The organism is Pradoshia eiseniae (assembly GCF_002946355.1).
GTDB lineage: Bacteria > Bacillota > Bacilli > Bacillales > Pradoshiaceae > Pradoshia > Pradoshia eiseniae.
This window is the reverse complement of record NZ_PKOZ01000007.1, coordinates 1-57,476: the sequence shown is the minus strand read 5'-3', so window position 1 is coordinate 57,476 and position 57,476 is coordinate 1. Positions and strand designations below refer to the sequence as shown.

Genomic DNA, 57,476 nt, shown 5'->3' with positions numbered 1-57,476 from the left:
ATGGCGGGCGAGGTGAATGCCGGGCCGATTGAAGGCTTCATTTATCCTAGTCCTTCAGAAATAAAAAGGAAGATCAAGGGTAAGGCACTTATCCTTTCGACAACCAATGGCACGGTTGCGCTTAGGATGGCGGCAGACGCTAAAAGAGTGTATATTGCCTCCTTACTTAATAATGCATCAACTGCTAAACATATTAGCGAGACACATAAAGAAGAAACGATTATCATTGTCTGCTCCGGGAATTCAGGTGAACTGAGCCTTGAGGATTTTTATGGGGCGGGCCATCTCATTTCCTGCTTTGAGCAATCTATAGGGAAGCTTGATTTAAATGATGCGGCAAAGGCAGCTGCAGCCATTTTTAAGCAAGGAGACAAAAATCCTTATGAACAGCTATCAAACTCTTATGTAGGACAGCTGATTTTGAATTATGGCTTCAATGAAGACTTGAAGCTGGCTGCATCGATTGGGGCTGCAGAAATTATCGCTGTACTGAAGGGTGAGCGGGTTGTGGCAGAGCATACAGGGGAGTTGAAATCTTGATGAGATTTGCCGAAATGACAGCTGTCGTTACGGGCGGTGGAAGCGGCATTGGCAAAGCGACTGCGCTGCTACTCGCCAAAGAAGGTGCGAACGTCATTATTAGCGGGCGAACGAAGGAGAAGCTTGAGGCTGCGGCAGAAGAAATCAATCAGGTGATAGGGGAAGAGAGAGCGGCTTATTTTGTAGCGGATTCCACAAAGGAAGAGGAAGTGCAGGATTTGGCCCGCTTTATTGACGATTATTATATGGGCCTTCATATTGTCATCAATAATGCTGGCGGCTCCTTGCAGTCTAAGATTCTTGATACATCTGTGGAAGAATGGGATATCGTGCAGGAAGTGAATTTGAAAAGTGTGTTTGTCGTTTCAAAGGTCCTTGGCAAGATGATGACAGAAAGTCAGGTCATAGGCGGAAATCGGGCAATTGTCAATATCGCTAGTCTGTCAGGTCATAAGGCAGCTTCACATCTGCCCCATTATAGTTCCGCAAAGGCTGCAGTCATCAACTTCACGCGTGCCTTAGCGCTGGAGCTCGCTCCCTATGGAATCAGGGTAAACTCTGTCTCCCCGGGATTTGCCGAGACGCCGCTGACAGAATGGTCATTGACAAATGAGAAATTCATGCAGTCAATTAAGCGAAATACGGCACTTGGAAGAGTAGGGACAAGTGAAGAGATTGCTAAAGTCATTGCTTTTGCGGCATCCAGCGATGCCTCCTATATGACTGGCTCTGACTTATTGGTCGATGGCGGATGGATGATTACATAAACAGGAAAAGGGGAATGGGAAATGGAACATTTAGTAAAAGAAATTCACGGGAAAGTTTTGGTTTTAACGCTGAATAGGCCGGATAGCTTGAATGCTTTTAGTCCAGAAATGATTGGTGGACTGACAAAAGAAATGAAAGAGGCAAGCAAAAATCCGGATGTACGAGCCATTGTGCTGACAGGCGCCGGCCGGGCGTTCAGTGCTGGGGGCGATGTAAAGACGATGGGATCAAACAAACCAACTGATGTGTATCAGCACCTTGGAAGGTTGAATGATTGCATACTCGCTATTAAAGCCGTTGAAAAGCCCGTGATTGCTGCCGTTCAGGGGTTTGCTGCCGGTGCCGGCTTTAATCTGGCCCTTGCATGCGATTTAATCATTGCTGCGGATGACAGCAAGTTTGCTTTAAGCTTTTCACAGGTCGGTCTTATTTCGGATGGCGGGGGTTCCTATTTCCTTCCGCGTCTGGTCGGTCCGCATTTGGCAAAACAATTTTTCTTTTCTGCTGAACCAATTCCGGCAGAACGTCTTTATCAGCTTGGAGTTGTGAACAAAGTTGTTCCGCTGGCAGAATTAAATGATGAAGTGATGCGACATGCCGAAATCCTGTCTATGGGGCCAAGCCAGGCATATGGGCAGATGAAGAAGATAATCGATTATTCATTGACCTCAACATTAGAGGATGTATTGGAGAGGGAAAGGATGACGCAAATCATGATGGTCGCAACGGAAGACCATCAAGAAGGCATCCAGGCCTTCAAGGAGAAACGCCGTCCGCAATTCACGGGGAAATAAGAGGAGGGGAATCATACAGATGAAAGCTATTCAATTTACTGAATACGGTGGTCCAGAAGTATTGAAGACCATTGAAATAGATAAACCAAAGCCAGGGCCGACAGAGGTACTGATCGAGATTCATGCTATCGGAGTCAATTATGCCGATACAGCAAGAAGAGAGGGGCAGTATGTCGTACCGACCAAGCTTCCATTTATTCCAGGAGCTGAAATCGCAGGAGTCATTGTTGAAGCGGGAGAAGAGGTGACCAATGTCAATATCGGTACACGGGTCGTCACATTGATTGAATCTGGAGGGTATGCAGAATATGCAGTGGTTGACTCCCGAAATGTGACCGTCATGCTGAAGGAGGACATTGACTTTAAGCAGGCTGTTTCTTTGCCGCTTCAAGGGCTGAGTGCTTACCATATTTTAAAAACGATGGGTTGTATCACAAACGAAGATACCGTTTTGGTTCACGCTGCAGCAGGCGGAGTGGGAACACTCGCCGTTCAGCTTGCCAAGTTATTCGGAGCAAGGAAGGTTATTGCTACGGCAAGTACTGATGAAAAGCTGGATTTAGCCAAATCGCTCGGTGCGGATGTATGCATCAATTATACGAATGAGGGCTGGCATAAGGAGGTGCTTGAAGCAACCGAGGGCAGAGGTGTTGATCTAGCTCTTGAGATGGTTGGAGGAGATGTGTTTAAGGATACACTGAAATGTCTGGCTCCATTCGGGAAGGTAGTCATTTATGGAGTGGCGAGCGGGGAACAGGCCGTGATGCACCCGTCCTCCTTAATGGCCAAAAATCAATCTGTCATCGGATTCTTCCTGCCGCAGATTATGAGGAAGAGAGAGCTGTTTATGCGCAGCATACGAGAGCTGTTTGGTTATTTGGAGGAAGGAAAACTTCAATTAATTATCGGCGAAACATATCCTCTGGAGGAAGCAGCCAAGGTTCATGAGTTAATGCAATCAAGAAAAACATCCGGAAAGATTATCCTTGAAGTCAATCATGCATAAATTTGACTCCTCTGCAGCGCAGGGGAGTTTTTCATGAACCATCAATTTGCAAGAAGTGCCATTGTGTCAGACTAGGTGAAAATTGTACACTTATAGCACAAAACTATGTTGGAGATGAATGAAAAGTTGGAATGGAAGAATCTTTATCGGGGAATTTTGATGGGAATAAGTGATTTAATCCCAGGAGTAAGCGGCGGCACCATTGCTTTCATATTAGGAATATATGACCGTTTTCTCTTGGCAATCAGCGGCATCTTCAGCCGTGACTGGAGGAGGCAATTAGGCTTTTTACTGCCATTAGGTCTAGGAATGGGATTTGCTATCCTAGCCTTCAGCCGGGTTATTGATTATTTATTGGAGCATCATTATGAGCCTACACAATTTTTCTTTTTAGGCCTGATTATTGGTGTGCTTCCGTTTATAGCTAAGCAGGCGGAGGTTAAAAAGAATTTTAGCACAAAGCATGTAGCGATAATGATTTTGGTTGGGGCGCTGTTAGCCTCAATGGCGTTTATCCAGACAAATGATGAGGCTATGATAACCACTTTTACGGCTGGGGCATATGTGAAATTGTTCTTCTCAGGCTGGATTGCGAGTATGGCTATGCTACTCCCTGGAATTAGCGGCTCGTTTGTCCTTTTGGTAATTGGCGTTTATTCGACTGTTATATCTGCCTTGTCTGATTTCAATCTGCCGGTTATCATGGCTGTCGGTGCTGGTGCAGCGATTGGCTTTATTCTTAGCAGCAAGGCGATTGCTTATTTGCTGAGAGAATTCCCTTATATGACATTTGCGGTTATTATGGGATTAATCGGTGGATCCGTATTTGTTGTCTTCCCGGGACTTCCGAAAACATTATTGGGGATGGCTCTATGTGTCATCACATTTGTGAGCGGAGTATTGGTGACCCAATTCTTCACGAAAACCGAACAAAAGATGCCGAATGAATAAAAGTAAAAGCTCGAAGGAGGGATAAGGAAATCCCTTCTTCGAGCTTATTTTTGTTCTTTATTCAAATCGGGAATCAGCAAGAATACGGCCTAGCTCTTCCATATGGCCTGTCTCATCAGAGATGAGGTCTTCAAGCTTAACGACTAATTCAGTTAAGCCCAATTCTTCCGCTTGTTTCTTGCGTGTTTCATAGCGGTCGATTGTCTCCTTCTCTGCTTGGTAAGCAGATTCAAGCATTTCTTTTACATCAGTTGTTTGTTTGACCTCTGCAGGGGAGACAGTCGGTGTTCCACCAAGTGTCGCGATTTTTTCAGCTAAGTATATAGCATGCCCTTGCTCGTCAGAAATTTCTCCTTCAAAGAAAGGCTTTAATGTTTGTCTGAAAAGACCTGATACCATAGCAGCATAGTTCGTATACATGATGGATGCTGCATATTCATTTGCTAAATCTTCATTTAAACCATCGATTAATTCTTTTAATTTCTCATCCATAAAATAGGACCTCCTTAATTATTTCCTTAAAATAAAGATACCCTATTCTAAGATTCATTAAGCATCTAATTATGATAAAATGATGAACCTTGTTTACATGAAACAAATTGGCTAAACACGAAGCTGTTTTAACAGACGGAAAAAAACACTTTCCCTTTTTGATTGAAAGCTGTGAACATATTAAGAGGCTGATCCGCAAAGGACAGCCTCTTGTTAGTTCATTATATTAAATTCTTGAAATCGATACGCTTATTTAGGGCATGCATAATCGGCATACCAACCGCCATGACGACGAATTCGCCAATTGCAGTGGTCAAGTATGTGAGCCAGAATGGCACTCCCAATACAATACTCAGCTCGATGGCAATGATGAACATGGTCGCCGTAAAAACAATCGTGTTGACAATCATTCTTGCCCATATATTTTTGACAAAACGGGCTATTATAATAGTTATTGATAGCGCCAGTACAGATTGTCCAACTCCAAATAGGAGATCATAAACCCCTAATGATGAGAAGAAGAGGTTTGAGAAAAAGACGCCAATCACAATGCCAATAAAGTATTTCTTGTTGAAGACAACAAGATGATTAAACATCTCTGGGACACGAAATTGGATATTCGTGAAGCCAAATGGCTGAATAATCATGGTGACGGCAATATATAAAGCGGCCAGCACACCATTCACTGCTAGTGTTCTAATCTTCATTTTTATTCTCCTTAGTTTTTTATCGTGGGATGGTTACGAACCACGTTTAAATCCAAAGTAGAATATTAAAGTAAGAAGGAGAATATGTCAATGCTTATAGGGGGCTATCATCCATTGCAATTGTCTGTAAATAAGCATAAAAAAACTGAAGGGAATGCCTAATAGGCAGTGCCTTCAGCTTCTATCATTCAATATTTTAGCCTAAAGAAACATCCAGAATCATCATGACAGCAAAGCCGATCATCAGGAATAAGGAGGCAAGGTCTGTATTGCCGTTTTCCTGTGAACCGGGTATGACCTCCTCTGCGACAACGAAAATCATTGCTCCAGCAGCAAAGCTTAAAGCATAAGGAAGCAGCGGCTGGATAAAGACAACTGCTACTGCCCCAATGACAGCGGCAACAGGTTCAACCATTCCGGAGAATTGCCCATAAAAGAAGCTTTTTCTCCTCGACATTCCATCCCGTCTAAGCGGCATGGAAACAGCCAGGCCTTCGGGAAAGTTTTGGATGCCGATACCGATGGCAAGGGCAATCGCACCGGTAAGAGAGGCGCTCGGCAAGTCGGCCGCGACAGCCCCGAACGCAACACCGACGGCTAACCCTTCCGGAATATTATGCATGGTGATGGCCAATACGAGCAAGGTGCTCCTCTTCTTGTTTTCTGGATGAATCCCTTCCGCTTGACCAAGCGGTTTATCGGGATGAAGATGGGGCATGATCTTATCTAACAACATGAGGAACAGACCGCCTGCGAGAAAACCGGCTGCGGCTGGAAACCATGATGGAAGAGGACTGTCTTCAGCCATTTCAATGGCTGGTGACAGCAAAGACCAAAAGCTTGCTGCAATCATGACTCCGCCGGCGAAGCCGAGCATGCTATCTAGAAATTTCATATTTACATTTTTGGTCGTAAATACGAGGGCTGCCCCAAGAGCCGTCATGCCCCAAGTGAATAAGGTAGCAAAGAAGGCTTGGTACATGACGGGAAGACTTGTGAACCAATCCAGCATAATATCCCTCCAGAGGAAAGCATTTTGGTGCTATTATGTATTTTATGAATGTAGAAGATACTTATTCAATGAGACTATTCTTCGTATGTAAATAATTATAGCTGTATTTTCCGCCTAAAAAAGCCTGGAGTCAAGAACTCCAGGCTTTTAAGCAAAGATTTAAATTTAGTGGGCTGGCTGATCCTTTATAGGGAAGTGGGGATTATCATTCCTCTTAGTAAGTGTCTTTTTAATCCAAGGAAGGACATAATAGTCTCCTCCTAGTTTACCGGCATTCGCTCCGGCAGCAAGGATGATAAATCCAAGAACGATCATGGCTGGGTTAGTAGAAACTGTACCGCCAAAGACAAACAGGAAGTTCATCAACAGTCCTGACAAAACAGCTGCTGTTGTTAATACACCTAGTAACAGCCCTAGTCCGACAAGGAGCTCTCCCCAAGGAATTAAAATATTTATGATGCCTACATTAGGCAGGGCAAAATTTTCAATGAAGGAGTTGTAGATTGGATAAAGTGCTGTGCCATCAGGTCCTTTAACGGGATTAGCGATTATATTATTAAGGAAGCCGGTGGCATCGAAGGCTCCGCCTCTTACTTTTTCCAATCCATGTATGAACCATTCGTACCCAAGATATAAACGTATGATAAGCAAAAGTCCAGATGCATATTTGTTTGTTCTTAACCATTCCATCATTTTCATTCACTCCTATATCATATTCAGTTGGCCTCCTACCGCGGAATGGAAGGCTGACTGCTTTCTATACTTTATTTATACACCAATTCCATTGTGAATAATTGAGCAATTATAGCAATTCAAATTTTATCCAAAACTTTTTGAACATTTATTGGAAAAGTTGAAAATCTATTTACAGTAGAGGTGAACCATGCTGAAATACAGGAATGTTCAGCGTGCCTGTGATGTATAACAAAAATGGTTTTGTGCCCTTGCTTGAAAAGGAATCCAAATCAGTATAAGTAAAAAGGAATACGAAATTACCTATAAAGCCAGTTCACATATAGGCCACCTAGATGATAAGCAGATATCCTGTAACAGCTGCATCAAGCAGCATAAACTCCGGTTCCTTTACAAAAAAGACTTATTTAACTATATTAAAATAACGAAAAAGTGAGTTAAAATGCCTATTCCTCTATCTTCGTTCATTAATCAGTTTTGAAAAAAACAGAGATAGAGTAAAATAAACTTTATAAAAAAGATTATCGATGGAAAATAGAGGAACAATAAAGGGGAAGTAAAGGAGGAGAACGCTAAAATGAGTTTACAAGCACAAATTATTGAAGCGTTACATGTACAACCATCCATTAATCCTAAAGAAGAAATTGAAAAACGAGTGGGATTCTTGAAGGATTACCTAAAAAAGACCGGGGCAAAAGGGTTCGTCCTCGGAATTAGCGGCGGACAGGATTCCACGCTTGCGGGCCGCTTGGCTCAAATGGCTGTTGAGTCCTTGCGTGAGGAAGGGAGTGAGGCGACGTTTGTTGCTGTAAGACTCCCATATGGTGTTCAGCATGACGAGGAAGATGCTCAAGCAGCTATCCAATTTATCAAACCGGATGAGAGCTTAACTTTTAACGTTAAACCATCCGTAGATGCTGTTTCTGCACAATATGAGGAAGCCTCTGCAGAAGCCCTCAGTGATTTTAACAAAGGGAATGTTAAGGCGCGTCTCCGAATGGTTGCCCAATATGCGATAGGCGGACAGCGCGGTTTGCTTGTAGTTGGGACAGATCACGCGGCAGAAGCGGTAACTGGCTTTTTTACCAAATATGGAGATGGCGGTGCAGATATTTTGCCATTAACGGGGCTATCAAAAAGACAAGGCAAGGAATTGCTAAAAGAGCTCGGGGCAGAAGAACGCCTTTACTTAAAAGTACCGACTGCAGATCTGCTTGATAATAAGCCGCTGCAGGCAGATGAAACGGAATTAGGTCTATCCTACGATGTAATTGATGATTATTTGGAAGGAAAAGAGGTTGGCTTAGAGGCCGCCAGAAGGATTGAACAGCAATATTTGAAGACAGAGCATAAACGTCAATTGCCAACATCCATGTTTGATAACTGGTGGAAATAAATTGAGCAAGAGTAAGCCTGCATGCGTTAAGCTGCAGGCTTATTCTCATTTTAACATGATTTGTAAAACCCCTATCTCTTAATCCTTAAATATAATAGAATGTAAATTAATAGAAAGTTTTAGCCATAACGAATGAGGGAAAAGGAAATAAAGTAAAACTGTAATTATTGCAAATGTGACAAAAAATGTTCGAGTGTATTTAATATGTATTTAACTTGTTACTTAACGGAAATCATATTGCAATCCATATTTATTAAACTATATTAGTTACAAACATTAGAACAAGGTAACTATGTCATATAGAATCAAAGGAGGGGTCATATGAATAATGAGTCAATTCTAATTGAAAAATCTTATTATAAAACATTAATTGATAAAGACAGTGCGGCAAACCCAATGCTCATCATTAGTGAATACGTGCTCCAGGAACAGAATCAGGATATACCAGAGCTGTCTAATCTTCGTTTCGCGCAAGGTGAGCTTTATTACTTATATAGGGACTATGAAGCAGCCATTTTCAAATGGGAACAGGTAACGAATGAGCTGGAGCCATGGGCAAAGAAAAACATGGCAGATGCCTATTTTGCTGTTGATCTTTATTCAACAGCGGAAGAAATCTATAAATCTATCCAATCGGACTCTATTACTTTAAATACCGAGGTAGGTCTGCAATTATTTACCCTTTACATAAGAATGAAGAAGATTAACTCGGCTGACCAAACCATTAAGAAAGTGGTTCGCTTAAATCCGGATGATGAGCAAGTGACAAGCTTAGCGAGGAACTTCTTTGAGGAACAAATGGATTGGGATAGCGCAGTTGATCTTGCCATGAATGAGGCGATGAGGACTGAATCTATTCATTGGTACAACATCCTTCAAGCTTATATAGAAGATGGTGTAACAAAGCATTTGGACCCGGCTTATTTCTATCCAGCTTTGCGTAAGCTTTATGATCTTAATGACAAGCGGTTTGAAGAATTGGCTGTTGCGCTTTGGCACAGCTATCAAGGAGAAGCCTCCTACTTGACTTGGGTTCAAGGTTTCAATGATCTATTGCAGGATTTTGAAATCACGCAGAAGCATTCTTATCCAGCCTTGGCGGTCTTATACAAGGATGCTTATTTCGAATTCATTAATGGAGAGAAATCGGTTAAATCCTTAAAAACAATCGTTCCGAGCTTACTCAGAAATTGGGTGCGCTTAACGGACCGAAATCATGCATTGCTTGCCTCTTCAAGCGTTCTTGCCTGGAATGACCATTTCCCAACTACACTTAGCAGTGAGGATGTTGGCATTGCAGAACATATTCTATCTGGACTCACCTATAACCGGGATGGATTGGAAGATAGCGTCCGTCTCTTTGAAACCATTGATAAATGGGCCATGGAGAACGGCTTGGCTGTCAGTGAAAGACATAAATGGATCATGGATGAGCTGTTAGACTTAAATGTACAGCGATTGATGATTGCCGGAACGAGCGGTAATGGAAAATCGGCTTTAATTCATTCACTTCTTGGAGAAGATTCATTTGACCAGCCAACAGCGACAACTGTGCTCTATAAGTATGGGGAGGAAGAGGATGTCAATGAGGTGTCAGATTCCTCGATTATTCCATTGAATCATGAGGAGATAGAAGAGCGCGTCACATCTAGAGCATGGATGAGCGGACCGCCGCGCATTATTGATTATAAGCTCCCAAGCGCATTCTTGAAGGAGAATGGTATTGCTATCATAGATACACCTGGATTCAGCATTGCCAACAGCAAAACTCAAGAGGTGCGCCGTTACTTGCATATGGCAGACAGCCTTCTCTTTGTTCTTGATGTGAATGACCCATTCAGTCAGAAAGAAAGAGAATTAGCCCTCATGATTAAGGAGCAGGCACCTGACCTGCCGATTCATTTCTTGCTAAACAAAATGGATCTTGTCCATAATGATCAGGAGGCCATTCGAATTGTCGATGAGGCTTGGAAGAAGATTAATCCATATTTGCCTGAGGCAAAGATTTTTGCCCATTCAGCTCGATATCGAGGGGCTGCCCAACGGATGGATTTCACAGAATTCCTTCAAGGGAATCTTTTGCAGCCATATAAGGAAAGCAAGCGTACAATGATGCTTCTTCATTATGTTCGTGAGGCAATTTCCTCCTTGCTTGATCAAAGACTGGAGAGGGAGGAAGAATTGGCCGATTCCATCCATAAAAATGAAGATTTATTGTCAAAACTGAAAGCAGCCTTAAACCAAGTGGACGATTTGGAGAAGGAAAAGGCGGCAGGACTTCGCAATTCATTTAAGGCGCGCAAAGATGATATACGAAATGACGTGGTCAGCGCTATACCGAAAATCCTGCAGGCAAGTAAGGATTTGCTTGTAGAGGATAGCGATTATCGTAAGATTCATATTGAACTGAATGAGAAGATGAATAGAAGAGTACAGGAGTATTTAGAAACAACCGTTCTCCCGAAATACTTCTATTCTATGCAGGAATGGATTCGGGAAGCAGACATTGAATTTAAGGAAAGCCAAGGTTTCTTGACTGAAATGACAGATGGATTTAATGCCATCTATCAGGATGATCGCGTCAAAATGAACTGTGACTTCCGAGTGCTTGATGACTGGCGCCGTGATTCCAATCGGATGACTAGCGGAATTCAAATGGATACCGTTAATATTCTTCTGCGTCATACGCCGCAGCAATTATTGCTAAAGAGCGCTGGTGTACTGTTCGGGTCAATTGCCAATAAGAGTTTAATGTACAATAAATATACGAACTTAATTGAAACACAGGATTACACCGAAGTTGCTGAGGTTATCGCTGATAAGTTCCTGCTTCAATTCGAAATGTTCGAGAAATCCATTACAAGGGATGTCGCTATGTTCTTCAGTAATCCGAAGGAAATGCTGAATACATTAATTGCTGATGCAAATGGCATGATTGAGAAATACAATCGCCAATTGGAAAAGATGCGTGCAAAACCAGAAATGTATCGCGATCCACTGAAGCTGTTCGAATTGCGCTTACGCCAATATGAATGGATGGTCTTTGCCGATCGTGAATTTCAAACGGTATCCTAAGCTAATTAAAAGCGAGAGACATCAGTAAACTACGCAAAAAGATGGAAAACCAATTTGGTTCTCCATCTTTTTTATTTATATTAGTCTTTTGACAAATGTCAGGATTGTGTTTTTACGTTCATTAAAGGTTTAAGAGCATTACACACTTAATATTTCCTTTAGTAAAAAAGCTTCAGATTCCTGATATGAAGAAATATATTTGAAAGATTTATCATTATGGGATGATAGTAATTTAGTGTCTCATTATGAGATGCCTATATTATTTTGTATTACTGCGAAGCTTATAAAAACGGACGAAATTATTAAAAATCACCTTTAACACGGAATAAGCAGGAATGGCAATCAGGATGCCGACAAATCCATAGAGTGAACCGGCAACAAGCAAGAGAAAGATAACGGTTAATGGATGGATATCCAGCCGTTTGCCCATAACTTGCGGCGTAATCAAATGTCCCTCAATCTGCTGAACGATAATCATTAAAATTAAAACCTTTAGTGCCATGAATGGGCTGACTAAAAAGCTGCTGATCAAAGCAGGGATGATACCCAAAAAAGGTCCGAGAAACGGGATTACCGTCAGTAATGTGGCAAATATGGCAAAGATAAGCGCATTTTCTAATCCAATGATTAAGTAGCCAATATACATCATTGCGCCATCTGCTAACGCAATAATAAATTGTCCGACAATGTAAGTTGATAAGGTTTTATCCACATCTGCAAGGATTTTAGCGCCTTCTGCTTCAACTGATTGAGGGATATGGCGGAGAAGATAAGGTTTTAATTTATGTCCATCCTTCAAGAAGTAGAAGACAATAAATGGAACTATAACGATAATGGTCAAGGCGCTAGTGATGGTTGAGAAAATAGTGATGGCATTGCTGGAGATTTTTTTTGAGAATGATTCCAAATAATCTGTTGCATAATCCTTTACTTTATTCACCGAAAGGAAATCTGGCGACCGCTCTTCAATGATGGTTTTGGACGTATCTGCAATTGACTCCGCCCGTTCCGGCACGACTTCAACCAGGTGAGAGACTTGTGAAATTATCATTGGGCCAGCCGTTTTAACAGCTACATAGCCGAGCGCGCCAAACAGCAAGTATATAAGGGTGATACTAAGGGCTAGCGGCATATAGCGGCTAAGCCATTGAACGATGGGGCGAAGTATATAGTAAAGCAGTCCTGCGATTAAAATCGGAAAGAATAGAGTGATGATGAATTTCTGGAAAGGCCAAATGAAGTAATCAATCTTCCCGAATAAAACAATGATAATAAGAATAAGGATTAAGCCGGTCGCATATTTAAAAAAAGGCTTATTTATCCACATAGATTTTTCTCCCCCCCAAGCCTGCTACTGAATGTATAAGCACCTATACCCTGATTGAACCGATTCGTACCCTATCAGGAAAAGAATAAATTTTCTCTATCACAATAATTAGGGCAAATCAGTTTTCAATTGCATTAATTACCATCGAAGATTATAATAAATTTCATAGAATTTAGAAAATTTAAAAAATATTTTCAGATAACAAAGGGGAGATTTCATGAAGAAGAGATTTTTGGTCGCTTCAATATTGGCTAGCGTCATGTTTGGATTGGCTGCATGCGGATCTAGTGAAGAAGAAACTAGCGGGAACGGAGATGGTGGAGGCTCTGAGAAAACGTACCGTGTCGTCACTGATGCCAATTACTCACCATTTGAATACCAAGATGGCGGGGAAATTGTCGGTTTTGATGTGGATGTAGTGAAGGCGGTCGCAAAAGAAGCAGGTTTCAAGGTTAAGATTGAAAATGTAGGCTGGGATCCGCTGTTTGTAGAAATCAAAAACAAAACAGCTGATATGGGGATGTCTGCTATCTCCATTAATGATGAGCGAAAAGCGACGTATGACTTCTCTGTGCCGTACTTCCTATCAACCAATAAGATTCTCGTGCCAGAAGGAAGTGACATTAAGTCTGCAGAGGATTTGAAAGGAAAGAAAGTGGCTGTTCAAACAGGTACAACGGGCCATTTGGCAGTCGAGAAGATTGTCGGGGATAAGAATGAAGATATAAGGAAGTTTGAAACAACCGTGCTGGCGATTATGGAGATGAAGCAAAATGGTGCAAAGGCAGTCGTAGCTGATAACGGAGTTGTTGAGGAATATGCGAAGAATAATCCAGATGACAAATTTGTTGTCGTTGCAGATGAGGATGCCTTTGAAAATGAATATTACGGTTTAATGTTCCCGAAAGATAGTGAGCTGAAGAGCAAAGTAGATGAAGCGCTGAAAACCATTATGGATGATGGCACCTATACCGAAATCTATAAAAAATGGTTCGGGATTGAGCCGGATATCGAAACATTAAAAGAGCAGCAATAAACGTATGGAATGAATTGCGTAACATCGGAAGGATGAAGCCATGTTACGCAATTTTTAGTATAAGGAGGATGGGACCATTGGATTTCAGGTGGGATATTATTCAAGAATATATGCCCTTTCTATTAAAAGGGACTCTATATACAATTGGGCTTTCAATTGCAGGGATCTTAATCGGAACGGTTCTGGGCTTATTAATAGGGCTTGGAAAGATAACGAAAAGCAAATTATTGTCCATACCGCTAAATTGTTATATTGGCTTCTTTCGCGGTACTCCGTTATTTGTCCAACTTCTATTAATCCATTTCGGTGTTGTTCCAGCTATTACTGGTGAGACAAACGTAATATTGGCAACGATTCTCGCTTTGTCATTGAATTCAGCTGCCTATATTGCGGAAATCTTTCGAGCAGGCATCCAATCCATTGATACAGGCCAGATGGAGGGTGCCCGGTCTCTCGGGATGTCGAGTGCACAGGCGATGCGCTATGTTATTTTACCGCAAGCCTTTAAACGGATGATTCCTCCTCTTGGAAATGAATTTGTCGTACTTATAAAGGAATCGTCGATTGCGGCTGTTATCGCTGCCCCGGAGCTGACCTATTGGGGCAGAGCGATGGCTAGTCAATATTTCCGTGTATGGGAGCCATATTTAGCTTCGGCTTTCATTTATCTCATCTTGACGCTTTCCTTAAGCTATCTGTTAAACAAAATGGAAAGAAGGCTTGATACAAAATGATTGTAGTCGAGAATTTAAAGAAGTCGTTTGGCAGCAATGAAGTTTTAAAGGATATTAGCATCACCATTGAACACAAAGAGGTTGTTGTGGTCATCGGACCTTCAGGGTCGGGTAAATCTACTTTCCTGCGGTGTTTAAATCTGCTTGAAGCCATATCAGGCGGGCATGTCCGCATTAACGGCGTCGATCTTGCTGATAAGAAAATAGACATTAATAAGGTCCGGCAAAAAACAGGTATGGTGTTTCAGCATTTTAATTTATTCCCCCATAAGACCGTCCTTGAGAATTTAATGCTTGCTCCGACGAAGGTTAAGAAGGTCTCAGCAGAGCAAGCAAAGAATAAGGCGCTCGAATTACTCAGTAAGGTTGGCCTCTCTGAGAAGGCAGATGCCTATCCGGATTCATTATCAGGGGGGCAGAAGCAAAGGGTAGCGATTGCGCGAGCTTTGGCAATGGAGCCGGAGATCATGCTGTTTGATGAACCTACATCTGCGCTTGACCCGGAGATGGTTGGTGAGGTGCTTGAGGTTATGAAGCAATTGGCCAGTGAGGGCATGACCATGGTCGTAGTTACGCATGAAATGGGATTTGCAAAGGAAGTAGGAGACCGTGTTATTTTTATGGATGAAGGCTATATCGTAGAGCAGAACAAACCAAAAGAGCTATTTGATAATCCGCAGCATGAGCGGACGAAACTGTTTTTAAGTAAGGTCCTGTAAGGACAAGAAAAAGGGAGAATGGCGTGGCCATCTCCCTTTTCTTACTTTTCTCTTGGTTCTTTGCCCCGCATTAATTTCTCGAAATTCTCCATTTCAGAAGGGGTATCATTTTTCTCCTCTACATGGTAAGGATTTTTGTTCATTCCGTGTCCAGGATAGAAATTGCTTGTGGCAACGCCCATATTATAGGCTTTAGGATCGTTGATGATATTTTCATGATTGCCATCATGGTTGATTTCAGGATTTGTATGAGCATTATCACTTCTTCTAGGCATACTTGGTTCTCCTATCTTTTTTACTCCTTACTATTCCTAACGCATTTCTTTATTATGCACTAATAGCTGAAAGGAATTGATATTTGGGATAAGCAGCATAATAGGGGAAGGTAAACTTTTTTTTGTATTGCTTGTACCTTATGGTATTTTTATTATATAGATTATTGCGGGTTGGAGAGGATTGCCCTATGGAAATGATTGATTCGATATTTTGGGTCCTTTTGATTATCGTGAATTTACTATTTGCCATTACTATTACCTTTTTGGAACGGCGCAATGTGAGTGCTTCATGGGCCTGGTTGATGGTATTGTCCTTTATCCCCATTGGTGGGTTTATCCTCTATATTATTCTAGGACAGAATTTGAGCAAGAGGAGAATATTCACATGGGATAAGAAAGGATATGAGACCTTAGAGCGCGGAATTAAGCAGCAGAAATTGGACCTGCGTGACGGAGTTGAACCTTTTAATACATATTTGACCCAAAAATATAAAGACTTATTGATGATGAATATGACAACTGATCACTCCCTTTATACCCAGAATAATGATTTAGAGATATTCACCGATGGAAGGGATAAGTTCGATTCATTATTCAAGGATATCGCTGCAGCAAAGAAGAATATTCACGTCCTGTATTACATCATTCAAAATGATGTGTATGGGAATCGCCTCCTCGAAGCATTGACCGAGAAGGCGAAGGAGGGGGTCGAGGTCAGGCTTCTATATGATGATGCCGGGTCCAGGAGAATATCAAAAAAAAGGGTGAAGAAGCTGATCGAGGCAGGGGGGAGCGCTTATGCTTTCTTCCCTGGGAAATTGCCAATCCTTAATTTACGTATAAATTTCCGGAATCACCGGAAAATAGTCGTCATCGATAAAAAAATCGGATATATGGGCGGATTTAATGTTGGAGAAGAATATTTAGGGTTAAACCCTCGTTTTGGCTACTGGCGAGATACCCACCTCCGCATTAAGGGCAATGCTGTTAATGACTTGCAGGTCCGCTTCCTTTTGGACTGGGCCCAGGCTAGTGGAGAAAAGGTTGAATGGAACGACGAGTATTTCTTATATAAAAATGATAGAGATGATATGGGGGTAGGGTTGCAAATAGTCACATCTGGTCCTGATTCCACTTGGGAACAGATCAAGAATAGCTATATTCGTATGATTTTGGATGCGAAGGAGTATGTGTATATTCAAACGCCGTACTTCATTCCAGATGACAGCGTTCTAGATGCTATCCGTATTGCCTCTGTGTCAGGGGTCGACGTCAGGGTCATGATTCCGAATAAGCCTGACCATCTATTTGTGTATTGGGCAACCTATTCATACGTTGGTGAGGTGCTGAAAGCTGGCGCAAAAGTCTATCTTTATGGGAATGGATTCTTGCATGCAAAAACGATGGTCATCGATGATAGCATCGCAACAGTGGGAACCGCCAATATTGATGTGCGCAGCTTCAGGCTGAATTTTGAAGTGAATGCCATTATTTATCATGAGAATTCATCTGTTAATTTAAGAAACACCTTTGAGAAGGATTTAATGGAATGTATGGAGTTAACCCAGGAAATATACGACAGCCGCCCGCTGTATATCCGATTTAAGGAATCTGTTTCTCGTTTATTGTCCCCAGTTCTCTGACCTATTAATAGAGACAGAAAAGACACTGACGCAAGTTAGTGTCTTTTTATGTGAATTAAAAGTATAATTGTACATAATCTTGTATTGCGATGATAAGTTAGTCGTTTATATAAATAAATAAATAAATAATTTAGGTGAGGAGAGATGATGGCTAGATGAGCGAGGAGAACAAGAACAGATTAAGTCGGTTAAGCTTTTCTAAACGGCTGACAGTTGGCTTTGGCTTAATGCTTGCAGTAAGTATTATTGTTCTAAGTGTCATTGCTTTCCGTTTGAACAATGCACGTGGGGATTTACTCGAAATCGTGGATGACCGCTATCAAAAGGTTAGTTACACAAATGATATCCAAAAGAATTTCTTAGGAATGCAAAGAAGTTTATCGTTAGCAGAAGTAGAGGGGTCTGCTGATGAAATTGATAAAACCCTTGATGAAATTAATCAGTATCATATTATCATAGAAGATCGTTATGCGAAGCTTCAATCTATGGCCAACACCCAAAACGGGGAAGAGCTTCTGGCTGAGTTCAAGGCGTTGTATGATATTTATACCCAGAATGAGAGCCAAGTTTTAACGGAAATGGCGAGTGGCTCACCCGATAATTTTGATGAATTAATGGTTAGCCTGAATGAATCTGCGACTGATTTACTTCCGGTGATAACAGAGTTTATTAGTTTCCAAGAAGAGCTGATGAATGATGCGCTTCTTCGTTCAGAAGAGCGATACAACGAAATAGAGGCAATCGTTAGGACCGCCATTCTCCTTTCGTTATTGCTGGCATGTGTGATTGCCTATTGGGTCATTCGATCAACAACAAGAGAGCTGAATGAGATTACTGATGTCATCAGCAATGTAGATTTAAAGGATACAACAACGATGCCGCGGCTGAAGGTCAGGGCAGAAGATGAGATTGGCCGGATTGCAATCGCGTTTAACAATATGTCCGCTTCTTTAGAGAAATATTCCCGTAACGAGAAGGAATATAATAAGAGAATTACGGATCAGAACTGGATTCAGACCTGCTTGGCTGAGGTAGCTGAGATGAACCAGGGTATCTTCCAGGTCAATGAGCTGGCTGACCGGTTAGTTTCTAAGCTGACACCTATGCTCGGAGCGTCTATTGGAGCAATCTACTTGAAGAGAAAAGAAAATGATGAGTCTTTCTTTTTCCGTGCAGCCTCTTATGGAGATGGGGGCAGGGAACACTTTAAGATTGGTGAGGGAATCATTGGGCAAACGGCTGTTGATCAAAAGGTTGTCCGCATGGAGTATATTCCCGACGATTATCAGTTAATCAAGACAGGGCTTGGAGAAGTACGCCCAAAGGCTATCTTAATTGCGCCAATTATATATGAGAAAGACACAATCGCAGTATTGGAATTCGCCAGTATGAGGGAATTCAATGAGCTTGAATATCAGGCATTGACCCAAATGATTGAAATGCTAGGCATGGCTATCCATAGCGTTCAGAGCCGCATGGAAATTGAACGGCTTTTAAGTGATTCTCAAGCCATGACTGAAGAGCTGCAAGTACAAGCAGAGGAGCTGCAGTCCCAGTCAGAGGAACTGCAAATGCAGTCTGAGGAATTGCGCATGATTAATGAGCAGCTTGAAGAGCGCAGCCAAGAAGCTGAGCAAAAGTCAAAAGAGCTCGAATTCTCGAAAGAAGAGCTTGAGGCGAAGAATGAGCAGCTGCTGCAAAGCTCTAAATATAAATCAGAGTTTCTTGCCAATATGTCGCATGAGCTTCGGACTCCGTTAAATAGCATTCTAATCTTATCTGAAATGCTCGCAGAGAAAGCAAATGGGGATTATACGGAAGAGGAACGAGAATTTGCGAAGGTTATTTATACATCTGGCAATGATTTGATGATGCTAATTAATGACATTCTTGATCTGTCTAAGGTTGAAGCTGGAAAGCTTGAAGTCTTCTTCAATGAAACCAATATTCGTGAGATTGCCGAAACCGTTGAACGATCATTCATGCCGATGGCGGAGCAAAAGGGATTAACGTTTAATGTCGAGATTGAGGAGGATCTTCCTTCTATTTTCTATACAGATGAACAGCGTATGCAGCAAATCATTAAGAATTTGCTTTCTAATGCCGTGAAATTCACCAATAAGGGCTCTGTATCCTTGAAGCTTGAGAAAGTGAAGAATACGAAGGAGAAGGAAGCATTAGATCAAAATGTTCAGTCCGATTTCTGGATGAAGATAGTCGTCGAAGATACCGGTCTTGGCATACCTTCAGAAAAGCAGGATTTAATCTTTGAGGCTTTCCAGCAAGCAGATGGGGCGACAGCACGTAAATATGGCGGTACCGGACTTGGATTATCCATCTGCCGCGAGTTTGCCAAATTGCTTGGCGGATTCATTACGCTTGATAGCAAGGAAAATGAGGGAAGCGTGTTTACTGTTTACCTACCAAATCTGCCGGAAGGCTTGCAAAAAACACAGACAAATGATGTTATTCACTTGCCAATATCTAATGAAGTTTTAGAGCAAGTGGCAGTTCAGAAAGAAGAAAATGAAGAAATAGCCGTTGCTATGGCTGAACCAGAGCCAGATGAGCTCATTGATGTCTTTAAGGGTAAGAGAGTGCTTATTACAGATGATGACCACCGTAACATTTTTGCTTTAAAGAATGCTTTAGAGAGCAAGGGTGTTGAAATTATGGTAGCTGAGAATGGGATTGAGTGTTTGAATTTGCTTCAAAGAGAGCAAGATCTGGATATGATTTTGATGGATATTATGATGCCGGAGCTTGATGGATACGAGACAATGAGACATATTCGTTCAAATCCTGATTTCATTTCCATTCCTATTATTGCCTTAACAGCTAAGGCAATGAAGGGAGACCGTGAGAAGTGTCTTGAGGCAGGAGCGACAGATTATATTAGCAAGCCAATTAATCTGGAGCAATTATTCTCTGTAATGCGTGTTTGGCTTACGAAATAGTTGAAGGGAGTTGCAGGGGCTAGTGGGCTATCGAAGAACGCCGACATCAGAAGAAGAGCTAGTAGGTTTAGAAATAGATCTATTGTTAGAGGCTATATACAGATTGACCGGCTATGATTTCCGGGACTATATGCGCTCGTCTATTAAGCGGCGGATTGAGCACCGCTTGAACAGGGATCGTCTTTCAACCGTTTCTGATTTATTGAAGAAAGTCATCCATGAGGAAGGATATGTAGCTAATCTTCTTAATGATTTCTCCATTAATGTAACGGATATGTTCAGAGATCCTGAATTCTTTTATACCTTCCGGAAGAAAATCATCCCGAAGCTAAAGGATCTTCCAGAAATCAGGATTTGGCATGCGGGATGTTCTACCGGAGAGGAGGTCTATTCAATGGCCATCCTCTTGCAGGAGGAGGGGCTTTTGGATAAGGCGAAGATTTATGCGACGGATATGAATGAGAAAGTCATTGAGAAGGCGAGACAAGGAGCATTTTCCTTGAAGCGAATGCAGGCCTATACGAAAAATTATCTGCAGGCAGGCGGAAAGGCAGCATTCTCTGAGTATTACAACACGGATGTACAATATGCCTATTTTGATCCTTCCCTGTCAAAGAACATTGTATTTGCTCAGCATAACCTCGTGACAGATGGATCATTTAATGAATTTCACGTAATCATTTGCCGCAATGTTATCATCTATTTCAATATGGAGCTTCAGGAAAAGGTTTTCCAGCTCTTCAGTGATTCATTGAGCTCAGGAGGATTTATAGGCCTCGGCAACAAGGAATCGCTGAAAATTATGGAGATGAGCCATGCTTTTGATGAAATTGACAGTGCACAACGGCTATATCAAAAGAAATAAACAAGCGGGCAGCTGCCCGCTTGTTTATTTTTATGGATTATCACTTACGGTGCGTACGGCATGATAAGAAATGCTTCCTTGCCGAGCAGTAATAAAGGCATTTTATCTATATGCTGTCCTATTAGCATTTTATTAGATTTGAGCGCAATATTTCGGTATATGCTCCAAACAGTTAAAAGAAAGCATGTTTTTGCATGTGAAAAAACAGACGGAATATTTTGTTTCTCCGCCTGTTTTCTTTATCCGCGTACGACGATGACACACATATCATCATGCTGATCCTTTTGTCTTTCCTTTGGAAGAATAACATCAAGTGGGGACGCTGCCTCCTCGTTCGTCCATTGGTGAGAGGCTGCTGACTGTAAATGCTTGATTGCCTTATTCTCATCATCATCAATGGCCTCAATTACCCCATCAGTAAATAAGAGAATTTGGAAACTATCATTATAATGAATGGTTGATTTATTGACCTCTATGCGATTGAAGAAACCAATGGCCGTGTTCCCCTGACCCAGATGTACGAGTTCATTATCATCGATATAAAGATAACATGGCGGGTGGCCGGCGTTCACATAATCAATCTTCTTATTCTCCGTATCTATTAATAAATAAATTCCGGTTAAGTAATACGAGGTCATATTGGAGTGTCCCTCAAGCATGGTCATCGAGCGGTTTAATTCGTGTATGACTTGTTCAGGTTCAACCAGATTGCGGACCGCATCCCTCATGATAGATGATATATACATACACATCAAGGAAGCGGGAATGCCATGTCCCATCATATCGAACAAAAAGACGGCATAACGGTGGTCGTCAATTTGCTGCCAATAATACATATCGCCTGCCAAATTGAAGGATGGCTTATAGGAAGTCGTGATGGAAATATCCTCATTGGCAATCGGCTCACTTAGAATGCTCCTTTGGACCATGGCTGCCAAATTAAGTTCATAGCTGATTTTCTCATCCTGCTCCTTATGCCAATCCTTTTCTTCCTTCAATCGTAAGGCAACACGCATCCGAGCGAGAAGCTCGACCTTATTAATTGGTTTCATGATGTAATCAGTGCCGCCAGCATCAAGTGCTTCAGCTAATTTATGGGTGTCACCAAGCGCAGTGACGAATATGACCGGAATATCCTTATAGGCAGGACAGCTTTGCAGCTTCTTGCAGGCAGCAATTCCATCCATTTCCGGCATCATAATATCGAGCAAAATGAGATTAAATGTACTCTTTCCATTTTTGAGTCTATCATCTTCTAAAATAGTAAACATCGCTGTTGCAGAGTCGGCCATTCGCAAATTCTTATAGCCAGCTTGCTTTAATATCGTCTCTATTACAAATAAATTCACTTTATTATCATCAACAACTAATATGGACAATCGTTTCACCTTTTTTCGTAAAAATACAGATTGATTTAATATATTTATCGTATTTTATTTTTTGGGAAAATACAAATAGTTGATGTTGCCGATAACGATTCTTTATGGCCTTGTATAAAAAAAGCGACATAGGATAACGGTTAGGGATTCTCTATACTTGACTTAGAGGAGAGGAGTGAATGGAATATGGGTCATATGAAATTTTTAGCCATTGACCATGTTTTATTGGCAATGCCAAAAGGCGGCGAGAAGAAGGCGCATGAATTCTTCCATGGAGTTCTCGGATTTGAAGTCATTGAAAAACCAGCAGAATTGGCGAGGCGTGGCGGTATTTGGTTCAGGTTCAATCATTATGAGCTGCATTTGGGCGTTTTGGAGCCGTTTGTTCCTGCAAAGAAGGCTCATCCAGCATTTCGGGTGGAAGGACTTGAAGTCTTAAAGGAGCATTTGTCCCACCGAGGAGTTTCTTATATAGAGGATGAAGAATTGCCGAACGTAAATAGAATATTCCTCGAAGATCCTTTCGGTAATAGGCTTGAGATATTGGAAAGAATCTGTTCGTAAAACAAGAACCTTCTGCAAAGGAATTATGGGCAGAAGGTTTTATTCTTGTCCGCAAAACTTCAGTCATATTAAAAGGATATTACACGTACGATTTATGAGAAGGGATATTTTCATAAAGGCAGGTGTTGATAATGTCAGAACAAAAGAGAGAGCCGTTTACCAACATGAAGACATACACTCCTTTTCATAGCCGCTTTGATCCTTGTCCGCCTATCGGGAAAAAATATTATTCGACACCCCCTAATCTTTATTTAGGATTCCAGCCGCCGAATCTAGAGCAGTTCTCTCCGAAGGAAGCACTTAAGCGGGGAACCCTTTGGAAGGCTTTATATGAATATTATGAGAATCCGTATGAAGGGAAAAGGAGGTAAACAGCGATGAAGCAGCAATTGCCGGATGAGTTTTATCAATTGCTAGAAGAAATTCAGGCACTTGATTTTGCCATCGTCGAATTAACCCTTTACCTAGATACACATCCAAAGGATCTGGAGAGGATGCAGCAATATAATGAATTGGCGCATCAATCGAGACAATTGAAGCAGCAGTTTGAGTCCAAATACGGCCCGCTTCAGCAATTTGGGAACAGCTATACGGACGCCAACTGGGGTTGGGGAACCTACCCTTGGCCGTGGCAAATTTAATGAGGAGGTGCTGAAGGAATGTGGTTTTATGAGAAAAAATTGCAATATCCCGTACGAGTGAGCACCTGTAATCCAACGCTGGCAAAATATTTAATCGAGCAATATGGCGGAGCAGATGGGGAACTGGCTGCCGCACTCAGATATATGAATCAGCGGTATACGATTCCTGACCCTGTTGTCGGATTGTTAAATGATATCGCCACAGAAGAGCTTAGTCATTTAGAAATGATTGCGACAATGGTATATAAATTGACAAAGGATGCAACCCCTCAGCAAATGCGTGATGCTGGACTTGGCGATCATTATGCAAACCACGATTCTGCTCTTTTCTACCACAATGCTGCTGGTGTTCCGTTCACGGCGAGCTATATTCAGGCAAAGGGGGACCCGATTGCGGATCTATATGAGGATATTGCCGCAGAAGAGAAGGCGAGGGCAACGTATCAATGGATTATCAACATGTCAGATGATCCGGATTTGAATGATGGACTGCGTTTCTTACGGGAAAGGGAAATTGTGCACTCCCAGCGTTTTCGTGAGGCGGTCGAAATTATTATTGAGGATCGAGGGAAGAAGACGATTTTCTAGGGTACAGAAATGGCGGTTGGCCAAATCAGATTTGATTTGGCTTTTTGTTGTTGAGAATCTGTTGCTCCTATGCAAGATAAAAGGACTTCAACCTATTAAAGGTCAAAGCCCTATAACAATCCATCTTTTAATGTCCCGCATGTCCCCAAATCATTGTGAATAAGGTTCCGAAGACAAAGACGAGCACAATAAAAATGGCGTAAATGATATTGATATAGACAGCCTGCTTGTCAGAGGATTCCCCGACATGCATGAATAGGAATAGCTGTACACTGGCTTGAATGATTGCCGTGACACTTAGGATTCCCATTGCGGTCGCATAGGATACTTCATAATAGGCGACTGAAAGGGCTATAAAGGTCAGGACAAGGGATAAGAGATACCCCATAACATGCTTGAATGGAAAGAGCTGTTTCACCATCTTATATCATCCCTTTCAAATAAACGAAACTGAAAATGAAAATCCAGACGACGTCCAGGAAGTGCCAGTATAATGAATAAATAAAGAATTTATTCGTTGTTTGAGCTGTGAAGCCCTCGCGCACGACTTGAATGAGAATGCATAGACCCCAGAACAAGCCAAATGTTACGTGGGCTCCATGTGTACCAAGCAGCATGAACAGGCTAGAGAGAAATCCGCTTGTTTGCATGGTTGCGCCTTCGCCAATATAGGTGACGAATTCCAGAATTTCAACACCAAGGAAGACGAGGCCGAGACACATTGTGGTGATGAAGAAGGTCATCATTGGCTTTTTGAAATTCAAGCGCATGCTATGAACGGCCAACCCGCATGTGAAGCTGCTTGTTAAGAGGACAAGCGTTTCCACTATGACTGGTTTGAGCACGAATATTTCTTGTGCCGTCGGTCCATCGCCTGTCCCGTTCAGCAACGTGAAGTAGGTTGCGAACAGCATGGAAAACAAGGCGATTTCAGCTCCAAGAAAGAGCCAGAACCCAAAGATCTTTAAGCGATTCTCTTCTGTGCTATATTCTAATGGCAGACTAGTATCTACTTTCATTGATTTTCACCTCGCAGCATGTTCTCGGTCGCGATAATTTCATCGACTGGAACATAATAGCCATGGTCACGCTCAAAGGAACGAGTGGTCATGATGATGAAAACAGCCGCGCCGAAGATGATTGATGGAATCCACCAGCTAAATACCATGCAGAAGCCCCACAAGAAGAAGAAGACTCCCATGATGACTGGTTTTCCTGAGTTGCTTGGCATGTGTATTGGCTTGATTTTATCCCGATAGATTGGGATATCTTTTTTCTTATAATCCCAGACAGGTTCTTCGGATTGAACCGTTGGAGTTATAGCAAAATTATAGAATGGCGCTGGGCTAGGGATTGACCATTCAAGTGTACGTCCATCCCAAGGGTCAGCAAGGCGCTCTCTAGGGCTTTTCATTATGCTATAGATTACATTGTAGAAAATGAGCGCAAACCCTGTTGCCAAGAAGACGGCACCGATTGATGAGACAAGGTTAAGTGGACCATACCCGGTAGCCTCTGAATAGGTATACATCCGGCGAGCCATCCCATCGAGACCGAGATAGAACAATGGCAAGAAGGTTACGTTAAAGAAAATCGCAATGAGCCAGAAGCTGATTTTGCCAATTTTCTCATTCAAGCGGAATCCGAAAATTTTCGGGAACCAATAATAGACGCCGGCGAGCATTCCGAATACGGTACCAGGAATAAGCACGTAATGGAAGTGGGCAACCAAGAACATGGTGTTATGGTATTGATAATCCGCACTTGCCATCGCCAGCATGACACCCGTTACCCCGCCAATCGTAAAGATTGGAATGAAGGCGAGCGAGTACAGCATCGCTGTTGGAAAGACAATCTTTCCTTTATATAGAGTGAACAGCCAGTTGAAAATCTTGATTCCTGTCGGCACAGCAATAGCCATAGTCGCTATCGAGAAGAAGTTATTGACGGCTGCGTTGTGGCCCATTGTATAGAAATGGTGGGCCCAAACAAGGAATGACAAGATAGAAATGGCGAACATGCTGAAAACCATAGATTTATATCCATAAATATTTCTGCGCGCAAAAGTAGAAATAACATCACTGAAAATCCCAAACGCAGGCAGAATCACGATATAAACCTCAGGATGTCCCCAAATCCAGAAGTTATTGGCCCAAAGCATATCCATACCGCCATTGGACATTGAAAAGAACTGCGTGCCAAAAAGGCGATCAAACATCATTTGAGCTAGGGCAACGGTAAAAGCAGGGAAAGCAAATAAAATAATGATGCATGTAATTAAAGTTGCCCATGTAAACATTGGCATCTTCCAAATTTTCATGCCTGGTGCTCTCATTTTGATGATGGTGACGATAAAGTTAATCCCCGTCATCAATGTTCCAAGGCCTGATAACTGAATGGCGATAGAGTAATAGTTATGACCGACGCTCGCGCTGAATTCATTGCTTGCGAGCGGAAAATAGGCACTCCATCCAGCATCTGGTGAACCGCCAATAACGAATGATAGATTATAGAGCATAGCACCAGCAAAGAACAGCCAAAAGCTGACGGCATTCAAAGTTGGAAACGCAACATCTCTTGCCCCAATCTGAAGCGGGACGACGAGATTCATCATGCCGAGCACAAACGGCATCGCCATGAACAAAATCATGATGGTTCCGTGTGTTGAAAAGACTTCATTATAATGCTGTGAAGCTAAGAACGTCATATCAGGCGTCGCCAGTTGGAGACGCATCATTAACGCATCAACCCCGCCACGGAAAAGCATCAAGAGAGCAGCGAGGATGTACATGATGCCAATGCGTTTATGGTCGACAGTCGTAAGCCATTCGCGCCATAGCCAGCCAAATCTTTTGGTTACGGCCAATGTAATTAAGATAGCCAAGCTTGCAACGACGATGCTGACCATTGCACCATAAATTAGCGGATCGCCTGTAACAAAAAACTCATCCCATTTCATGGTGATGACTCCTTTCTTTAAAGGATTAGTGAGTATGTCCGTCCGTTCCTGTATTGCTGCCGCCATCCTCATCAGGTTGATGGAATGGCCATACAGGAGCTGGTTTGAAATCTAGATGAGTAGAAGAGTAGGTGGCTATTCCCATATACTCGGTATCAAGAAGCTCATCAAACTCTTCCTCTGTCAATGGCTCAGCAGCTGTTTGCACCTCATCGGCCCATTCATTAAATTCCTCTTCAGACATGGCCTCACATATGAACTCCATTTGGGCAAATCCTTCACCGCTGAAATTTGCGTTACGTCCAAAATAATCGCCTTCTTCATCTGCAACCAAATGCAAGGTGGTCACCATATCGCTCATGGCATATTTCTGTCCGGCAAGCTGCGGAATCCAAAAGCTTGTGATTGGACCATAGCTATAAAGCTTGAACTCAACGGCCCTGTCTGTCGGAATATTGACATAGTTGACGGTTTCAATGCCTAGTTCCGGATAACTGAAATGCCACTTCCAGTTTGATGAGGCAGCATAGATGACAAGCGGTTCATCTTTCTCATGACCAGCAGGTGTGCTTTCCACTTGGAAAGTGGTCTTAACTGTCACGACTGATAGAACGATAACAATAATAATCGGAATCGCTGTCCAAATAATCTCCAGCCACGTATTTCCCTTGATGTATGGTGGCTCATAATCGATCGGCTGGTTCTTTGCTCGATACTTCACAATCATAAAAATAAAAAGCGCATAAACAATAATTAAAATCCCAGCCATAACATACATTGAGAAAATAATCGTGTCTGACTGGATTTCTGCTTGCGGCCCTTTAGGATTCAGGACAGTGATAAGATTACATCCGCTTAATCCTGCAAGTGCCAATGAAGAGACGGTAAGAGAAAGCCAAAATTTCTTCATGGGGAAGCTCCTTTCTATAGATTTTTTTTGAAAATATATTATATTAAAAAATCTTACCTTAACTTAATGATAAAAGTAGTGGACCCCTAATTCAAATGATAACCTTTGGTTTTTTCTGTTAAATGAAAGAGTGATAATTGGTCATTATTTTATTTAAATATAATTTTGTTTATTTGACCGTTTTTCGAGATGATGAAAGGGAATTAAAAAACCGCCAGGGAATATTCCCTGACGGCTGGATGAAGCATCTAGTTATTTAACTGGTGTCCATTGTTTACGAACTTGTTCATAGGCCAACTGCATAATCTTAGATTCATCAGTGCCTCTTTGAGCCAGTACGTTGGTTGTATAATGTTTTCCCATGTAATCAACTAAAACTGTAACATTCATCATTGTTAGATCGCTCCTTTTGTTAAAAATTGATTCGATAAATAAACGCATAAAATAGATGCGCAAAAAATGACTGTAAATGAGTATTGGTGAGTGTTTGGTTATTTAGTAGAAGATACGAGTACTAGGCGGTGAAGAAAGGAGTAAAAATTATTTTATTCCCGAAGCGGGCTGACCTTAAACATAGGTTTATGTTTGGGGGTTAAGTATATTATATATTAAAGTTCATAAAAAATCCACACATTTTGGTTTCATTTTCCTGTTGATACTGATTGTACCAGGAAGAAATGCATGATTCTCGAATGGGAGGTAGTACTTTTAGCACTATTAATATTCGATTTTGATGGAACATTGGCAGAAACAACAGGACTGAGCTAAAGCGGAGAGGCCATAAGCTGACGACGGCCAGCAATTGTTCCAATGCATATCTAGAGCGAATCTTAGAGTCGCAAGGAATAAAGGAGTATTTTGATTCCCCCCTATGTATTGAATTAGTGCAAGGAAGGAAAAAGGAGGGGATTTACAGACTCATTTTGCTGCTCTGCCGAAGAAGGAGGCTATATGATTGGCGATCGTTTTTTCGGCTATCGCCTGTCATTTTGGCTTTGCCGATGAGAGGGAGCTTGATGGAACAGAGTATCATATTCAATCCCTTCGCGACCTTCTTGAAATCTTTCCTGCATAATGAAAAGAGGAACGCCCACTTCTACCCAGGCGTTCCTCATTATGATTATTTCTTAGAAATCACATCTGAAAACGGTGTGGCAGCCCATAGAGTCTTCAAGCGCGGTACAATCTGTTTCGCTTCATTTACTGGGTAATTGATGGCGTTCTTTTTGTATTCCATATCCTCCGTCATTCTAGCTTGAGTTGCAGTTAGGTGATCTGTTTGCATTTTGATTGTATCGGTCTGTTGTTTGATGCGGGTGATGGTAGCATTCATTTTGGTGATGACCGGTTTCGCTTCCTTCATTGTTTTGACAGCGGTACTGCCAAGAAAGACAAGGGAAGCAATGATGAGTGCTACACTAATCCATACGATAAACATAATGATTCCTCCTTACGGCTTACGTTTCACTTATTCTATAATACCCTGAAAATTGCAGAAGTAACAAAGAAACAAAAATGGGTTATTCGCATGAAGTGGAGGGTATTGTTCCCATAAGGATGAATATATGGAAAGGGTGAGATGAATGGATAAGAAAGTAATTGGTGTTTACGATAGCGGAGAAGAGGCAGTAAAGGCAGTAAAGAAGCTGCAAGAAGAGGGATACGGACGCGAAGAAATATCTGTCGTCGCGAAAGATAAGGAAGAAACAAAGAATATAACGGACAAGACAAAGGTAGACAATGGTTTAGCAGCAGGAGCTGCTACAGGTGGTGTCCTTGGCGGGCTTACGGGCTTGCTGGCAGGTATAGGGGCATTAGCTATTCCAGGTGTGGGTCCAATCGTTGCAGCTGGTCCCATTGCCGCGACGTTAAGCGGTATGGCAGCCGGAATTGGCGCAGGCGGTCTGGCAGGGGCGCTTGCTGGTATGGGCATCCCAGATGAAGATGCCCAGCGGTATGAAAGAGATGTTGAATCAGGAAAAATCCTTGTTTTAATTGACCCTGATGCTCAAAAGAAACACACTGACAGGGATACGTATGAAAAATCAGATGATCCATTGGTACAGGCGGAAAGAACAAGGTCAGAAGCAATCAATCCAACAACTGGAGGAGACCCTAATTTGCGAGGAAATACAGAAGTATAAGAAAAAGGCCTTTACGGGCCTTTTTTCTATTCCGTTGCTGTATCCTTCAATTTTGGGGTCTACGCATGGGCAGATGAATAGATTTAAGAGACATTTGTTTGTGAGCGATACTAATTTTTTGGGGGCATAAAAAAACGGAACAAACTATATAAAAGTCTGTTCCGTCTTGATAATGAATTAAGATGGTTAATCTTTATGAAGCGCGTACATGTAAACTTGCCGCGGTTATCTATTCCACTTGGACGTTTTACTTAAACGATATAAGCCCTACCTCTCTTATATCCTTACGGCTCCGAAGCCGATCCAGTGTGAATAAGTGTTCCGATTAAAAACATTTTTGCAGAATGCCATATATGTTTACATCTCCACTAGTACGTCACTTTTATTACATTATTTTAAGTATATACCTTTATTCATATCCTGTCAAATTATTCGGAAACTATGCCCATTTGTTAGATAACCACGTGTACTCTTTAACAGCCACAGTTTATATATACCCAGAATTTTTTCATTAAAAACTCCATCAGCGGATCGAACCTAAATTAGGTGTACGTCATAGAGTAATGTGAAGACGTGAGGAGGGGAACGAATGTATAACTACTATTCGAGAGAGCAGCAAAATGCGGTCGATCAGTTGATCAAGCAAATAAAACAGTCTATCGATGGAGAGTATACTGCCATCAAATGTTATGAGAAGCTTGCGAGAATGGCGCCGAATGAACAAGAAAGAGAGAGAATCCTTGAAATTCGTAAAGATGAAATTAAGCACTTTACTGAGCTCGTAAAGCTTTATTCCGGTATTTACGGTCGCGAACCTAAACCTGAGCTGATTGAGGAATGCCCAGATGCTTATGAGCTAGGCCTTGAGGCCGCATTGATTGATGAACAGAACACAGTGGATCGGTATTTAACGATTGCTGATCAGTCAACGAATACTGCTGTTAAGCAAGTCTTCACACGTGCCGCCAAGGATGAGCAGCAGCACGCTGTATGGTTTCTGTATCTATGGATTAAGAATAAGTGATAAGGAAAAGAGTGAAGGCGGCGCAATTGATCAGGATAGAATCCCTATACTGGATATGTGTCCGCCTATATTTTTTTATTTTACATTTTTTGCTTATTTGGCATAGGCGCCTATCTGTTTGGGAATAAGGAATAAGAACCTAATTTATAGGAGGCTGAAAAATGCGGGCTGTAACGTATCAAGGAGCAAAGGATATTCAGGTAAAAGAAGTAGAAGATCCTAAATTGCAAAAAAATGATGATATTATTGTCAAAATTACTTCTACAGCGATATGCGGATCAGACTTGCATATTTATCAAGGGAATATGCCAATCAGCAAAGGTTATGTAATTGGTCATGAACCAATGGGCATTGTGGAAGAAGTAGGACCAGAAGTCACGAAGGTGAAAAAGGGAGACAGAGTCGTCATTCCATTTAATGTTTCCTGCGGTCAATGCTTCTATTGCCAAAATGAAATGGAAAGCCAATGTGATCATTCGGAATCCAATCCTCATCAGGATACTGGCGGATATTTCGGTTATACGGAGCGGTATGGGAATCATCCTGGCGGACAAGCTGAATATTTGCGTGTTCCTTTTGCAAATTTCATGCCATTTGTCATCCCGGAATCCTCCGAGCTTGAGGATGAACAGGTCTTGTTTATGTCAGACGTGCTGCCAACCGCTTTATGGAGTGTCGAGCATGCCGGCGTTAAGCCCGATGATACGGTCGTTGTCCTTGGATGCGGTCCCATCGGATTGATGACCCAGAAATTCGCCTGGCTGGCTGGTGCCAAGCGTGTAATTGCGGTTGATTATTTGGATTATCGCTTGAAGCAAGCTGAAAAAATCAACAAGGTAGAAACCGTTAATTTGATGGATTACAATGATACCGGCAGCTATCTAAAAGATTTAACGAATGGCGGAGCTGATGCAGTTATTGATTGTGTCGGAATGGACGGGAAGAAGTCAGCCATTGAAAAGATTGAACAAAAGTTAATGCTTCAAGGCGGAACCTTGAGTGCGATTAAAATTGCGACAGATGCTGTCCGAAAATTCGGCACCGTTCAGCTGACTGGCGTTTACGGCATGACCTATAATATGTTCCCGCTTGAGAAATTCTTCTCTCGCAATGTCACAATCAAAACAGGACAAGCACCTGTTATCCACTATATGCCTCGTCTATATAAGATGATTGAGGAAGGGAAGATTGACCCGAGAGAGATCATCACACATAAGATGCCGCTTACTGAAGCCGCAAAGGCTTACTCCTTGTTCAATGAGCATGAAGATGATTGCACGAAGGTCATCTTAAAGCCGTAAATAAAAACCCTGCAGCCTTCTCCGGCTGCAGGGTTTTTTTCATGATTAGAACACCTTTGTTGTCCATGTTTCACAATTCCATACATCTGTTGCGATATCCTGATAGAAATCAGGCTCATGGCTGATAAGAAGAATGCTTCCCTTAAACGCCTTTAATGCACGTTTTAATTCTTCCTTCGCATCGACATCAAGATGGTTAGTTGGCTCATCGAGTACAAGCAGATTGTTTTCACGGTTGATAAGCTTGCAAAGTCGTACCTTCGCTTTTTCACCGCCGCTTAAAACATCAACCCTGCTCTCAATATGCTTTGTCGTCAAACCGCATTTCGCGAGAGCCGCGCGGATTTCGGCTTGGTTATAAGAGGGGAACTCCTGCCAAATTTCCTCGATGCATGTATTGGTCGATGGATTTTTGACTTCCTGCTCGAAATAGCCGATATACAAGTGCTCCCCAAGCTCAACCTGTCCGGAAATTGGCTTCAATTCTCCGAGGATGCTGCGAAGAAGAGTTGTTTTCCCGATTCCGTTTGCTCCTGTGAAGGCTACCTTCTGACCGCGCTCCATCCGAAGATTAAGTGGTCTTGACAATGGTTCATTATAGCCGATGACTAAATCCTTCGTCTCAAAGATTAGCTTGCCTGATGTGCGGGCTTCGCGGAAATGGAACTCAGGTTTTGGACGTTCCTTCGCAAGCTCTATGACTTCCATCTTATCAAGCTTTTTCTGACGGGACATCGCCATATTACGTGTAGATACGCGTGCTTTGTTGCGGGCAACGAAATCCTTCAGATCATTGATTTCTTGCTGCTGGCGTTTATAGGCCGCTTCAAGCTGTTGCTTTTTCACCTCATAGACCTTCATGAAGTCATCGTAGTTTCCGACATAGCGTGTCAGCTCTTGGTTTTCCATATGGTAGACAAGATTGATAACACTATTGAGGAATGGGATATCATGTGAGATGAGAATGAATGCATTCTCATAATTTTGCAAGTAACGCTTTAGCCATTCAATATGCTGCTCATCCAAATAGTTTGTCGGCTCATCCAAAAGGAGGATATCTGGCTTCTCTAAGAGCAGCTTCGCAAGCAGTACCTTGGTTCTTTGTCCGCCGCTCAAATCTTGAACATCACGCTCGAGCCCAATTTCATCAAGTCCTAGACCGCGTGCGATTTCTTCTACCTTTGCGTCAATGACATAGAAATCATTATTGGTCAGGATATCTTGAAGAACACCTGATTCCTCAAGCAATGCTTCTAATTCCTCTGGGGATGCGTCGCCCATTTTTGCGAAGATGTCATTCATCTCTTGCTCGATATCGAATAAATATTGGAATGCTGTTTTTAATACATCACGTATAGTCATGCCTTTTTCGAGAACGGCATGCTGATCAAGGTAGCCGGTACGGACTTTCTTGTTCCATTCAACCTTTCCTTCATCAGGCTCCAATTGGCCGGTAACAATATTCATGAAGGTGGATTTGCCTTCGCCATTTGCTCCAACGAGACCGATATGTTCCCCTTTTAACAGACGAAACGATACATCGTTGAAGATGGCACGATCACCAAATCCATGACTTAGATTCTTGACTGATAATATCATGTCCATTCTCCTGACTCTTGTTTGTAATTAATGGTTCATCTCGCATTTAATAGTACAATATTTATGCGAAAATGCCTAGATTAACATATTCATTTCCATTACTGAGAGAGATTGGACTGTTGTAATTATTCAGATGTTTACGAACAGTTCAAAAAGTTGTATGATATACAATGCATCAAAACCTTGGAAAGGGATGGAAAGTATGAAAAACAAATTTTTAGGGCTAGGTATGATAATGGCATTTGCTCTCATCCTTGTAGTGGGCTGTTCTTCCTCATCTGAGGAATCATCTGATGATAAGAGCAATGATTCAGTCCAAACAAAAGAGGATGTTAAAAGCGATATGCTTGATTTCTATCTCTCATTAGCTAATACAATCAATGCGAATGATGGAGCATTGAATACATATGAACTATCTGAAGAGCCAGATAAGCTTACTGATGAGGATAGAGACGCTGCTTCTGAATCCGCAAAAGCAACTGGAAAGGCTCTTGGTGAGTTAGAGGTTCCAGAGGGATTAAGTGACTATAAAAACAACCTGAATGTAGCGATTGAAGCAATCCAAACGTCTTACAGCAAGAAGGCGGAAATTCTTGATGGAAATTCATCCGAAACGATGGATGAAGCCAATGAATCATTCAATCTTGGCTCTAAAATGATCAACGACATCTTTGGAGAGCTCGATCTTTCAAACCCTAATCTAAATGCTGAAGTAAACTCCTAAGAATAAGAAAACGGCCCGCTAATCAGGGATAACTGATTAGCGGGCCGTTTACTATTTACTGGCGCGAGCCTTAGCTCGCTCATCAGCGGCTTTAGCTCTCTCCTGTGCCACGAGGTCATCGTGATCAGCAAGCGCCTCTGAGAATTCTACATCGATTCCATCTGATAGGCCTTGCTTGTTACCTGTCAGGCTTCGGGATTTAGCGTGAACTAAGTTGTGATTATACCTGCCCATTGCAGTTCCCTCCTCTAAGAAGAATGTTCTCAAAGGATAGTATGTGCAATTGGCCGCCTGTTAGCCTCATAAGTTCCAGGGAATTTTACGGACGTACGCCTTTTGGACCGCTGAAGCCGCCAGCACGGTCGGCGCGTTTGAATTCACGCTGGTACATTACTTGTTGCGTTGAGCTTAAAGTACTTTTCATGTTATCACGTTTTTTCTTGTCCATTTTTCATTCCTCCTGCACAGATTTTACATAACTAGACTTTCCAAAATAAACCTGAATTATTCTCCGGATATTTCTTTAGATAGGAAGAATGAATCACATTATGCTACATTAAAGGAGGAGGTGAAGAGAGATGCCGATTATCTTGAAGATTGAGCAGCAAAAGAGGAATAAAAACCGCTTTAATATTTACTTATTCGATGAGGGAAAAGCAGAAAAGTATGGGTTTAGTGTGGATGAAGACCTCCTTGTCCGCATGCGGCTTTCTAAGGGGATGGAGGTTGATGAGCTTGCTATCATGGAAATCCAGTATCGCGACCATGTTCAGAAGGCTTTCCAATCGGCTGTTCATTACCTGTCTTACCGTATGAGGTCAGAGAGTGAGATTGTCGCTTACCTGGCAGAGAAGGAATGGGAAGAAGCCGTAATTGATGAAGCCATGCATAAATTGCGTGAATATAAATATGTCAATGATGAGGAATATGCCAAAGCCTATGTCAGGACCCAAATGAATGTCTCGAAAAAGGGGCCAAGCCTCATTAAAAGGGAACTAAGTGAAAAAGGCATTTCCGTCCAGATACAGGAAGAAGCGCTCGAGCAATACACTGCTGAGCTTCAATGGGAGAATGCGCAAGCCTTGGCGCAAAAATCATTGAATAAAAGCAAGGGCTCATATAAGGAAGCTAAGCAAAAAGCTGTGCTTTTTTTGACTCGGAAAGGATTTGATATGGGGCTTGCAGCCTCCGTGGCAGATGAGCTTGCGGCAGAGGATGAAGATAGTGAATGGGATAGCCTAGTGCTCGCAGGACAGAAATTCCACCGCAAATATGCAAGGCTTGATGATAGGGAGTATGGGCAGAAGATGAAGACTGCCTTATTCCGTAAAGGGTTTCAAATGGACTTAATCAATAAGTTTGTTGAGTTAGGAAAAGAGAGAATTGACAATCAAGAATACGAACTGTGAGAGGGGCAATGAGGGATGGATGAAAAGAAATTTAGTCAAATGACAGAGCATGAATTGAGACAGGCTATTGCAGACTTAAATGAGAAGGCAAGGAAAGCAGAGCAGCTGGGAATGGTAAATGAGTTTGCCGTTCATAAGCGCAGAGCGGTAATGGCAAAGGCTTATTCGCTTGATCCGAAGGAATTTAAGCCAGGAGAAATTTACGGGATTGACGGTGCTCCGGGCGAATATTTTAAGGTTGAATATTTGAAGGGTGTCTTTGCCTGGGGATTTCGCTTAAATAAAGGGGAAGAAGAGGGCTTGCCGATTTCTTTACTGCAAACACTCAAATAGAACAAGAAACCGCCCAGGTACAGGGCGGTTTTATTTTGAGTCTAATCCTCATCCCGGTGGTTTGAGGCATGCATCCGTTCCTGAGGATGCGTGTTAGTTGTCCCATCCGCACGCTTTGAGGCGTATTTGGATTTGGCCCGGGGGGCATCGGCTCTAAATTTATCGTCATGCTGATAAGGGAATCCAGTTTCTTTATTTCTCATCAAGTATCATGCCTTTCTTCTTGTATTCCCTATTAGTATGGGGAGTGCTAACTGAAATAGGCATGCGAATATTTCCCATCAGCCAGTGATGACATTTAATTTCTTTTGAAGCTTTTCCTCGGTAAATACCCAACCAGTAAACGAATTCAGGATATTTAACTGATCATCTAGGTGAACGATTGCCACGAACGGATATCGTCCTCTGCTCCGATAACGGAGGTCAATGAAGCGGACTGTGAACATTTCTTGCTCATAGCTGATTTCCCACCGATAAACAGGAGAGAATGAGACGAATGCCGATAGGTTGACATCCTTTAATGCTGCATCAAGGACAGGGCTGTCGGGCAATGGATGCCGCTCAAATGTGTCGAGGATGGTGATTTCCCGGTTATCGGCAATGGCAACATAATATTTATCACCAGTCGTGACAGCAATCTTCCATTTATGATAGCGCATGGTTGGTGACAGGATAATCCGTCTTGCATCAGGAATTTTTTCACGTACGAGTGCTTTGATGGATCTATGTTCGAGAATCCTGGCAAGATAATACCCAATCAGAATAATATACACCATGATAAAAGTCGGACCAGGCGGGAGGCCGAAAGCCCATAAGATTAAGCCGGCAATATGAACCCCGAAGATAAATGGGTCAAATGTGTTGATGATGCCGAGTGCAACCCAACGTGAGGATAATGGCCTGATAGCCTGGGTTCCGTATGCATTAAATATATCAACGAATACATGAAGGAACACGGCTAAAAAGGTCCAGATCCAGGTATGCAGCATATTCGCTTCTGGGAAAATAAACGAGGCTGCTGCAGTTATCAAAATCGGCCACAATAAGACAAAGGGAATGGAATGGGTTATTCCCCGATGATTTCTTATATAAACAGCATTATTGCGCATTTTCAAAACAGTGTCGATATCAGGTGCTTGTGAACCTAGCACGGTACCAATCATAACAGCAGTCGCGGTATATGAGCTATTTGCCACGAGGGGATCTAATGTAGCGAGCCCGCCGAGTGCAATGCCCATAACGAGATGTGTACCGGTATCCATATGAAGTCCTCCTTTGCCGCTAACAGACTAAGATGAAAGGCTATATGTCTATACTATCCATAATTTAATTACTTTCCATACCGAAATGGATGATTTACAATGTAGAAATTAACCTTACTAAGTATATTTCTATTATGTTTATATTCCCTTTTTACCCGAATATTTAACATAACCAGGAGGAAACGTGAAGAAGTTAGCCAGTAATAATATTGAGCAATTCAGAGAAGATTTAGTCAATTGGTTTATTGAAGAACAGCGGGAACTCCCATGGCGATTAAATAAAGATCCTTATAGGGTCTGGGTATCAGAAATCATGCTGCAGCAAACGCGTGTAGATACGGTTATTCCTTACTACGAACGATTTATGGAGTGGTTCCCGACGATTGAGGATTTTGCTGAGGCAGATGAGGAGAGAATCCTCAAGGCTTGGGAGGGCCTTGGTTACTATTCAAGGGTACGAAATCTCCATAGCGCTGTTAAAGAAGTGAAAGAGAGCTATGGCGGAGTCGTTCCGAATACACCTGAAGAGATTAGCCGCTTGAAGGGTGTCGGCCCTTACACGGCAGGGGCCATTTTAAGTATTGCTTATGGACTTCCGGAACCTGCGGTTGATGGGAATGTCATGAGGGTGCTTTCGCGTATATTAGAAATTTATGATGATATCGCCAAACCTGCCACAAGAAAAATATTTGAGCAGGCTGTTCGCGAATTAATTGACCATGATCATACGTCAGAATTTAATCAGGCTTTAATGGAGCTTGGTGCATTGATATGCACGCCGACAAAACCGTCTTGTCTGCTTTGCCCGGTGAGAGAGCATTGCCAGGCATTTGAAAAAGGTTTGCAGCAAGAACTGCCTGTTAAGACGAAGGCTAAGAAAGTGAAGACGGTGCATTTAAGTGCAGTTGTTATTGTGGACCCGAGCGGGAGGATGGTTATCCAAAAAAGACCTTCGTCTGGGCTGCTCGCCGGTTTATGGGAATTCCCGAATTATGAAGTTGACAGTTTAGAGAAACTAAAGCAGGTGATGGCAAGGGATAATCATATTGTTTTGGAAGACCTAAGGCCAATCGGAAAAATCAGCCATGTCTTTTCCCATCTCATTTGGGAAATCACTGCTTATGAAGCCAAAGTCGAGAATGTTGAACAATTCACCGAGACGAATCGTAAAATCGCCTTTGTCAGGGATGAGGACTTTCAGCATTATGCCCTGCCTGTATCCCACCAAAAAATTTATGAAGCGCATGTAATAAACGGAAAACAGTGACGGATTAACCGCCACTGTTTTTTTCGTCAGTCATAGGATATGCGTGTGCCATGAGTCCAATCAGCCTCATAGCGAGTTAATCCGCCGCGCCGTTCAATTTCTTCCACAATTTCACGTTGAAGCGTATGACCCTCGACATTTAAGTAAGGCATAACCTGCATGAGGGAATGATGAAAATACTCTAGTTCCGTATCTTTCCACTCCTCCTTTTTAATCATTGATAGCGCTGTCATATCTCGTCCTACATACATAGTGGAGTCCTCCTTTATTGTATAGTTAGTTTTCCGTAAAGCTGATTAATCATCATAAAAAGTTTTGAATAACAAAGTCAGCCTTGGGCAAATTAATATTTGTGGAGGTGATATTAATGGCTAACAACAGTTCAAAAACAAACGCTAACATGGTGAGACAACAAAACGCACAATCTGCAGGTCAAAGCCAAGGTCAATACGGCTCTGAATTTGCATCTGAAACAGATGTGCAAAGCGTAAGAGAAGCTAACCAAAAAGCTGAAAAAAACAAAGCGAAAAACTCCGGAAACTTCGGAAACCAATCTTAATTTAAGCTTAAACAGGAAGCACTTGCCCTTGACTGGCAGGTGCTTCTTTTGCATGTCGACAAAACATCTTATCAGCCAACAGAATAAGTCAAAGGTATTCCAGTGCTCATAGAGAACTTATTCATTATACGGAATTGAGGCAGGTGAATGAGATGAAGAGCTTTGAGGAATTAGTGAATGAGCAAATGTTAATCATGGATAAATTGCTGAGCATGCAAACTGAACTTGATCGTTACAGGGAGCTTGAGGAGGAATTGAGGAACAGAAAGAAGGAGCAGGATTTATTATCCGTACAGGACGATATCATGGAAATGAAGAAAGAGCTGAATTCCATCCAGAATCTGTTCATGCAGCTGACAGAGCGAGTCATCGAAAGCTACCAGACGAAGTCTGCCACCGAAAAAATAATGAATGATTGATCTATTCTCCAAAGGGCATCTTATCGATGTTCTTTTTTTTGTCTAAAATGAAACGTTATAGGAAATTGGTCGCAGTTTTGTTTCGAGTTTATCCTGATGGGGAAGGAAATAATGTCAAAACAGAGGCTGTATGCATAATCCTGGTTCACTTTGTTTTAAAATCACTCTCAAATCGTTATAATAAATAAGAAGAATACGGAAATGGTATCTCATTTATACTTAAAATGGATAAGGATAATATTGAAAGGTGAGATAAGTGCCCTGCCCAATAGGGAGAGAAAGTAGGTAATACAACGTGCGAGTACCGAGAGAAGGAGAAGAAATCCAAATACACAGCTATAAGCATAATGGACATATCCATCGGGTATGGCAAGAGACGACGATATTGAAGGGTACACAATATATAGTAATCGGCTGTAATGATCGTACCCTGGTCACCGAAAGTGATGGTCGGACATGGCTGACGAGAGAACCGGCAATTACTTATTTTCACTCACAGTACTGGTTTAATATCATTGGCATGCTGCGGGAAGATGGTATTTATTATTACTGCAATTTGAGTTCGCCCTTCGTTTTTGACGGAGAGGCTATTAAATACATTGATTATGATTTGGATATCAAAGTTTATCCGGATATGACGTACAACTTGCTTGATGAGGATGAATATGAGCAGCATAAACGTGAAATGAGCTACCCAAATGTAATTGATCATATTTTACGCAGAAATGTAGAGAAATTAATCGGTATGATCAGGGCGAAGAAGGGGCCTTTCGCACCCGAATTCGTTCATAACTGGTACAAGCGTTATACTACAATCAAGAGTAACGAAAGATAGCCTGGTTCCATGGGGACGGGCTTTTTCCGTGACAAGAGGAGAAATGATCGTGAGCAGTATAAAACGGTATATGAAATTTGTAAAACCTTATAAGTGGCAAATCATCATTACAATCCTGATTGGAATTGTGAAGTTCTCCATACCGTTGATTACTCCAGCATTGCTTGGTTATGTCATTGATGATGTCATTGGGGCGAATGCTCTTTCAAAGGATGAACAGCTGAGAAAGCTATTTATGCTAATGGGACTGATGTTCTTTATCTTTGTTGTTGTCCGGCCGCCTGTTGAATATTATCGTCAATATTATGCGCAGTGGACAGCGAGCAAGATTCTGTTCGATATCCGTGATAAGATGTTCGGCCATATACAGAAACTGAGCTTTAAGTATTATTCCAATGCCAAGGGCGGAGAAATCATATCCCGGGTAATCAATGATGTGGAGGAGACAAAGAATTTCGTCATCACCGGGCTGATGAATGTATGGCTTGATCTTGTCACCATCCTCATTGCGGTTGGTATTATGCTGGCAATGGATGTAGAGCTGACACTGATTTCATTGTTGCTCTTACCTCTTTATGGTTTTTCAATTAAATATTTCTTCGGCAAGCTTCGGGGATTGACGAGAGAACGTTCCCAGGCCCTTGCGGAGGTTCAGGGATACCTGCATGAACGGGTGCAGGGAATGGCTGTAATCAAAAGCTTTGCAATAGAAGATCATGAACAAAAGCAATTTAATCGGGAGAATGGCAACTTCCTTAAAAAAGCCCTGACGCATACGAGCTGGAATGCCAAATCATTTGCGGCTGTCAATACAATTACAGATGTTGCTCCGCTGATTGTGATTCTTTTTGCCGGCTATCAAGTCATATCTGGAAATTTGACACTTGGAACGATGGTTGCCTTTTATGGATACATAGACTTGCTTTATGCACCATTGAGGCGGTTGATGAATTCCTCCACGACATTGACTCAGTCGCTGGCATCAATGGACCGTGTATTTGAGTTTCTGGATGTCCCTTATGATATCGAGGACCGCCCGAATGCTAATGAATGTAAGGACGTACAAGGGACAATCAAGTTTGAGAATGTTTCCTTTTCCTATGGAGAAGATGAAAACCTAGCTTTGAAGAATATTAATCTCGAAGTAAAGCGTGGGGAGACTGTCGCATTGGTTGGGATGAGCGGAGGAGGAAAATCTTCCTTGGTCAGCTTGATTCCGAGATTTTATGATGTGACAGAAGGCAGGATTCTGCTTGATGGAATCGATATCCGTGATGTTAAGGTCCGTTCCTTGAGAGATAATATTGGCATGGTCATGCAAGATAGCATCCTATTCAGTGACTCGGTTCGTGCTAACATTCTGCTTGGGAAGCCAGAGGCAACTGATAAAGAAGTATATGAGGCAGCTAAAGCCGCCAATGCCCATGATTTTATCCTGGGTTTACCGAGCGGCTATGAGACGAAAGTGGGCGAGAGAGGCGTTAAGCTCTCAGGCGGGCAGAAGCAGCGTGTGTCCATTGCTCGTGTATTCCTTAAGAATCCGCCAATCCTGGTTCTGGATGAGGCAACCTCAGCTCTTGACCTTGAGAGTGAGCATCTGATTCAAGAGGCACTTGAGAAGCTGTCAGAGGACCGGACGACCTTTATCATTGCCCACCGGTTATCCACGATTACCCATGCCGATAAAATCGTCTTAATCGAGCATGGTGAAATCACTGAGAGCGGCACCCATCAGGAGCTGATGGACAGGCAGGGCTCTTACTATGATTTGTTTAAAATCCAGCAATTGGATAGTTAATGAAGAAGCTGAGCTGAAAGCTCCGTTCAAAACGGGCCTTTGGCTCGGTTTTTTTGTTGCCGGGAGTTACCGTGCTTTATGAAAGGTGTAAAAACGGTTATGAAACAGTCAGCCTTGGAGTGTGAGTTCGGGTTAATTGAAAAGGAAATAGATGATAGAGTATAGAATATCTTTATAGTAAGCATTCTTGGACTTTTGAAACTAATAAAGGAGGATGTACTTAATGACAGCTGTTTTTTCCAAAGTTCAAGACGTACTTGAAAACTATAAAACATCCGTTTACGAGAAGGATGTTGAAAAGTTCTTATCCATGTACGCTCCTGAAATGCGTATTTATGATTGCTGGGGGAACTGGGAGGTTAAGGATCTTTCTTTATGGAAGAATAATGTGGCAGAGTGGTTTAATGGATTGAACGAAGAGGGTGTTTTACTTAAGGTTGATTTTCATGACCTAGTCGTTGAGGAAGATATAAGCCTTGCATTTGTTTATTGTACTGTAACATTTACTGCCCGTTTAGCAGAAGGCGGTGAGCAGCTTCGCCAAATGTCTAATCGATTCACATATGGCTTGAAAAAGGTGAATGAATCATGGTTTATAGCACATGAACATTCATCATTACCTATAAGTGTAGAAACTGGTAAAGGAATTTACAACATAGAGTGAAGGCTAAATAAGGATGACTGCTGCATTTCTTTTTAGAGGTCACAGGAAGACTGTTTTTAAACCTCGGGCGTCAAGGAAACAGAAACAGCAGCAATACACTAAAAAAGCAGGCGAAAAACCATTTTGGTTTTTCGCCTGCTTTTTTGAGCGCTCAATGCTCTTATGCTTGATCATCATCCGGTAATTGAACGGATTTGTTTTCTGCTTTATGGTAGGAATGGAAGCTGTTGACGAGCATTTCGAGATGTTCCAAATAGTCCCCGTATTCGAGGATGGCTGAAATTAATGTAACCATATGGTAGTAAACAGGCGTTTCATCTGTAGCATTAATACGAAAGCCTCTGACAACCTCTATTAACTGCTGTTTATTGTATTGTTCTTCCGTCTCGGCATACAAGCAGCCGGGCTTCACCTTTTCAGTGAACTTTAAGTGGATATGCTCATGCTTTCTCATCAGGATGTCAAGCTGTTCTTGAACCTCGAGCTGAAAGTCATTCGGCATTTGGTGAAATTCCACTTCAAAGCGATGCAATCTCTTCAAGATATCGAGTGCCCTTCGGTTAGTCGCAATCATATATCGATAGATGACAAGCTTTCGAGCCTTGGGAATTTTATTTCTCTTGAAATAGTCCCGTTCCTCCTGAAACATATCGTATAACTGGTCCGTTTTGTTTACCGTTTCCTTCAGACGTTTAATGTCCTTCTTTAAATGAACATGCTCGGTTGAGCTCCGTGAACCAATTCGAATCCACCGCAGGATTTCATCAGTCGTATGATGGATTCGTGAGAACAGCTTTGTTTCATATTTCGGAGGAAGGAAGATTAGATTCACAAGGAACGCTGAGAGAATCCCGATTAAAATGGCAAATACTCTCCAGAAAGCGAATGTTGTAAAATCTCCTTCAGGCTGTTCCATGATTAAGATTAACGTCACCAAAGAGATGGTCAATTGCTTTTCATTTTTCAATTGCAAGTTAATGACGATGGTAATAATGGCAGCAAGACCGAGTAGTAAAGGCTCATTACCGAAAAATATCACAAATGTAATGGCTACCAAGAAACCAATAATATTGGCCTGTATTTGATCAATTAATGTTAAATAGGAGCGATATATTGTGGGCTGTACAGCAAATACCGCAGAAATGGCCGCGAGTGTTGGAGATGGAATCCCCAGCAGTATCGCTACATATATGGCTATGACTATGGCTATTCCCGTTTTAAAAACTCGGGCACCAACCTTCATTAAATTCTACCTCTTCCTTTTATCTATAGTTGTACAAATCGTTTGTCTTTTTTTACTCAATGTACTATACAGGGTTTTGAGCGGATGTTCAAGTTATCCTTTGAAAATGTCATATATATGATATATATTCCCTTAAGCCTTTCAAGAATGCATGAATATCGATGCTTTCCTGCTTTTAAACTTATGGCTCTGTTAAATATAAATGTTGATTTTCGTTACAGGTGGCTGCTTTCCGCGGGGCGGTCGGGGAGCCTCCCGGGCGCTTTCAGCGTCTGTGGGGTCTCCCCCTGTCCGCTAGTCCCGCAGGAGTCACCCACCTTTCACTACAATAAACGGTGTTAAGATATCAACACTAAACTTTAACAGAGCCAAACTTATAGAAAGAGGTTTATTCTACCTTGGAATGAAGAAAGCACTCCGTAAATGGAGAGCTTCGCTGCATGTCAATCATTCTGTTGAAACGGATGGGTCTGCATGTTCCTTTACAGGAACAACTTGGATAAAGTTTTGGGCTGGATTCTCTAGGAGAAGAGCCAGTTCCTCTGCTTCTTCTGACTGTCCGCTTTGGCCGAGGACGTCAATGTAACGAGTGAGTAACTCTGTCACATCCTTGACCCCTGTTTCGTTTAGCTTTCCGATAGTTACAAGTGCACCCTTGGCAATCCTGCGCTGGATAGCATCTTTATCCAAGCCGCGTTCTGGCTGATAGCGAAGGTAGATTACCCCGCCTGTCATACCTGCACAGATCCATGGACCAGGATCCCCAAGGACTAGCCCGCGGCCATTGGTCATGTATTCAAAGGCAAAGCCTTTAATATTTGAGTTGACGCCGATATTTCCTTGTTCATCGGAAGGGATATTGGCCTTTAGCGGTCCGCCAATAATCATGTCAGCCCCTGATAGACGGATGCCGGCGCGTGCGTCTGCATCACCTTGAGCGATGAGCAGGCCTTTTTGAGCACCGTAGCCAAAGCCTTTACCGACAGAACCGTTATAATATTGTCCATCTCTGCCCTTATCCTTCAAGATTGCAATCATGCCGCCAAAGGATGTTTTTCCTGTGCCGTCTTGGGCACCTCCATCAACGACGATATTGATGCCTTCAGTGTTGTAAGCGCCAAGTCCATTACCTGGAATGGAGCCTTTATAGGATAGGTTCACTGGGTCAAGCTTTCTGTATGAACCGTCCAGACGGCCGCGCACACGGTGACAGGAGACTCGGCTGCCAAGTACGCGCTGAATGGCATTGACATTCTGGAAGTCGCGAGAGTTTAACAAATCATTGACACTTGAATCAAGATATTCTGCACCAACAGCAGCCATTTGAACCATCAATTCTTTCTCTGATGATTTCGATTCCATTTTCGATACTTGACCGAGCTCGAGTGTCTTAAGCAAATAAGTTAAATCGAGCATGTCTTTGCCCTTTGTTTGCTCAAGCAAATCTGAACGGCCAACAGCTTCTTGAAGATTCGTAATGCCAAGCTGGGCAGCCAATGCTTTTAGCTCATTGCCAAAAGCGGTGAACAGATTGATAATGCCCTGTACAGCAGGGTCATATTGTCTTGGAACGAAGCGGCGCAGGCCATGCTCTTTTGCCTGAGCTTCGGAGTCGATTTGTGTAGCGATGCCGACATGGCATGTGTCTAGGTGGCAGCCGCGGCAAGTCGTACAACCAATTGCAATCATTGATAAGGTGCCGAAACCAACGCGGTTGGCGCCGAGCAGCATCACTTTCAGAATATCCCTCGCGCTTTTGAGTCCACCATCAGCCCAAAGCTCGACATCTTGTCTTAAGCCGGCTTCAAGCAGGGCATTATGAGCTGATTTAACTCCAATTTCGACTGGGAGCCCAACATTTTGCAAAGCATGAATCCGGGCAGCGCCTGTGCCTCCATCAAAACCGCTTAATGTGATGATGTCGGCTCCTGCTTTGGCAATTCCGACAGCAATCGTACCGATATTCGGTACAACAGGCACTTTGACGGCAACCTTTGCCTGGTCGTTGGCCGTTTTCAGTTCATGAATCATCTGAGCTAGGTCTTCAATCGAATAAATATCATGGTTATTCGATGGTGAAATCAAGTCTGAACCAATTGTCGCATTACGTGCTTCGGCAATCTTCGCTGTTACCTTCGACCCAGGTAAATGTCCGCCTTCACCAGGCTTCGCCCCTTGGCCGATTTTAATTTCCAATAGATTGGAAGAGTTCAATAGCTCTGCGTTGACCCCGAAGCGCCCGGAAGCAATTTGTTGTCCGCGTGTACGAGGATATTTGCCCAGCATATCTTTGATTTCGCCGCCCTCGCCGTTCATGCTCACCATGTTCAGACGATCAGCACCCTCAGCGTAAGCACGGAAGGCTGTTTCATTTTGGGATCCAAATGACATGGAGGCAATTACGAATGGAAGACTGTGCTCGCCGACATCAAGATTAACAGATTCGGGATCGACCGTTTTCTCCATTTGTTTAAAGTCCGTTAAATGTCGGATTGTTGTCGGATTTTGTTCTTCTTGCTCAGAGATTTTCTCGCCGTAGGCTGTATAATCACCGGTTGAGGCGACTTCGCCAATCGCTTTCCAGATACGCGGGAAGAGGTGGAATGTCTTGCCTATTCTCTCTTTCTCATTAGCATAATCAACGGTGCGCTGCTTGGCATCTTCCTTCATCGTTTCAAAATTGTATTTTAGTTCATTAGATCCGAAGAAATTCACGATATTCAACACTTCGGCAATCTCTTCGTGCAGGCCAATGCTTGAGAACAAACGTCCATAACCGCGAAGCTCATGGATACCAAGTGTAGAGATGACTTTCTCCAGACCTTTTGATAAAGCTTTATAAAGGTTCGCAACAGGCTTTGGTGTTTCATCAGCGACTGTGCGGAACATATAGTAAGGGTTAATCAAATTCGCGCCTAAACCGTAAGCAACGATTATATCGTGCAAATTACGAATAGCTGCTGAACGCAGCACCAAGGAGCAGTCGCGGCGTTTGCCGCTGCTTACAAGAGCTTGGTCAACTGCTGATACGACAAGATGCGGGTCAATCCATAAATGACCGTCGCTATGAGACTTTTCATCATCAAGGCAAAGAATGGACGCGCCATTTTCGACTGCATGGATGGCTTCGCCTGTAATCCGCTCGAGAGCAGCTTGGATGGTTTCTTCCTCGCTTAGTGTCGTGGAGATGGTGTGCCATTTACCTTGGCCGTCAAATAATTGATGGATTTGTTCGAAAGATGGCTGACCGATTTCCTGGACGCAATCCTGACCAGGTTTACCTTCTAGCAATAAAGGGGTAAGAAGCTCAATGATTGGGCCTTCTTGTTCATCACTTGAGAATAAAGCAGGGCGTTTACCTATGACTGTTCTCGTAGAGAAATGCTCCATTTCGCGGTCACGGTCAATCGCCGGATTGGTTACAACAGCGACACTTTCCTTGATAAAGTCAGCAATATTTTGCCGTCCGGGATTAAGGGCGGCTAGCGGTGCATCATGGCCGAGCGACCGAATAGGTTCAGCACCTTTTTCAGCCATTTGCTCGATAAATTGAATATTATCGCGCTCCCATCCAAAAGCCTTGTATTGTCCGTTTTGGATTTTAGCTTCCTCTTGATTAACAATCACTTTTTTCGCTTCCGGAGGCAGCAGGCGCAATCGTGCATCCTTAAAGGAAAGACGATTCGAGAATCGCTCAAACACCTCTTCTTGGTAGTGCTTGTATTCATAAAGCTTGATGGAATCTCCATTCCATTTCAAGCCGACTTTTTCGCCGGGACCAATTGGTTTTGGATCGGCAACATATTCAGTAGTTGGAATGACACCAGGCTCAGAACCGAATAAATAGGATGTCGATGTTTCCATCATCCACAATGGGCGCAGGCCGAGTGAATCAACGGAAAACGCTACTTCGTCAGCATGACGGGAAATGATGGCAGCAGGTCCTTGAGCGAAATGTCCCCAGGATTCTCGTAAATACGTGTATAAATCCTGAAGGTGGCCAGGATATTCTTTCATCTCGTTAATGATAGGAGGGAAGATAATGTCGAGTGCCTCGAATAAGCTGTAGCCTTCGCGGTAAATGAATGTTTCAAGCGTACGGCTAAGGTCCTGAGAGTCACTGCCGCCTTGAACGAGCGGAACACCAACCATCTGTGCTTCATCTCGTAATCTCGCAATCGTGTTAATCTCTCCGTTATGGCCGAGAACACTGAATGGCTGCACACGAAAGAAGCTTGATAATGTATTCGTACAATAGCGGTTATGCCCAAGAGCCATCGTGGATGCTACGAGAGAGCTGCTTAAATCCGGATAATATTTTGGAAGAATATCTCCGGCGCCCATGACTTTATAAACGACATGGTATTGGCTCAAAGAAGAGACGTGGATTGATTCATTTCGTTCAATTTCTACAGTCAAGTCAAATAAAAGACCGGAGAGGGCTTGCTGGCTGTGTTCCTTGCTGGCAATAAAGCCAACCTGTAAGAATACAGGGTTCTCTTGCAGGGCGATTGGTCCGAGTGCGTCTTGTGAATAGGCCTGATCAGATACGAAGACTTCTGATAAATGACTATTCTTGGCTTTTTGAATGATTTCTTCGATTGTTTGTCCTTTGTCAGCGTGGCGGTCAATGAAAAAGTGTCCAACAACAAAATGAGGTGAATCGGCGAGGGAAGAATCTGCCCCTGCGTTCTTCAGTTTTTCTTGCCATAAAGCGCGAGGGATGTCTATGTGAATGCCGACGCCGTCACCTTCACCATTAATAAAACCAGCGCGATGATTCATGGTTACAAGTGCATCGATACACGCAAAAATGTTTTCGCGTGTCGGTTTTTTTTGTTTTTCAACACAGGCGATAATTCCGCAAGCGTCATGTTCAGCTTTATGAAATTCGGTAAATTTACTAGGACTCCATTTTTGGTTCATAAGAAAGGCAACGGATAAGCTTTGCGCCTATTTAATTGCCAGTTCACCTCCTGCTTAAACTTGTGGTATTGGTTGTAGCTTGGAAACTGATTGGGAAGGGAGTACTTAATGAGGGTTTAACTTTCTAAAAGACTAATAGCTATATATTATCATTAGAATTTTCAGAAATCAATTAATTATACATTTTAAGCCGTGTTGTAAAAAATATGCAAATAGCGAAACAACTAGATGTAAACGCTTTCCATATTCATTTTAAAGCAAATCCGCTTATGGTAAGCGGATTTATTTTTGTATAATTATTCAATTTAATGTATTTATAAAGATTTGAATGCCTTATTGACAGCTTCTATCGTTCTATCAATATCTTCTTCTGTATGAGCAGTTGTTATGAACCAGGCTTCATATTTAGAAGGGGCAAGGTTGATGCCTTGTTCAAGCATAAGCTTGAAGAATCGGCCGAATTTCTCTCCATCAGTTGCTTCTACCTGTGCATAATTGACGATTTCTTCTTCGGAATCAGTAAAGTACACGGTAAGGGCACCTTTTAAACGGTTAATTTGAATCGCTACCTGATGGCGTTTGGCAGCATCTAATATGCCTTCTTCTAATCGTGCGCCAAGATTGTCCAGGTGTTCATATACGCCTTCCTCTTTTAATACTTCCAGACAAGCGATGCCAGCTAACATGGAAGCGGGATTTCCGGCCATTGTTCCAGCCTGATAGGCAGGTCCCATCGGGGCAACTTTATCCATGATTTCTTTTTTGCCTCCGTACGCACCGATTGGCAAGCCGCCGCCAATGATTTTTCCGACCGCTGTTATGTCAGGCTCAACTCCTAACAGATTTTGTGCACCGCCGTACATGAAACGGAAAGCGGTAATAACTTCATCATAGATGACGAGCGCCCCGTGAGAGTGGGCAATTTCATTTACAGCTTCAAGGAATCCCGGCTGAGGCTGAACGATACCGAAGTTGCCGACGATTGGTTCGACTAGTATACCGGCTACTTCTTCACCCCATGTATTCATTGTTTCTCTGAAAGCCTCTACATCATTAAATGGCACAGTGATTACTTCTTTGGCGATGCTTTGAGGCACGCCGGCAGAGTCTGGAGTGCCTAGTGTTGAAGGTCCGGAACCTGCTGCTACCAAGACAAGGTCTGAATGCCCGTGATAGCAACCGGCAAATTTGACGATTTTGTCTCTTCCTGTATAGGCCCTGGCAACACGAATCGTGGTCATTACGGATTCTGTCCCGGAGTTGGTGAATCGAATTTTCTCCATAGAAGGAATGGCTTCCTGGAGCATTTTCGCAAACTTCAGTTCAAATGGTGTCGGCGTTCCATATAGTACGCCGTTTTCGGCAGCTTCCGTGATAGCCTTAGTGATATGGGGATGCGCGTGACCAGTAATAATAGGACCATATGCGGCAAGATAATCTATGTACTCATTGCCATCTGCATCCCAAAAGTAGGCTCCTTTTGCTTTAACCATGGAAACAGGTGCTCCTCCTCCAACAGCCTTGTATGACCGTGATGGGGAATTGACTCCTCCAACGATAATTTCGAGGGCTTCGGCATGCAATTTCTCAGATTGTGAATGATTCATTTAACTTACCTCCTTCATGTATAAAGCATGTAGTATATTGTAGCATTCTCAAACTTTATTTGTATAAGACGAAGCACGGGGCCTTGTACAGCCAATCATAGTTATGCAGAAGAGAGAGTATATATTACTAGCGGGATGCTGGCTAATTGAGGAGGGAATTTTTTGTTCTATGCGTTTATAGCGGCAGTCATTATCTGTCTTGGAATGAGCTTGAAGGGACTCTTGCTTCCGACTGAAAAAGGAGAGCGAATCTCTTTGGAGCATTTATACTGGATCATCACTGTTTATTTTATCTTTCTGATTGGATTTGGCCTTTTGTATGTTTTGATGGATTTGAAATTTGGGTCAGTGATTCACTTGAATGGCCTGCCGGTCATGGGAGGATTCTTTGCTAAGCTTGCATCATCCCTCTATTTCAGCACAATGACCTTGCTATCTGTCGGATATGGAGATATGGTTCCGGTCGGGATCGGGCGGTGGATTGCTTCTATAGAAGCGTTAATTGGCTATGCGCTTCCGGCGGCATTCGTCGTTCGGACAGCCATTGACTTTGAGAATGTTAAAAATGACCTCAATTAGGTATAGTAATAGATAGAACAGAATCTAAGGAGGAATAGATATGAGCGCGTTAGCAGGAAAGAAGGCTCCTGATTTCAAATTGGAGGCGAGCGATGGGCGGATGGTGATGATGGCTGATTTTGCGGGGAAGAACGTCGTGTTGTACTTTTATCCGAAAGACATGACTCCCGGCTGTACGACTGAGGCATGCGATTTCAGGGAGAGTCATCAGTCATTTGCTGAGCTTGATACGATAATCGTCGGTGTCAGTCCGGACCCGAAAGAAAAGCATGACAGGTTCATCGCGAAATACGATTTGCCGTTTCTCTTATTATCTGACCCGGAGCATACTCTCTCTGAAGCATATGGCGTATGGGTGCTCAAGAAAAATTTCGGCAAGGAATATATGGGTGTTGAGCGTTCTACCTTTGTGATTAATAAAGAGGGGGATGTCGTCAAGGAGTGGCGCAAGGTAAAAGTGAAGGGGCATGTGGAAGAAGCATTAACCTACATTAAAGAGAATTTATCCTAATACGTAATTGAGGGGGAGAAGGAGAAGATGAGGGATCCGCGATTGAAGCGATTGGCCGGGCAAATCCTCCGGCACTCTGTGAAAGTGGAGAAGGGGAATAAGGTAATGATACACGGCCATCATAATACGAAGCCGCTTATGCTCGAACTGATTGAAGAGGCCTATGAGCTGGGCGCCTCTCCATTTATAGAAATCAAAGATGATGAATTGGACAGGCAGTGGGCCATCCAAAGCAGCCGTGAACAATATGAAACGATGGCAAAGTGGGAGCTGCAAAGATTTGAGGACATCGACGCGGTTATTTACATAGTAGGGGAAGAGAATGATGCGGAGATGACAGACATCCCGGGAGAGGTTTTTCGTATTAATGGTGAGATAATGAAGCCGGTCACCGATTATTATATTAACAAATGTCGCTGGGTGCTCCTCAATTATCCGACAAAGTCACTTGCTCAAAAAGCCGGTATGAGCACTGGCAAGTTTGAAGACTTTCTCCTTGATGTCTGTACAGTTGATTATGCGAAGATGGCAAAGGCTATGCTGCCTTTGAAGGAATTGATGGAAAAGACAGACCAAGTGCGGATTGTGTCACCGGGAACCGATCTTTCATTCTCGATTAAGGGGATTCCGGCCGTTATGTGCTATGGAGAGCGAAATATTCCGGATGGAGAAGTGTATACGGCACCAGTCCGAAACAGCGTTAATGGTACCATCACCTATAACACTCCTTGCCCGTATCATGGGACAACCTTCCGAAATGTTAGTTTGACATTCAAGGAAGGGAAGATCATTAACGCACAAGCAGACCAAGTAGAAAAAATCAATGAGATTTTCGATATTGATGAGGGAGCGCGGTATATCGGTGAGTTTGCACTCGGGCTGAATCCGATGATTCATCATCCTATGGGAGACATTCTCTTTGATGAGAAAATCAATGGCAGCATCCACTTCACGCCTGGAATGGCTTATAAGGAAGCGGATAATGGGAATGTTTCTTCCGTCCATTGGGATATGGTACTCATACAGCGTGAGGAATATGGCGGAGGCGAGATTTACTTTGACGATCGTCTCATTCGTAAGAATGGCCTGTTTGTCGTGCCGGAGCTTGAGGGGTTAAATCCAGATTCGTTACTCGGTAAATGAGCCCTTTTTATTGAATAGAGGCTCCCTTCCCAGTCAACATTGGACAATCTGAATAAGATGAAATCAGGGAATACCTCCCCAAACATAAATGTAGATGACTGCAATGTGAAATGATTGCAGTCCTTTTTTTGGTGTTTGTGGGCAAAGTTTCTTAATATAGATAGTAGGGAATAGTAAAACGATGTTTGGAGGAAGGTATCATGAAAATTGTCTCTTCTTTATTGCCTCCGAGAGAGATACAGCGTTCCATCAGAGAAAAGTTCAGTGAACATGAATTTCACTTTTTTAAGCAGATGGAACAGGTGGACGAAGATCTGATCGCTGATATGGAGATCTTAATTACATATGCAGAAGACTTACATCCAGAAATCATTGATCGAGCCTCTTCGCTTAAATGGATTAGCGCAATGGCCGCGGGAATCGATAGGATGCCAATTGAGACAATCGAGAAAAGGGGAATCCTTGTGACGAATGCCAGGGGCATACATGCTATTCCGATGTCGGAATTCGCGCTTGGGTTAATGCTTTCGCATGTGAAAAGGTTAGCCGATTTAAGGGAGCTCCAAAGCAATAAAACATGGAACAAATGGCTTCCGATAGGAGAATTATGCGGCAAGACACTTTTGGTCCTCGGAACAGGTGCCATTCCTGAAGAGATCGCCCGTCTCGCCGGGGCATTCCAAATGAATGTAGTTGGCGTCAACAGGAGCGGCCGCTATCTGGGAGAACACTTTAAAAAGGTGCATCCGATAGAACAATTAAATCAGCTTTTGCCTGATGCAGATATGGTTGTCTCAGTCTTGCCTAGTACGCCGGAGACGAAAGAGCTTCTCACCTATGAACATTTCGAACGGATGAAAAACAATGCACTCTTTATCAATCTTGGCAGAGGCGATCTTATGACACTAGAGACCCTGAAGAGAGTACTAGAGGATGAGCTTGTCGGGCATATGGCTCTTGATGTATTTCCTGAGGAACCTCTTGGTGCTGACAATCTGCTTTGGAATTATCCGAATCTAACGATAACCCCCCATCTCTCAAGCATCACAGAGAATTACCTCCCGAGGGCGTTTTCCATCTTTGAACATAATTTAGCTGTGTATTCAGGCAAGGCGGACGGGGATTATTTGAATAAAATTGATTTGACAAAGGGGTACTGATGATGAAAATTTATACGAGAACCGGCGATAAAGGACAAACCTCCCTTGTATACGGGACAAGAGTTTCGAAGACTGACCTGCGCGTTGAAGCGTATGGCACCTGTGATGAAGCAAACTCAATGATAGGGCTTGCCCTTAGTCATTTGTATGATTTAGATTTTGAAGGGAAAGATAAGCTGAAAGAGGCGTTCCATCGTATACAAACAGACCTTTTCCATGTTGGCGCTGAATTGGCGACGCCGGAGGGAAAAAAGGTCGGTTGGGTATTGAAGCAAGAGTCTATTGATGAGATGGAAGCGTATATTGATGAACTTAATGAAGAGCTTCCGCCTTTTAAGAATTTTATTCTTCCAGGCGGGCATCCGGCTGGAGCATCGCTTCATGTCGCACGCACGATTGTCAGGCGGGCTGAAAGAAAAGCGATCGCCATTGGCGAAGGTGTCAACCCTCTTGTGATTGCGTATTTAAACAGACTTTCTGATTTGCTCTTCGTGGCAGCGCGGTTTTTAAACCTGCGTTTAGGCCGACTAGAGCCTACATTGCATGAATGAAAATTGGAGATTTCAATCTAAAGGGATAATTTACTCCTGCTAGGTTGGTAGAAACGTTGACAATACGCTACTTTATCAAGTAAACTTATTGTAACCATTACAAAGTAAGAATATATAAAAAGGGAGTGCATGACGGTGTCTCACCAACTTAAAGATGCTTTAGATACTCTGAAAACAACCGGTGTCCGCATGACTCCGCAACGTCATGCTATACTGGAATATTTAATCACATCACATACACATCCAACTGCAGACGATATTTACAAAGCTTTAGAAGGTAAATTTCCGAATATGAGCGTAGCGACTGTTTATAATAATTTGCGGGTGTTCAAAGAGGTTGGATTGGTAAAAGAATTGACGTACGGAGATTCATCCAGTCGTTTTGACTATTCTTCCTCTGATCACTACCATATCATTTGTGAAAAATGCGGGAAGATTGTTGATTTCCACTATCCAGGCCTTGATGAGGTGGAACATCTTGCCTCGCATGTGGCAGGTTTTAAGGTGACGCATCACCGTATGGAAATTTACGGCGATTGTGCCGATTGCGCGGCTAAAGAAGTGCATTGATTATAGGCGGCCATCTAGGTGAGCCTTTATAAGAGAAGAGAAGCCGATTTTGCCGGCTTCTCTTTTTTTATGAATGAGTTTCTTGATTTTTCTTGTTATAGGATTCATCGAATTCCTTGCCTTCCAATGTCTTGTCTAATGTTAATGGCTCGCGGCAGTACATGCACATGTCCACGCGGCCAAGTATTTTTGTGTGCTTGCCGCAATTGGGACAGGAAACCTGCACTGCTTTAGTTGATAGCATGCCGATCCAAAAATAAACAACCATGCTGGCCATAATCGATAGAAGGCCTAAGACCATAAAGATTGTCATCCATAAAGGCGAAGTGCGGAAGAAAATGCCGATATACATAATGATGAACCCGATGAAAATTAAACTAAGCGCGAAAGTCCGGATTTTGTTGATTTTGCTACTATACTTAGCCACAGTTGTTCCCCCTTTTTATCTTCTATAATATACCATATTATCCAACGGCAGGACATTATCATAAATCTAAAACAAAATAGTGGCAGGAGTCTGTCGAATATTGTTGAATTAATCTATAGACTAAATAACCTTTCAAAGGAGTAGAACCATGGAAGATATCCTAAGACCTGTATATCAAGAGAGAGCAAGCAACCCGGAGACACAAGGTGTGTTGCTAATCGAAAAGCATTCACCTGAAAGTCCTAGTACGGATACGTTTGATTTTATTTTGCTTGTCATTATCAAAAGTCAGGATAAACCGCCGGTCTTCATTAAGCACTATGCCTATGAACATAAGAAAGCTGCGCTGCATGTGGTGACAGAGGAGAAATTGAATGAATGGAGACTGCTCGGAACGAACAGGAAAATCATTGATTGGATTTACAATGGAAGGATTGTCTTTGACCGAAATGATTATTTAGCATCCTTGAAAAGGGAGATGGAGGAATTTCCGTTCTATGGACGCAAAATCAAGAAGGGAATTGAGTTTGCGAAATTAATCAGACGTTATATGGATGGTAAAGAATTATTTGATCAGGGAAATATGCTTGATGCATACAATCATATTGTTCATGCGCTTCATCATTTAGCGAGACTAGAGGTAATCGAGAAAGGGTATCATCCAGAAGTGACGGTCTGGAATCAAGTGAAGCAAATTGGACCGGATATCTATAAGTTGTACGAGGAACTAGTCTATAGTGAAGAAAGTGTAGAGCAGAGACTTGAATTACTTTTTTTGGTCAGCGACTTTTTGATACACACAAGAACAGAATCTGGTTCTGGGCATATCATGGAGATTATCGGGGAACGGGGAGATGAATACTGGTCCTATGATGAGTTATATTCCCATAAGGAATTAGTTTATTATGGGGAAGATTTACGAATCTTAATAGAGTATTTAATCGACCGAGGATGCATAGAAGTAGTTTTGAAGGAAACGAAGGGAGCTAAGCTATTTCACCGCTACTATAAAATTCATAAAGAAATTTAAAAAATTATATTGACCGAATGATATAGGGGTGGTATATTAATAAACGTCGCTGATGACCTCGATAGAAAATGAGGAAAACGACAAAAAAACTTTTTCAAAAAAGTTATTGACAAGTATTTGAAAACTTGTTAAGATATAAAAGTCGCCGAAAACAACGGCGAAGAAAAAATGAAAAAGATTGTTCTTTGAAAACTAAACAAAACGAAACGCTAAGCAAGTCTTAAACAAGAGAGTATATCTCTCGTCAATGTTTTATTTTTAATAGCTAGATCAAACATCTTTTGGAGAGTTTGATCCTGGCTCAGGACGAACGCTGGCGGCGTGCCTAATACATGCAAGTCGAGCGAATCAGATGGGAGC

60 protein-coding genes, 1 rRNA gene and 1 riboswitch (1 of these 62 running past the window's edge) are annotated in these 57,476 nt (G+C 42.5%); of the genes, 38 read left to right on the top strand and 23 right to left on the bottom strand.

Translation table 11 applies throughout. The features are described from left to right. From CYL18_RS12475 to CYL18_RS12455, 5 genes are all read left to right on the top strand, one after another. Nucleotides 1–540 carry the 3' portion of a 2-phosphosulfolactate phosphatase gene (locus tag CYL18_RS12475; protein WP_104849849.1) on the top strand. The gene continues 210 nt to the left of window position 1, outside the view, so 540 of the gene's 750 nt are visible here — the last part of the coding sequence; its start codon lies beyond the left edge, outside the window; its stop codon occupies nt 538–540. Then, nucleotides 540–1,307 carry an SDR family NAD(P)-dependent oxidoreductase gene (locus CYL18_RS12470; RefSeq protein WP_104849848.1) on the top strand — a complete coding sequence of 256 codons (768 nt, stop codon included), beginning with the start codon at nt 540–542 and terminating at the stop codon, nt 1,305–1,307. The genes CYL18_RS12475 and CYL18_RS12470 overlap by 1 nt, the downstream gene beginning before the upstream one ends. Before the next feature lie 21 nt (nt 1,308–1,328). Continuing rightward, nucleotides 1,329–2,102 (top strand): enoyl-CoA hydratase/isomerase family protein, encoded by a 774-nt coding sequence (locus tag CYL18_RS12465; RefSeq protein WP_104849847.1) that lies wholly within the window; start codon nt 1,329–1,331, stop codon nt 2,100–2,102. Between the two features lie 19 nt (nt 2,103–2,121). Then, nucleotides 2,122–3,108: a quinone oxidoreductase family protein gene (locus tag CYL18_RS12460; RefSeq protein WP_104849846.1), complete on the top strand. Its 987-nt coding sequence runs from the start codon at nt 2,122–2,124 to the stop codon at nt 3,106–3,108. Nucleotides 3,109–3,234: 126 nt separating this feature from the next. Further along, nucleotides 3,235–4,059 (top strand): DUF368 domain-containing protein, encoded by an 825-nt coding sequence (locus CYL18_RS12455; RefSeq protein ID WP_104849946.1) that lies wholly within the window; start codon nt 3,235–3,237, stop codon nt 4,057–4,059. 57 nt (nt 4,060–4,116) lie between these two features. On the opposite strand, the gene CYL18_RS12450 is transcribed toward CYL18_RS12455, so the two are convergent. From CYL18_RS12450 to CYL18_RS12435, 4 genes are all read right to left on the bottom strand, one after another. Then, a complete protein-coding gene (locus CYL18_RS12450) occupies nt 4,117–4,551 on the bottom strand; it encodes a ferritin-like domain-containing protein (protein WP_104849845.1) in 435 nt (144 codons plus the stop codon). Between the two features lie 221 nt (nt 4,552–4,772). Beyond that, nucleotides 4,773–5,258, bottom strand: a complete 486-nt coding sequence (locus CYL18_RS12445) for a QueT transporter family protein (RefSeq protein WP_104849844.1) — start codon at nt 5,256–5,258, stop codon at nt 4,773–4,775. Between the two features lie 5 nt (nt 5,259–5,263). Then, nucleotides 5,264–5,308: riboswitch (PreQ1 riboswitch) on the bottom strand. A gap of 146 nt (nt 5,309–5,454) precedes the next feature. Further along, complete coding sequence (locus CYL18_RS12440) at nt 5,455–6,270, bottom strand: ZIP family metal transporter (protein WP_104849843.1); 816 nt, start codon at nt 6,268–6,270, stop codon at nt 5,455–5,457. Nucleotides 6,271–6,435: 165 nt separating this feature from the next. Further along, complete coding sequence (locus CYL18_RS12435; RefSeq protein ID WP_201741277.1) at nt 6,436–6,963, bottom strand: DoxX family membrane protein; 528 nt, start codon at nt 6,961–6,963, stop codon at nt 6,436–6,438. A 577-nt stretch (nt 6,964–7,540) separates the two neighbouring features. Between CYL18_RS12435 and nadE the strand changes: the two genes are divergently transcribed. Then, entirely contained in the window at nt 7,541–8,359 is an 819-nt protein-coding gene (gene nadE, locus CYL18_RS12430; protein ID WP_104849842.1) for an ammonia-dependent NAD(+) synthetase, read from the top strand. Between the two features lie 321 nt (nt 8,360–8,680). Beyond that, a complete protein-coding gene (locus CYL18_RS12425) occupies nt 8,681–11,434 on the top strand; it encodes a dynamin family protein (RefSeq protein WP_104849841.1) in 2,754 nt (917 codons plus the stop codon). Nucleotides 11,435–11,693: 259 nt separating this feature from the next. Here the strand turns inward: CYL18_RS12425 and CYL18_RS12420 are convergent, their stop codons facing one another. Further along, entirely contained in the window at nt 11,694–12,761 is a 1,068-nt protein-coding gene (locus CYL18_RS12420) for an AI-2E family transporter (protein ID WP_104849840.1), read from the bottom strand. A gap of 217 nt (nt 12,762–12,978) precedes the next feature. Between CYL18_RS12420 and CYL18_RS12415 the strand changes: the two genes are divergently transcribed. From CYL18_RS12415 to CYL18_RS12405, 3 genes are all read left to right on the top strand, one after another. Beyond that, nucleotides 12,979–13,797, top strand: coding sequence for a basic amino acid ABC transporter substrate-binding protein (locus CYL18_RS12415; RefSeq protein ID WP_104849839.1), 819 nt, complete (start codon nt 12,979–12,981; stop codon nt 13,795–13,797). 77 nt (nt 13,798–13,874) lie between these two features. Then, nucleotides 13,875–14,531, top strand: coding sequence for an amino acid ABC transporter permease (locus CYL18_RS12410; protein ID WP_104849838.1), 657 nt, complete (start codon nt 13,875–13,877; stop codon nt 14,529–14,531). Continuing rightward, nucleotides 14,528–15,250, top strand: coding sequence for an amino acid ABC transporter ATP-binding protein (locus CYL18_RS12405; protein ID WP_104849837.1), 723 nt, complete (start codon nt 14,528–14,530; stop codon nt 15,248–15,250). Before CYL18_RS12410 ends, CYL18_RS12405 begins: the two co-directional genes overlap by 4 nt. A gap of 41 nt (nt 15,251–15,291) precedes the next feature. Here the strand turns inward: CYL18_RS12405 and CYL18_RS12400 are convergent, their stop codons facing one another. Then, the gene (locus CYL18_RS12400) at nt 15,292–15,525 is read right to left on the bottom strand and encodes a hypothetical protein (protein ID WP_104849836.1); all 234 of its coding nucleotides are present in this window, start codon (nt 15,523–15,525) and stop codon (nt 15,292–15,294) included. Nucleotides 15,526–15,719: 194 nt separating this feature from the next. On the opposite strand from CYL18_RS12400, the gene cls reads away from it, so the two are divergent. From cls to CYL18_RS12385, 3 genes are all read left to right on the top strand, one after another. Beyond that, nucleotides 15,720–17,168 carry a cardiolipin synthase gene (cls, locus tag CYL18_RS12395; protein WP_104849944.1) on the top strand — a complete coding sequence of 483 codons (1,449 nt, stop codon included), beginning with the start codon at nt 15,720–15,722 and terminating at the stop codon, nt 17,166–17,168. Nucleotides 17,169–17,323: 155 nt separating this feature from the next. Further along, nucleotides 17,324–20,125: a response regulator gene (locus CYL18_RS12390; RefSeq protein ID WP_104849835.1), complete on the top strand. Its 2,802-nt coding sequence runs from the start codon at nt 17,324–17,326 to the stop codon at nt 20,123–20,125. Nucleotides 20,126–20,147: 22 nt separating this feature from the next. Further along, the gene (locus CYL18_RS12385) at nt 20,148–20,990 is read left to right on the top strand and encodes a CheR family methyltransferase (protein WP_236636444.1); all 843 of its coding nucleotides are present in this window, start codon (nt 20,148–20,150) and stop codon (nt 20,988–20,990) included. Nucleotides 20,991–21,229: 239 nt separating this feature from the next. On the opposite strand, the gene CYL18_RS12380 is transcribed toward CYL18_RS12385, so the two are convergent. Continuing rightward, nucleotides 21,230–22,369, bottom strand: a complete 1,140-nt coding sequence (locus CYL18_RS12380) for a fused response regulator/phosphatase (protein WP_104849834.1) — start codon at nt 22,367–22,369, stop codon at nt 21,230–21,232. Nucleotides 22,370–22,555: 186 nt separating this feature from the next. Between CYL18_RS12380 and CYL18_RS12375 the strand changes: the two genes are divergently transcribed. The 4 genes from CYL18_RS12375 to CYL18_RS12360 all read left to right on the top strand — a co-directional run bounded on the left by CYL18_RS12375 (nt 22,556) and on the right by CYL18_RS12360 (nt 24,162). Continuing rightward, nucleotides 22,556–22,933 carry a VOC family protein gene (locus CYL18_RS12375; RefSeq protein ID WP_236636442.1) on the top strand — a complete coding sequence of 126 codons (378 nt, stop codon included), beginning with the start codon at nt 22,556–22,558 and terminating at the stop codon, nt 22,931–22,933. Nucleotides 22,934–23,064: 131 nt separating this feature from the next. After that, nucleotides 23,065–23,304, top strand: coding sequence for a spore coat associated protein CotJA (locus CYL18_RS12370; RefSeq protein WP_104849833.1), 240 nt, complete (start codon nt 23,065–23,067; stop codon nt 23,302–23,304). A gap of 6 nt (nt 23,305–23,310) precedes the next feature. Continuing rightward, nucleotides 23,311–23,574: a spore coat protein CotJB gene (locus CYL18_RS12365; RefSeq protein ID WP_104849832.1), complete on the top strand. Its 264-nt coding sequence runs from the start codon at nt 23,311–23,313 to the stop codon at nt 23,572–23,574. 18 nt (nt 23,575–23,592) lie between these two features. Further along, complete coding sequence (locus CYL18_RS12360) at nt 23,593–24,162, top strand: manganese catalase family protein (RefSeq protein ID WP_104849831.1); 570 nt, start codon at nt 23,593–23,595, stop codon at nt 24,160–24,162. Nucleotides 24,163–24,289: 127 nt separating this feature from the next. Here CYL18_RS12360 and qoxD read toward each other — a convergent pair whose 3' ends face one another. From qoxD to CYL18_RS12335, 5 genes are all read right to left on the bottom strand, one after another. Further along, a complete protein-coding gene (gene qoxD, locus CYL18_RS12355; RefSeq protein WP_104849830.1) occupies nt 24,290–24,583 on the bottom strand; it encodes a cytochrome aa3 quinol oxidase subunit IV in 294 nt (97 codons plus the stop codon). Between the two features lies 1 nt (nt 24,584). Then, complete coding sequence (gene qoxC, locus CYL18_RS12350) at nt 24,585–25,181, bottom strand: cytochrome aa3 quinol oxidase subunit III (protein ID WP_104849829.1); 597 nt, start codon at nt 25,179–25,181, stop codon at nt 24,585–24,587. Beyond that, nucleotides 25,178–27,121: a cytochrome aa3 quinol oxidase subunit I gene (qoxB, locus tag CYL18_RS12345; protein WP_104849828.1), complete on the bottom strand. Its 1,944-nt coding sequence runs from the start codon at nt 27,119–27,121 to the stop codon at nt 25,178–25,180. The genes qoxC and qoxB overlap by 4 nt, the downstream gene beginning before the upstream one ends. A gap of 25 nt (nt 27,122–27,146) precedes the next feature. Beyond that, nucleotides 27,147–28,031 carry a cytochrome aa3 quinol oxidase subunit II gene (qoxA, locus tag CYL18_RS12340; protein WP_104849827.1) on the bottom strand — a complete coding sequence of 295 codons (885 nt, stop codon included), beginning with the start codon at nt 28,029–28,031 and terminating at the stop codon, nt 27,147–27,149. A 252-nt stretch (nt 28,032–28,283) separates the two neighbouring features. Further along, nucleotides 28,284–28,424 (bottom strand): BA3454 family stress response protein, encoded by a 141-nt coding sequence (locus tag CYL18_RS12335; protein WP_104849826.1) that lies wholly within the window; start codon nt 28,422–28,424, stop codon nt 28,284–28,286. Between the two features lie 562 nt (nt 28,425–28,986). On the opposite strand from CYL18_RS12335, the gene CYL18_RS19510 reads away from it, so the two are divergent. Then, nucleotides 28,987–29,106, top strand: coding sequence for a DUF1887 family protein (locus CYL18_RS19510; RefSeq protein ID WP_236636439.1), 120 nt, complete (start codon nt 28,987–28,989; stop codon nt 29,104–29,106). Between the two features lie 45 nt (nt 29,107–29,151). Here the strand turns inward: CYL18_RS19510 and CYL18_RS12330 are convergent, their stop codons facing one another. Next, nucleotides 29,152–29,469: a DUF948 domain-containing protein gene (locus tag CYL18_RS12330; RefSeq protein WP_104849825.1), complete on the bottom strand. Its 318-nt coding sequence runs from the start codon at nt 29,467–29,469 to the stop codon at nt 29,152–29,154. Between the two features lie 145 nt (nt 29,470–29,614). On the opposite strand from CYL18_RS12330, the gene CYL18_RS12325 reads away from it, so the two are divergent. The 3 genes from CYL18_RS12325 (at nt 29,615) to CYL18_RS12315 (ending at nt 32,500) form a co-directional block, all read left to right on the top strand. After that, entirely contained in the window at nt 29,615–30,175 is a 561-nt protein-coding gene (locus tag CYL18_RS12325; RefSeq protein ID WP_104849824.1) for a general stress protein, read from the top strand. 589 nt (nt 30,176–30,764) lie between these two features. Next, nucleotides 30,765–31,199: a ferritin-like domain-containing protein gene (locus CYL18_RS12320; RefSeq protein WP_104849823.1), complete on the top strand. Its 435-nt coding sequence runs from the start codon at nt 30,765–30,767 to the stop codon at nt 31,197–31,199. 161 nt (nt 31,200–31,360) lie between these two features. Next, nucleotides 31,361–32,500, top strand: a complete 1,140-nt coding sequence (locus CYL18_RS12315) for a zinc-dependent alcohol dehydrogenase (protein ID WP_104849822.1) — start codon at nt 31,361–31,363, stop codon at nt 32,498–32,500. A gap of 45 nt (nt 32,501–32,545) precedes the next feature. Here the strand turns inward: CYL18_RS12315 and CYL18_RS12310 are convergent, their stop codons facing one another. Beyond that, nucleotides 32,546–34,099, bottom strand: a complete 1,554-nt coding sequence (locus tag CYL18_RS12310; protein ID WP_104849821.1) for an ABC-F family ATP-binding cassette domain-containing protein — start codon at nt 34,097–34,099, stop codon at nt 32,546–32,548. A 202-nt stretch (nt 34,100–34,301) separates the two neighbouring features. Between CYL18_RS12310 and CYL18_RS12305 the strand changes: the two genes are divergently transcribed. Then, nucleotides 34,302–34,823 carry a hypothetical protein gene (locus tag CYL18_RS12305; protein ID WP_104849820.1) on the top strand — a complete coding sequence of 174 codons (522 nt, stop codon included), beginning with the start codon at nt 34,302–34,304 and terminating at the stop codon, nt 34,821–34,823. A 51-nt stretch (nt 34,824–34,874) separates the two neighbouring features. Here the strand turns inward: CYL18_RS12305 and CYL18_RS12300 are convergent, their stop codons facing one another. Both CYL18_RS12300 and CYL18_RS12295 read right to left on the bottom strand, forming a co-directional pair. Further along, a complete protein-coding gene (locus CYL18_RS12300; protein WP_104849819.1) occupies nt 34,875–35,057 on the bottom strand; it encodes a YfhD family protein in 183 nt (60 codons plus the stop codon). Between the two features lie 85 nt (nt 35,058–35,142). Continuing rightward, the gene (locus tag CYL18_RS12295; protein WP_104849818.1) at nt 35,143–35,271 is read right to left on the bottom strand and encodes a YfhE family protein; all 129 of its coding nucleotides are present in this window, start codon (nt 35,269–35,271) and stop codon (nt 35,143–35,145) included. Between the two features lie 130 nt (nt 35,272–35,401). On the opposite strand from CYL18_RS12295, the gene recX reads away from it, so the two are divergent. Further along, complete coding sequence (gene recX, locus CYL18_RS12290) at nt 35,402–36,232, top strand: recombination regulator RecX (protein WP_104849817.1); 831 nt, start codon at nt 35,402–35,404, stop codon at nt 36,230–36,232. 15 nt (nt 36,233–36,247) lie between these two features. Beyond that, a complete protein-coding gene (locus CYL18_RS12285; RefSeq protein ID WP_104849816.1) occupies nt 36,248–36,565 on the top strand; it encodes a YfhH family protein in 318 nt (105 codons plus the stop codon). Nucleotides 36,566–36,606: 41 nt separating this feature from the next. Here CYL18_RS12285 and CYL18_RS12280 read toward each other — a convergent pair whose 3' ends face one another. Together CYL18_RS12280 and CYL18_RS12275 are read right to left on the bottom strand one after the other, a co-directional pair. After that, entirely contained in the window at nt 36,607–36,768 is a 162-nt protein-coding gene (locus tag CYL18_RS12280; RefSeq protein WP_104849815.1) for a small, acid-soluble spore protein K, read from the bottom strand. 78 nt (nt 36,769–36,846) lie between these two features. Continuing rightward, entirely contained in the window at nt 36,847–37,827 is a 981-nt protein-coding gene (locus CYL18_RS12275) for a metal-dependent hydrolase (protein WP_104849814.1), read from the bottom strand. 184 nt (nt 37,828–38,011) lie between these two features. On the opposite strand from CYL18_RS12275, the gene mutY reads away from it, so the two are divergent. Beyond that, nucleotides 38,012–39,094 (top strand): A/G-specific adenine glycosylase, encoded by a 1,083-nt coding sequence (gene mutY, locus CYL18_RS12270; protein ID WP_104849813.1) that lies wholly within the window; start codon nt 38,012–38,014, stop codon nt 39,092–39,094. Between the two features lie 26 nt (nt 39,095–39,120). Here mutY and CYL18_RS12265 read toward each other — a convergent pair whose 3' ends face one another. After that, the gene (locus CYL18_RS12265; RefSeq protein WP_104849812.1) at nt 39,121–39,345 is read right to left on the bottom strand and encodes a hypothetical protein; all 225 of its coding nucleotides are present in this window, start codon (nt 39,343–39,345) and stop codon (nt 39,121–39,123) included. A 116-nt stretch (nt 39,346–39,461) separates the two neighbouring features. On the opposite strand from CYL18_RS12265, the gene CYL18_RS12260 reads away from it, so the two are divergent. The 5 genes from CYL18_RS12260 to CYL18_RS12240 all read left to right on the top strand — a co-directional run bounded on the left by CYL18_RS12260 (nt 39,462) and on the right by CYL18_RS12240 (nt 43,369). Beyond that, nucleotides 39,462–39,653, top strand: a complete 192-nt coding sequence (locus CYL18_RS12260; RefSeq protein WP_104849811.1) for a gamma-type small acid-soluble spore protein — start codon at nt 39,462–39,464, stop codon at nt 39,651–39,653. A gap of 152 nt (nt 39,654–39,805) precedes the next feature. Continuing rightward, nucleotides 39,806–40,072, top strand: a complete 267-nt coding sequence (locus CYL18_RS12255) for a YgaB family protein (RefSeq protein WP_104849810.1) — start codon at nt 39,806–39,808, stop codon at nt 40,070–40,072. 295 nt (nt 40,073–40,367) lie between these two features. Beyond that, nucleotides 40,368–40,907, top strand: coding sequence for a nucleoside tri-diphosphate phosphatase (ntdP, locus tag CYL18_RS12250; protein ID WP_104849809.1), 540 nt, complete (start codon nt 40,368–40,370; stop codon nt 40,905–40,907). Between the two features lie 49 nt (nt 40,908–40,956). Beyond that, the gene (locus tag CYL18_RS12245; protein ID WP_104849942.1) at nt 40,957–42,705 is read left to right on the top strand and encodes an ABC transporter ATP-binding protein; all 1,749 of its coding nucleotides are present in this window, start codon (nt 40,957–40,959) and stop codon (nt 42,703–42,705) included. Between the two features lie 223 nt (nt 42,706–42,928). Then, entirely contained in the window at nt 42,929–43,369 is a 441-nt protein-coding gene (locus CYL18_RS12240; protein ID WP_161497135.1) for a YybH family protein, read from the top strand. A gap of 160 nt (nt 43,370–43,529) precedes the next feature. Here CYL18_RS12240 and CYL18_RS12235 read toward each other — a convergent pair whose 3' ends face one another. The 3 genes from CYL18_RS12235 to CYL18_RS12225 form a co-directional block, all read right to left on the bottom strand. After that, on the bottom strand, nt 43,530–44,612 hold the full coding sequence (locus tag CYL18_RS12235; RefSeq protein ID WP_104849807.1) for an FUSC family protein: 1,083 nt from the start codon (nt 44,610–44,612) through the stop codon (nt 43,530–43,532). A gap of 447 nt (nt 44,613–45,059) precedes the next feature. Beyond that, nucleotides 45,060–49,538 (bottom strand): glutamate synthase-related protein, encoded by a 4,479-nt coding sequence (locus CYL18_RS12230; RefSeq protein WP_104849806.1) that lies wholly within the window; start codon nt 49,536–49,538, stop codon nt 45,060–45,062. A 314-nt stretch (nt 49,539–49,852) separates the two neighbouring features. Then, the gene (locus CYL18_RS12225) at nt 49,853–51,145 is read right to left on the bottom strand and encodes a glutamate-1-semialdehyde 2,1-aminomutase (RefSeq protein ID WP_104849805.1); all 1,293 of its coding nucleotides are present in this window, start codon (nt 51,143–51,145) and stop codon (nt 49,853–49,855) included. 162 nt (nt 51,146–51,307) lie between these two features. On the opposite strand from CYL18_RS12225, the gene CYL18_RS12220 reads away from it, so the two are divergent. The 6 genes from CYL18_RS12220 (at nt 51,308) to perR (ending at nt 55,659) form a co-directional block, all read left to right on the top strand. Continuing rightward, on the top strand, nt 51,308–51,724 hold the full coding sequence (locus CYL18_RS12220; protein WP_236636437.1) for a potassium channel family protein: 417 nt from the start codon (nt 51,308–51,310) through the stop codon (nt 51,722–51,724). A gap of 40 nt (nt 51,725–51,764) precedes the next feature. Next, nucleotides 51,765–52,235: a thioredoxin-dependent thiol peroxidase gene (gene bcp, locus CYL18_RS12215; RefSeq protein ID WP_104849804.1), complete on the top strand. Its 471-nt coding sequence runs from the start codon at nt 51,765–51,767 to the stop codon at nt 52,233–52,235. A 27-nt stretch (nt 52,236–52,262) separates the two neighbouring features. Further along, nucleotides 52,263–53,378, top strand: coding sequence for an aminopeptidase (locus tag CYL18_RS12210; RefSeq protein WP_104849803.1), 1,116 nt, complete (start codon nt 52,263–52,265; stop codon nt 53,376–53,378). 200 nt (nt 53,379–53,578) lie between these two features. After that, on the top strand, nt 53,579–54,538 hold the full coding sequence (locus tag CYL18_RS12205; RefSeq protein ID WP_104849802.1) for a D-2-hydroxyacid dehydrogenase: 960 nt from the start codon (nt 53,579–53,581) through the stop codon (nt 54,536–54,538). A gap of 2 nt (nt 54,539–54,540) precedes the next feature. Further along, nucleotides 54,541–55,089 carry a cob(I)yrinic acid a,c-diamide adenosyltransferase gene (locus CYL18_RS12200; RefSeq protein WP_104849801.1) on the top strand — a complete coding sequence of 183 codons (549 nt, stop codon included), beginning with the start codon at nt 54,541–54,543 and terminating at the stop codon, nt 55,087–55,089. Nucleotides 55,090–55,218: 129 nt separating this feature from the next. Further along, on the top strand, nt 55,219–55,659 hold the full coding sequence (gene perR, locus CYL18_RS12195) for a peroxide-responsive transcriptional repressor PerR (protein ID WP_104849800.1): 441 nt from the start codon (nt 55,219–55,221) through the stop codon (nt 55,657–55,659). Nucleotides 55,660–55,726: 67 nt separating this feature from the next. On the opposite strand, the gene CYL18_RS12190 is transcribed toward perR, so the two are convergent. Next, nucleotides 55,727–56,086, bottom strand: a complete 360-nt coding sequence (locus CYL18_RS12190; RefSeq protein WP_104849799.1) for a YgzB family protein — start codon at nt 56,084–56,086, stop codon at nt 55,727–55,729. A gap of 148 nt (nt 56,087–56,234) precedes the next feature. Between CYL18_RS12190 and CYL18_RS12185 the strand changes: the two genes are divergently transcribed. Together CYL18_RS12185 and CYL18_RS12180 are read left to right on the top strand one after the other, a co-directional pair. Further along, nucleotides 56,235–57,116 carry a nucleotidyltransferase-like protein gene (locus CYL18_RS12185; RefSeq protein ID WP_104849798.1) on the top strand — a complete coding sequence of 294 codons (882 nt, stop codon included), beginning with the start codon at nt 56,235–56,237 and terminating at the stop codon, nt 57,114–57,116. A gap of 278 nt (nt 57,117–57,394) precedes the next feature. After that, nucleotides 57,395–57,476 (top strand): 16S ribosomal RNA (locus CYL18_RS12180); the annotation flags it as partial.

Coding starts and splice junctions, on each gene's coding strand:
- CYL18_RS12465 (WP_104849847.1), top strand. CDS start 1,329: ATGGAACATTTAGTAAAAGAAATTCACGGGAAAGTTTTGGTTTTAACG.
- CYL18_RS12440 (WP_104849843.1), bottom strand. CDS start 6,270: ATGCTGGATTGGTTCACAAGTCTTCCCGTCATGTACCAAGCCTTCTTT.
- cls (WP_104849944.1), top strand. CDS start 15,720: ATGATTGATTCGATATTTTGGGTCCTTTTGATTATCGTGAATTTACTA.
- CYL18_RS12225 (WP_104849805.1), bottom strand. CDS start 51,145: ATGAATCATTCACAATCTGAGAAATTGCATGCCGAAGCCCTCGAAATT.
- CYL18_RS12460 (WP_104849846.1), top strand. CDS start 2,122: ATGAAAGCTATTCAATTTACTGAATACGGTGGTCCAGAAGTATTGAAG.
- CYL18_RS12400 (WP_104849836.1), bottom strand. CDS start 15,525: ATGCCTAGAAGAAGTGATAATGCTCATACAAATCCTGAAATCAACCAT.
- CYL18_RS12325 (WP_104849824.1), top strand. CDS start 29,615: ATGGATAAGAAAGTAATTGGTGTTTACGATAGCGGAGAAGAGGCAGTA.
- CYL18_RS12260 (WP_104849811.1), top strand. CDS start 39,462: ATGGCTAACAACAGTTCAAAAACAAACGCTAACATGGTGAGACAACAA.
- qoxD (WP_104849830.1), bottom strand. CDS start 24,583: ATGGTGAAACAGCTCTTTCCATTCAAGCATGTTATGGGGTATCTCTTA.
- CYL18_RS12360 (WP_104849831.1), top strand. CDS start 23,593: ATGTGGTTTTATGAGAAAAAATTGCAATATCCCGTACGAGTGAGCACC.
- bcp (WP_104849804.1), top strand. CDS start 51,765: ATGAGCGCGTTAGCAGGAAAGAAGGCTCCTGATTTCAAATTGGAGGCG.
- qoxA (WP_104849827.1), bottom strand. CDS start 28,031: ATGAAGAAATTTTGGCTTTCTCTTACCGTCTCTTCATTGGCACTTGCA.
- CYL18_RS12435 (WP_201741277.1), bottom strand. CDS start 6,963: ATGATGGAATGGTTAAGAACAAACAAATATGCATCTGGACTTTTGCTT.
- CYL18_RS12265 (WP_104849812.1), bottom strand. CDS start 39,345: ATGTATGTAGGACGAGATATGACAGCGCTATCAATGATTAAAAAGGAG.
- qoxB (WP_104849828.1), bottom strand. CDS start 27,121: ATGAAATGGGATGAGTTTTTTGTTACAGGCGATCCGCTAATTTATGGT.
- perR (WP_104849800.1), top strand. CDS start 55,219: ATGACGGTGTCTCACCAACTTAAAGATGCTTTAGATACTCTGAAAACA.
- CYL18_RS12310 (WP_104849821.1), bottom strand. CDS start 34,099: ATGATATTATCAGTCAAGAATCTAAGTCATGGATTTGGTGATCGTGCC.
- nadE (WP_104849842.1), top strand. CDS start 7,541: ATGAGTTTACAAGCACAAATTATTGAAGCGTTACATGTACAACCATCC.
- CYL18_RS12375 (WP_236636442.1), top strand. CDS start 22,556: ATGGGTCATATGAAATTTTTAGCCATTGACCATGTTTTATTGGCAATG.
- CYL18_RS12235 (WP_104849807.1), bottom strand. CDS start 44,612: ATGAAGGTTGGTGCCCGAGTTTTTAAAACGGGAATAGCCATAGTCATA.
- CYL18_RS12255 (WP_104849810.1), top strand. CDS start 39,806: ATGAAGAGCTTTGAGGAATTAGTGAATGAGCAAATGTTAATCATGGAT.
- CYL18_RS12370 (WP_104849833.1), top strand. CDS start 23,065: ATGTCAGAACAAAAGAGAGAGCCGTTTACCAACATGAAGACATACACT.
- recX (WP_104849817.1), top strand. CDS start 35,402: ATGCCGATTATCTTGAAGATTGAGCAGCAAAAGAGGAATAAAAACCGC.
- CYL18_RS12405 (WP_104849837.1), top strand. CDS start 14,528: ATGATTGTAGTCGAGAATTTAAAGAAGTCGTTTGGCAGCAATGAAGTT.
- CYL18_RS12420 (WP_104849840.1), bottom strand. CDS start 12,761: ATGTGGATAAATAAGCCTTTTTTTAAATATGCGACCGGCTTAATCCTT.
- CYL18_RS12330 (WP_104849825.1), bottom strand. CDS start 29,469: ATGTTTATCGTATGGATTAGTGTAGCACTCATCATTGCTTCCCTTGTC.
- CYL18_RS12200 (WP_104849801.1), top strand. CDS start 54,541: ATGAAAATTTATACGAGAACCGGCGATAAAGGACAAACCTCCCTTGTA.
- CYL18_RS12365 (WP_104849832.1), top strand. CDS start 23,311: ATGAAGCAGCAATTGCCGGATGAGTTTTATCAATTGCTAGAAGAAATT.
- CYL18_RS12285 (WP_104849816.1), top strand. CDS start 36,248: ATGGATGAAAAGAAATTTAGTCAAATGACAGAGCATGAATTGAGACAG.
- CYL18_RS12205 (WP_104849802.1), top strand. CDS start 53,579: ATGAAAATTGTCTCTTCTTTATTGCCTCCGAGAGAGATACAGCGTTCC.
- CYL18_RS12185 (WP_104849798.1), top strand. CDS start 56,235: ATGGAAGATATCCTAAGACCTGTATATCAAGAGAGAGCAAGCAACCCG.
- CYL18_RS12305 (WP_104849820.1), top strand. CDS start 34,302: ATGAAAAACAAATTTTTAGGGCTAGGTATGATAATGGCATTTGCTCTC.
- CYL18_RS12445 (WP_104849844.1), bottom strand. CDS start 5,258: ATGAAGATTAGAACACTAGCAGTGAATGGTGTGCTGGCCGCTTTATAT.
- CYL18_RS12230 (WP_104849806.1), bottom strand. CDS start 49,538: ATGAACCAAAAATGGAGTCCTAGTAAATTTACCGAATTTCATAAAGCT.
- qoxC (WP_104849829.1), bottom strand. CDS start 25,181: ATGAAAGTAGATACTAGTCTGCCATTAGAATATAGCACAGAAGAGAAT.
- CYL18_RS12315 (WP_104849822.1), top strand. CDS start 31,361: ATGCGGGCTGTAACGTATCAAGGAGCAAAGGATATTCAGGTAAAAGAA.
- CYL18_RS12275 (WP_104849814.1), bottom strand. CDS start 37,827: ATGGATACCGGTACACATCTCGTTATGGGCATTGCACTCGGCGGGCTC.
- CYL18_RS12390 (WP_104849835.1), top strand. CDS start 17,324: ATGAGCGAGGAGAACAAGAACAGATTAAGTCGGTTAAGCTTTTCTAAA.
- CYL18_RS12210 (WP_104849803.1), top strand. CDS start 52,263: ATGAGGGATCCGCGATTGAAGCGATTGGCCGGGCAAATCCTCCGGCAC.
- CYL18_RS12425 (WP_104849841.1), top strand. CDS start 8,681: ATGAATAATGAGTCAATTCTAATTGAAAAATCTTATTATAAAACATTA.
- CYL18_RS12295 (WP_104849818.1), bottom strand. CDS start 35,271: ATGGACAAGAAAAAACGTGATAACATGAAAAGTACTTTAAGCTCAACG.
- CYL18_RS12280 (WP_104849815.1), bottom strand. CDS start 36,768: ATGAGAAATAAAGAAACTGGATTCCCTTATCAGCATGACGATAAATTT.
- CYL18_RS12320 (WP_104849823.1), top strand. CDS start 30,765: ATGTATAACTACTATTCGAGAGAGCAGCAAAATGCGGTCGATCAGTTG.
- CYL18_RS12450 (WP_104849845.1), bottom strand. CDS start 4,551: ATGGATGAGAAATTAAAAGAATTAATCGATGGTTTAAATGAAGATTTA.
- CYL18_RS12470 (WP_104849848.1), top strand. CDS start 540: ATGAGATTTGCCGAAATGACAGCTGTCGTTACGGGCGGTGGAAGCGGC.
- CYL18_RS12240 (WP_161497135.1), top strand. CDS start 42,929: ATGACAGCTGTTTTTTCCAAAGTTCAAGACGTACTTGAAAACTATAAA.
- CYL18_RS12300 (WP_104849819.1), bottom strand. CDS start 35,057: ATGGGCAGGTATAATCACAACTTAGTTCACGCTAAATCCCGAAGCCTG.
- CYL18_RS12335 (WP_104849826.1), bottom strand. CDS start 28,424: ATGATGAATGTTACAGTTTTAGTTGATTACATGGGAAAACATTATACA.
- CYL18_RS12415 (WP_104849839.1), top strand. CDS start 12,979: ATGAAGAAGAGATTTTTGGTCGCTTCAATATTGGCTAGCGTCATGTTT.